The organism is Candidatus Omnitrophota bacterium (genome assembly GCA_023227985.1).
Lineage (GTDB): Bacteria > Omnitrophota > Gorgyraeia > Gygaellales > Profunditerraquicolaceae > JALOCB01.
The window spans coordinates 1-57,339 of sequence record JALOCB010000009.1 but is presented as its reverse complement, the minus strand read 5'-3'; the positions used below and the strand labels follow the sequence as shown (position 1 = coordinate 57,339).

Here is a 57,339-nt window from a genome sequence, read left to right as displayed (position 1 = left end):
AGATGTGGTAAATTAGATGAACATTTGGGTCAATGGGGCTGTAGCTCAGTTGGGAGAGCATTTCGTTCGCAACGAAGGGGTCGGGGGTTCGACTCCCCCCAGCTCCACATAATTTAATATCATTGCCCCGGCCCCAAAGGGGTGTGGGGAAAAATCGCGCCACAATAACCATTCCGCAGCAGAGGCGATTGTAAATAAATTCAAACCAGGCGAATAATTCAATCAACTGATAGCGCAACGCGAAAGCAAATGGATAATTCCGGAAAAAATATATTGGGCAACCAGACGCTCTCCTCCATTAAAAACCGGCGCAGCGTCAGGATGTTTACCGATAAACCGGTAAGCGAAAACGAACTCAAAACCATACTGCACGCGGCGAACCAGGCCCCTTCGGCGCATAATCAGCAATCTTGGCGTTTTGTTGTCTTAAGAGGCGGAAAAAAGGATGAACTGGCGGCGTTGGTGAATTCCCGGGCTAATGATTTTCCCCGCCCTTCCTCGGCATTATTGCGTATGGCGTCGCGCAGCATTGTCAGCGCTCCGGTTGTCATCGCGGTGGCAAATTCCGGAGAACTTATAACCAGGGGCACGGAGTTGTTCAAGGTGGATAGGAGCGTTGCCCATGATTTTTTCCGGATAATGGAGATCCAGAGCTCCGCAGCCGCCGTCCAGAACCTGCTTCTGTCCGCCACATCGATCGGCCTGGCTACGGTATGGCTGGGGGTGCTGGTGCTTATAAAACAGGATGTTCTGCATTTAATAGGGGAGCCGGACGGTGAATTCATGGCGGTTATCCCGGTCGGGTATCCCGCCAAATCCAGCCCCGGCCCAATGAAGCAGTCTTTGGATATGGTAGTTAAATATCTTTGATCTTATGGGACGGATCAACAGGTTTTCTCTAACCGCAGTTCTCGTTTTATTATCTTTCACTAATCTATGCCTTCCTGACGCCTGCGCGCAACCATCCCCAGAAGCGCTATACTATGAAAAACTGGATAATAAGGGCGTGCGTTGCCTGCTTTGCCCCAGGGAATGCGTTATCCTTTCCGGCAAACGCGGGTTTTGCCGGGTCCGGCAGAATTCCAACGGAATTTTGCATACGTTGTCATACGGCAGGCCGGTGGCCATGCATATCGACCCTATCGAGAAAAAGCCTTTGTTCCATTTCCTCCCCGGGAGTTCCGCTTTTTCTATGGCCTGCGCCGGATGCAACCTTACCTGCCAATTCTGCCAGAATTGGGAGATATCGCAGGCTGGCCCGGAAAAAATAAGCGTTTCTTATATCGACCCCGGGGAATTGCTTAATAAAGTTAAAGAGTCCGGGATACCCACGGTCGCCTATACTTATACCGAACCCACGGTATTCTATGAATATATCCTGGAACTCTCAAAATCGGCCAGAGCCCGGGGCGTACGCGTTGTTATGCATTCCAACGGTTATATCAATGAAAAACCGCTGCGGGAACTGGCGAAGCACCTGGACGCGGCTAATATCGATCTGAAGGGGTTCAGCGATGATTATTATTCCAGGATTGCCCAGGCAGGCCTTGCCCCGGTCTTACGGACTTTGCGGGTTTTAAAAGAGGAGGGCGTGCACCTGGAGATAACCAACCTGGTGCTTCCCGGTTATAATGACGACCTCGATACGATCAAAAAGATGTGCGAATGGATCAAGGATAATTTGGGGCCGGATACGCCTTTGCATTTTTCCAGGTTTTACCCGATGTATAAGCTTGTGGCGTTAGCGCCGACGCCGGTTGAAACGCTGGAAAAGGCAAGGGCTGTCGCCTTGGCTTGCGGGTTAAAATATGTTTATATCGGCAACGTCCCCGGGCATGGCGGGGAAAATACTTATTGCCCGAAATGCGGCAAGGTGCTGATAAAGAGAATGGGTTATGTTGTTTCCGGTAATGAGCTTAAAGACGGGGCCTGCGGTTTTTGCGGGGAGAAGATAGAGGGGATATGGCAATGAAAAGGTTTATTGTTTTTTGGGCTGTCATCTTTCAGCTATCATCTGTCAGTCTTCAACTGTCAGCTTTCAGCGCTTCGGCTGAGGATATAAAATATCCAAATGTGGCGGGGCAATTCTATCCGGCTGACCCCGGGGAATTATCTTTGATGATCGACGGTTTTTTAGTCTGGGCTGATCCTAAACCTGTTCCGGGCGATATATTAGCCATTATCGCGCCCCATGCCGGATATCAGTTCTCCGGGCAGTCAGCGGCTTTCGCTTACCGGGCGATAAAGGATAAGCCATATAAGACCGTAGTGATAATCGGGCCAAGCCATCATTTCGGTTTTAAAGGCGTGTCGGTTTATCCTGAAGGCGTATTCCGGACTCCCCTGGGCGATTTGGAAGTGGATAAAGAATTCAGCGCTCAGCTTATTGCAAGTGGCGCGGATTTTTCTTTCGAGCCCGGGGCATTCGCGCGGGAACATTCGGTGGAGGTGCAGCTGCCTTTTTTACAGCGCGCGTTGACGGGTTTTAAGATAGTTCCCGTTGTCACCGGCGAATGCGGCTGGGATGACTGTTACAGGTTGGCTATGCTTTTAAAGAATGCCATAGGCGGCCGTAAGGACGTGCTGGTGGTCGCTTCTACGGATATGTATCACGGCTATGACCGCGAGCAGGCCCAGAAGGTTGACGAGCTTACGATCTCTTATTTAAAGAGGATGGATGCCCGGGGTTTATATGACGGCCTGGCGCAGGGAAGGTTGCAGCTTTGTGGGGGATACGCGGTGGTCTCGACTATGATCCTGGCGCAGGAGATGGGCCGAGATAAATTGAATGTTTTAAATTACACTAATTCAGCCCGGGTGACCCGCGAAATGATCCGGGGGAATTGGACTGTGGGATACGCAAGCTGCGCCATCGAACAGCAAAAAGGGGGACAGATGTTAAATAACGGACAAAGGAGAAAACTGCTCGGTATTGCCCGCAGTTCCATTGAAAATTATCTTAAGACCGGCAAGAAACTCCAGTTGGATGAAACCGATCAGGCGTTGTTGAAAGAAATGGGCGCGTTTGTTACCCTGCGCGAAAAAGGGCAATTGCGCGGCTGTATAGGCAATATGGTCGGTACCCGGCCTTTGTATATGACGATCCGGGATATGGCGGTGGAAGCGGCAACCGGCGATCCGCGTTTTACCCAGGTGGAACTTGAGGAGCTGGAAAATATCGGGATAGAGATATCCGTGCTTTCCCCGATGAAAAAAGTGGATTCGGCGGATAATATCCGTTTGGGCGAGCACGGCGTCCTGGTCAGGAAAGGGTTCTCCAGCGGGGTATTCCTGCCCCAGGTAGCTGACGAAACCGGCTGGTCAAAAGAAGAATTCCTTTCGCACCTGTGCAGCGATAAGGCAGGGTTATCCCCCATGGCCTGGAAGGACAAGAATACCGAGCTGTATGTTTTTACCGCCGAGATATTCTCCGAGGAAGAAATAAGCTCCGATGAATGATGTTGCCGCGGGGATATTTTTGTCCGGATTATTCCTGGGAAGCGGGCCGTGCCTGGCCAACTGCGGGCCGTTGCTGGCCGCGTATATAACCGGGACGAATAAGAATGTCCGGCAGTCTATATCAGCCTACCTGGTATTTTCATTAAGCCGGATCGCGGTTTACGGCATTCTGGGTTTGTTGTTTTTTTACTTCGGCCAGCTGGCCGCAGAAGAATTCTTTAGCGCCTACCGCGGGTATATCTTCATAGCGGCGGGAATATTTATTTCGGTTACCGGGTTTCTGGTCATCCTGGGCAAAGGGCCGCATAACCGCTTATGCGACAGACTTTCCGGATCCTTGATACACAAGGGCAATAAGGCTATTGTCCTGATCGGCCTGGTTACCGGTGTCTCGCCGTGCCTGCCGCTTTTATCCGTGCTTTCTTATATCGGGCTGGTTTCGAAATCCTGGCAGTCAAGCCTGTTTTACGGGTTCTTATTCGGTTTAGGGACCACGTTTTCCGTCTTATTTATTCTATCCGTTTCCTGCGGCTTGATCCCCGGTTTTTTAAAGGGCAGGCCCGGGATATTGTCCGTAATTAACCGTGTTTGCGGCTTGATCTTAGTTCTTTTAGGCCTGCAGATTATTTTGAGAGGTATAAGATGAACAGGTTCTATTGCGTATCCGTAAAAATAACCGGGGACAAGGCGAGCCTCACGGAGGAAAGCGTAGTCCATCATATCCGGGATGTATTGCGGCTAAAGCCCGGGGAAGAGATGGTCGTGTTCGACCAGGCAGGCTGCCAATTCAAGGGCGTTATTAAGGCTATCCTGCCCCGGGAGATCATTGTCCGGGTCAAAGAAATCATACCCGCGGCCAAGGCGGATCACCGGGTAAAGATCTGTGTCGCCTGCGCTATTCCCAAAAGATCCAAGTTCGATGATATTATCGATAAGCTTACCCAACTGGGAGTGGACAGGATCATTCCGATGATCACCGAAAGGGTAGTGGTAAAGATGGAGAAGGAAAAGCAGGAAGCCCGCAAGGTCCGCTGGGCCAAGATCGCTTTAGCCGCTTCCCAACAGAGCCAGCGCAGCAGCATTCCGCTGGTGGAGAAGGTGATGGATTTTGGCCAGGTTATGGTTTTGTCATCGGGTTTTGATATGAGATTGATCCCAACTCTTCCCGGCAAGCGCAAGGCATTTAAAGATATACTTGAAGCCGCCAAGCCGGAAAACATCATGGTTTTGATCGGCCCTGAAGGCGACTTCTCAGAAGATGAAACCGCGGCAGCGCTGCGGTCGGGATTTATCCCGGTATCCCTGGGTGATCTGGTCATGCGCGTGGAGACAGCGGCTGTTTATGTTGCCGCAATACTTAATTATGAGCTATCCTGCCGCAACTAAAACAATTAAATTTATAACCCTGGGCTGCAAGGTGAACCAGTATGACACGCAGTTGATGCGCGAGTCTTTGTTAGCCGCTGGTTTTAAAGAAACTCAAGCTAAAGACGCGTCAGCGGATGTGTATGTGGTCAATACCTGCACTGTGACCCATAAGGCTGATCGGGATTCCCTTTATTCCATTCATCGCAGCCTGCGCCGGAATCCCAAAGCCAGACTGGTGGTGACCGGATGCCTGGCTGAATTGGATAAACAGCTTTTGAAACAGCAGCCAGGATCAGCATTGATCGTGAGTAACCGGGACAAAGCCAAGGTAGTCAGCTTGATGCGCAAGAGATTTCCCGGGTTATTCCGCAGGGGTCCTGCCCGATCAGGGGGACTGAACAAAGGCATAACTTTCTTTCAGGGGCATACCCGGGCTTTTTTAAAGGTCCAGGACGGATGCAATAATCGCTGCAGTTATTGCAAGGTGCCGTTGGTCAGAGGGGTATCCCGCAGCCAGCCTGTATCTCTAGTCAGGAAGCAGGCAGAGGCGTTAGCCCGGAATGGTTTTAAAGAAGTGGTTTTGACCGGTATATGCCTCGGGTCATACGGCAAAGACCTCGCCCGTAAGGCAGACCTGGTAGACCTGATCAATGCTATTGAAGATATCCCCGGGCTGGCCAGGATACGCTTGAGTTCGATCGAGGCCGGGGACGTATCCGCGAGGCTGATCAGAAAGATAGCTTCTTCCGGCAAATTATGCAACCACCTGCATATACCCATACAAAGCGGGGATGCCCGGATACTTAAAAAGATGAACCGCAGGTATTCGCCTGAAGATTATCTCAAGCTTATCCGCAGGATAAAGGCGAGTATTCCGGATATCGCCATTACTACCGATGTCCTGGTTGGTTTTCCCGGTGAAAAAGAAGAAAACTTCCAGAATACCCTGGATCTGATCAAAGATATCCTTCCTTTGCGTTTGCATGTGTTCGCCTACAGCCCCAGGGAACATACCCGGGCCTGCGATATGCCCCAGGCAGCCGCGGCTGAAGTTGTAAAGGAAAGATGCCTCAGGCTCAAAGCTGCCGGCCAAAAGTGCGGACAAGCGTATCAAAGGCATTTTCTTTCCAGGAGAATGGATGTTTTAGTGGAAGATCGGCCAGCAGAGGGCAATTCGTTATGGGAAGGGCACACATCGAATTATATAAAGGTATTGTTCAAATCTCCCCTTGACCTTAAGAACCGGCTTATTCCGGTGAAATTGACCGGGAATAGCGCTGATACAATGTCCGCTGTTTTGGCCCGCCAAACCGCTTAATTTTAAGGTTGACACCGGTTTGAATCAATGGTATATTATTTCCTTAATTAAATCATAAAAATACGAAAGGAGATGATTAAATTGCCTAAAGTTGAGATCAAGGAAGGAGATTCCTTTGAATCCGCGATCCGCCGTTTCAAACGCCAGATCGAGCAGGAAGGGATATTAAGGGAAGTAAGGGACCGCAAGCATTACCAGAAGCCCAGCGAGAAGAAAAGAAGGAAGATGCGGGAAAGAAGGTAAAGATGGGGCTGGTATTTTCTACTTCCTGGAACGCCTTTCGCCACACGCACGCGGAAAAACTGATATTTGAGATAAAGGAACTGGGTTTCAATGAAATAGAGCTGAGCTTCAACCTTACCGCTGATATGGTAGGGGAGATCGAAGGCCTGGTCAAAAAGGCCGGCATCTCGGTAAGAAGCGTGCATAATTTTTGTCCTATCCCCGCCGGCGTTGAACGTAAACTCGCCTTGCCTGATTATTATTCCATGTCCTCCCCGGACGACGAGGAAAGGGCAAAAGCCGTAAAACAGACCAAAGGGACAATTGATACCGCTGCCAGGCTGAACGCCTCGGCAGCAGTTTTACATTGCGGCAGGGTTGAAATACCTGACCGGACCCGAAAGCTGATCGCGTTGTACGCCGAAGGCAAGTCCGGCGCCCCGGAATTTCTGGAACTCCGGGATCAGATGGCCGCAGAACGCAAAACCCGCCAAAAACCATATTTTGAGAATACGCTTAAAAGCCTGGACGAACTTAACCGCTATGCCGACAAAAAAGGCGTAGCCTTGGGCGTGGAAAACCGTTTTTATTACCGGGAAATACCGGATTTTTCCGAGATCGGACTTATTTTAAACGCATTCAAGGGATCGCGTATATTCTACTGGCATGATGTGGGGCACGCCCAGGTTATGGATAATCTCGGGTTGTCCAGGCACAGGGATTATCTGGATTTGTATAAAGACCGGTTGTTCGGCGTGCATTTGCATGATCTTAAAGGATGCGTTGACCACCATGCTCCTTTTACAGGGGGGTTTGATTTTAAAAAACTTCTCCCATACCTGAAAAAAGACACCTTGAAGGTAATTGAGGCGCATTATCCGGCGACCCCGGAGGATATCGTCGGGGGCCGGAAGATACTGGAGGCGGACTTTAATGGGAAGCTTTAAGGTGCGCATGCCTGCGGTCGCGGGACAGTTCTATCCTTCAACCCCTAAAAAATTATCCGCGTTGATCTCAGGGTTTATTGATAAAGACGCCAAGCGTTTGGATGCTATCGCCTGCGTTATGCCTCATGCCGGATATGTTTATTCCGGGGCAGTGGCCGCAGCGGTCGTATCCCGGCTTAAAGTAAAGGACCGGATCATCATCCTGGGGCCGAACCATACCGGCGCGGGCGCAGCTTTCAGCATAATGCCTAAAGGTATATGGCAGACGCCTCTGGGCGAAGTTCCCGTTGATGAGGAATTGGCAGCCGGGATAATGCGTAACTGCGGATTTTTGGCTGATAACGATCTGGCGCATTTAGATGAGCATTCCCTAGAAGTGGAGATCCCGTTCTTTCAGTATTTTAATAAAGATTTTCAGATCGTCCCGATAGTGATCGGCTCGCATGATCCGGAATACCTGAAACAACTGGGTTTGGGTATTGCCGCGGCGGTTAAGGAAGCGGATTTAAAAGATTCTGTCCTGATCGTCGCCAGTTCGGATATGACCCATTACGAGCCGCAGGAAAAAGCCGAGGCCAAGGATAAACAGGCTATTCAGGCTATTCTGGAACTTGATGAGGATAAGCTCACGCGCGCGGTGGTTGAGCTGGACATCTCTATGTGCGGTTATGCCCCGGTTGCGGCGATGATCCGCTGCGCAAAGGAACTCGGAGCAGGCAAGGCGGAGTTGGTTAAATACGAAACCAGCGGTAAAGTTTCCGGCGATACCACAAGCGTGGTAGGTTATGCCGGGATAATCATTTATTAACAGGGCACTTTTGTTTTAAGTTGAGGGCCGTCCCTAACAAAAGGATATATTATGGATGAACAGATCAAAAAAAGCGACGAAAGCTGGAAAGAAGCTGTAGAAAAGGAAAAACAGGCGCAGGCTAAAGAACCGGTTGCTGACGGTGCATCTTTGCCGGTCCAGGCGGATTTTACTTTTTTTGTGACCACGCTTTCCATACAAGCGGCGATCGCTTTGGGCTCTATGCCTAATCCGGCTACCCAGCAGGTCGAGAGCAACCTTAACCAGGCCAAGCTTATTATCGATACCCTGGCGATGATCAAGGAAAAGACCCATGGCAACCTGAACGCTGAAGAAGATAGTTTGATCGACAATATGCTTTATGATCTGCGTATGCAATATGTGGAGAAGACAAAACCACCAATTCAATAAGGGATTTGCACCCGGCGTAATCGGAATGTACGCCGGTGTTGTGTTTGTACACAAGGAGGTTCTAAATGATCGATAAGGAACTTTTGGATATACTGGCCTGCCCGTTTTGTAAAGGCGATGTCGAACTTAAGGAAAACAAGATCGTCTGTGTCAAATGCAACAGGAAATACCCGGTAAAGGACGGCATCCCGGTGATGCTGATCGACGAAGCGGAGAAATAAATGAAGAAAATACTCGTAATACACGGCCCGAACCTTGACTTGTTGGGAACCCGCGAGCCGGCTGTTTACGGCAAGGTTACCCTGAAGCAGATAAACGAAAGCCTTAAAAAGGCGGGCCTGCGCAAGAAAGCTAAGCTTACCATAGTCCAGTCAAATCATGAAGGCAAGATCGTTGATCTGATCGGCAAGGCGAAGTCCGGATCCTTCGGCGGTATACTGATCAATCCGGCCGCTTATACCCATACCAGCATCGCTATCCGCGACGCCTTGGCTGCCTGCGGCGTCACGGCTGTGGAAGTGCACCTTTCCAATATATATTGCCGCGAGGAATTCCGGCAAAAATCCCTGGTCAGCCCCGTCGTTAAAGGGACGATTATGGGTTTTGGCGCGAAAAGCTATTTGTTGGGGCTGGAAGCGCTTCTGGACTTGATCTCATAGGCCTTGAATGAACCCTAAGATAACCAATATTTACCGCAGCCTGGCTAAGGACAATATTGACGGTTTGCTTTTGTCTTCTGACGCTAATTGTTCATACCTCTGCGGATACCCCAGCAGGGATTCTTACCTTTTGGTATCTTCGCGAAAAAACGTTTATTTTACGGATTCGCGTTATACTGCCGAAGCCAGGAAGCACCTTACGGGCTGCGCGGTTGAACCGGTAAGCGGGTCTGTTTTCAGGAAGATAGCTGAAGCTTGCCGGGGTCTCAAGGTTAAATGCCTGGGTTTTGAGGAAAGGCATCTTCCGTACGCCGAATACCGGCAGATCCGCAAAGAATTGCCTGATCCCATAGGCCTGGCGCCTACCTGGGGTTTGGTCGAGGAATTAAGGCAGATAAAGACAGCGGAAGAGATCGCCAGGATCAGAAAAGCCTGCGCCATAACTATGGAGGCCTTTGAATTCATCCGGGAATACATACGGCCCGGGGTCAAAGAAATCGAGGTGGCTGCCGAGCTGGAGCGGTTTATCCGTTATCGGGGCGCCGGGAGCGCGGCTTTTGACATAATCGTGGCCAGCGGCCCGAATTCCAGCTTTCCGCACCATATCACTTCGCAGCGCAGGATCAAGGATAATGAACCGGTATTCCTGGATATGGGGGTTGATTACCAGGGGTATAAATCAGACTTGACAAGGGTAATCTTGTTGGGTAAAATGAATACTCTTGTGGGCAATATATATAGAATAGTCCTGGAAGCCCAGAAACGGGCGATCTCCGGGATAAGGCCGGGCGCGCCCATAAGCAGGATCGACAGCCTGGCCAGGGATCATATAGAGAAAAAAGGATACGGCGGGTATTTCGGGCACGGGCTGGGCCATGGTCTGGGCCTGGAGATCCATGAAGCCCCGCATATCGGCGGAAAACAGATAAAAAAGCTTCAGGCTGGTATGGTATTTACCGTGGAACCGGCGATCTACATCCCGGGGAAGTTCGGTATCAGGATTGAAGACATGGTTTTAGTGACCAGGAAAGGAAGCGAGGTTATCAGTGGCTCTCTCAATAAATGAAATAAAGAACGGCGTAACTATTCTCGTCGATAACAATGTCTATATGGTCATAGATTTCCAACACGTCAAGCCCGGCAAGGGCGCGGCGTTCGTGCGCACCAAGATGCGTAATCTGCGCAATAACAACGTCCTGGAACAGACATTCCGCGGCGATGAAAAGATCGAAGAGGCGTATATCGAAGAAAGAAAACTGCAGTTCCAGTATTCTTCCGGGGATATGTATCATTTTATGGACCAGGAGAATTACGAGGAAGTAGGCATTGAGGAGGATAAGCTGGGGGATCAGGTCAAGTTCCTAAAGGATAACCTGGAGGTAAAAGCTTATTATTACAAGGAATCCGTCTTATACGTAAATCTTCCGAATTTCATAGAGTTCAAGATCACCCATACAGAGCCGGGTATTAAGGGCGATACCGCTAAAAGCGGGACAAAGCCCGCTGCTATAGATACCGGGGCGAATGTCCAGGTGCCGCTTTTTATCGATGCCGGGGATGTGATCAAAGTGGATACGCGCACCGGTTCATATGTGGAACGGGTAAACCAGTAACTTTTTAAGCCTGCCACAAGACAAAGGGGTTTAAATGAACGTAAAAGAGATCAAGGAAATGCTGAATCTTATGAGCGAGAACAGCCTGGTGGAGCTGGAGATCGAAAAGGACGGCATGCGCATCCGGTTGAAGAAAGCCGCTGCCGCCAACGATAACTACAGCGGCCCGATAGTCATCGAGCGCCAGAATATCAGCCAGGCGGAGCCGGCTAATGCCGCCCCTGCGCCGAACGACAAGGCTTCCACAAAGGCCTTGGAGATCAAGGCGCCTATGGTCGGGACGTTCTATCGTGCGCCTTCGCCGGAGGCGCCGCCTTACTGCGAGGTGGGCCAGGTGATCGAGCCGGGCCAGGTGGTCTGCATCATCGAAGCGATGAAGCTGATGAACGAAATAAAATCCGAGGTTAGGGGTAAACTTGTGGAAGTCCTGGTTGACAACGCCGAGCCTGTGGAATACGGCCAGTCAATGTTCATAATCGAGCCTGTCTAAAATGTTCTCTAAAATACTAATAGCGAACCGCGGTGAGATAGCCTTAAGGATAATCCGCGCCTGCCGGGAGTTGGGGATACGGTCGGTGGCGGTTTATTCCGAGCCGGATAAGAATTCCATGCATGTGCGTTTTGCCGATGAGGCCATTTGTATCGGCCAGGCGGCCAGCAGCAAAAGTTACCTTAATATCCCGGCGATCATCAGCGCTGCTGAGATAACCGATGTTGAGGCGATCCATCCCGGCTATGGTTTTCTGGCGGAAAACAGCCACTTCGCGGAGATCTGCGAGTCCTGCCATATAAAATTCATCGGTCCTACCGCGGAAAATATCAAGATGATGGGCGATAAGATGTGCGCGCGCACCACCGTGCAAAAGGTCGGGCTTCCGGTAGTCCCGGGGAGCCTGGGCGCCGTTAAGACAAAAGAAGAGGCTTTAAAGACCGCGCAGAAGATCGGTTACCCGGTTATTATCAAGGCAGTGGCGGGCGGCGGCGGAAAAGGCATGCGCATCTGCCATAATGATATAACTTTGGCCAGCAGTTTTATGACCGCCCGTTCCGAGGCCGAGGCTAATTTCGGCAATCCCAATGTCTATATCGAAAAATATATCGAGAAACCGCGCCACGTGGAGATACAACTGCTGGCGGATCAGTATGGCCACGTGCTTTACCTGGGTGAAAGGGACTGCAGTATCCAGCGCCGGCATCAGAAGCTGCTGGAGGAAGCCCCTTCGACCATGGTGGACAGCAAGACCCGCAAGAAATTGGGCGAGTTGGCGGTAAAAGCGGCCAAGGCGGTGAATTACGTTAACGCCGGGACCATGGAATTCCTGATGGATATTCACAAGAATTTTTATTTTATGGAGATGAACACTCGGATCCAGGTGGAACATCCGGTAACCGAGGCGGTAACCGGCATAGACCTGATCAAGGAGCAGATAAGGATCGCTGCCGGGGAGAGATTGAACCTCAAACAGGAGGATATCAGGGTTAACGGCGCGGCGATCGAATGCCGTATAAACGCAGAGGATTACGAGAACAATTTTATGCCCTGCCCCGGCAAGGTCGAGATGTTGAACCTGCCCGGCGGACCGGGCGTCCGGGTGGACACGCATATATACCAGGGGTATGATATTGCCCCGCATTACGATTCGCTGGTAGCCAAGTTGATCGTTCACGGCAAGGACCGCAAAGAGGCGATCAGCATAATGCGCAGGGCGCTGAATGAGTTCAATATCGGCCCGATAAAGACCACAATACCGTTCCATATCCGCGTGTTGGACAACCCGCTTTTCATAAAAGGCGATATCTCCACTCATTTTGTTCAGGAGATGCTGGCCGAAGGCCAGGAATCCGACGCGGAATGAAACATACGGCAAAGATAAGAGGTGTACGCTATGCTGCATAATGACGAGTCGCGCAATGATTACGGTTTGGTAAAGATACACCGCAATGTTATCTCTTCGATCTCGGCGATCGCGTCTTCCGAGGTCGATGGCGTTAAGTGCGTTGGCAAAAACCTTAAATCAAGGTTTTTTGAGTTGCTGGGCAGGCGCTCGCCCAGCACGATCAGGGTGGAATTCGATAAGAATGACGAGGTCTGGGTGCTGATCCCGATAGTAATCAAATACGGGTATAATATCCCGGAGGTAGCCGGCAAGGTCCAGGAGAATGTGCGCAACTCCCTGGAGAAGATGACCAATCTTTCCATAAAAGATATCAATATTAACGTAAAGAGCATAGAAAAAGTCTGATTAAAAAGGGGGCGTTATGAGAATCTTCAATGTTCTGGGTATTTTGTTTTATGCCAGCATACTTATCCTTATCGGGCTGGCAATGGTGTTTTTTTCTTTTAATATAATCCCCCCCTCGGATATCGGCAGCCTCTTTGTTTACGTGCAGGGCAATATTAATTCCAGGATAATAATCGGCCTTTCGGGGCTGCTCTTGATCCTGGTAAGTTTTTCTTTCGCCCAGCTTATCCTGGGCAGGTTCCAGAGCGAAAAGACGATCGCCTTTACTACCGCGTCAGGCGAAGTGACCATAGCGCTTTCCGCCATCGAGGACCTGATCAAGCATTTTGTGTTGATCATCCCGGAAATAAGGGAATTGCGGCCTGACGTGATCGCCACTAAAAAAGGCATTGTAGTGGACCTGAAGGTCGCGCTTAAATCTGAAGCGAACCTTCCGGAGCTTACCGCCCGCCTGCAGGAAATAACCAAATCCAAGATACAGGAGGTGCTGGGGTTGGAAGAGCAGATCATTATCCGCGTGCATATTTCGAAGATAGTTTCCCGTGAAGACAAGGAACGCAAGAAAAGGGAAGCTGAAAGTCCGGAGCCTGCGATACCTTTTGGGGGTTACGGAAGGGTGTGATTTAAAAACAGTACACTATCGCACCCCGCGCTAATCGGAATTGCGCGGGTGTCCGCCGGGTGGCGGAGAATACGCGTCGGTATTCAGTCGGTATTGACACCCGGTGCAATCGGTATATGCACCGGTATTGTATCTCTATACAAGGAGGAAACAGGTAATGGCAACGATCGGCATACTCACAGGCGGCGGGGATTGCCCGGGTTTGAACCCGGTGATCAGGGCAGTGGTCAGGAAGGCCTTCAATGAAGGATTTGAGGTTATAGGTTTTAAGAACGGATGGAAAGGCCTGATCGAGAATGACACGATGAATCTTGATCTGGGGTCGGTTTCCGGTATCCTGCCTAAAGGCGGGACCATACTGGGCACCAGCAGGACCAACCCTTATAAAAAAGAAGGCGGGGTGGATAAGGTAAAGGATAATTTCAAAAAGAACAAGCTTGACGCGTTGGTCGCGGTCGGCGGCGAAGATACCTTGGGCGTGGCTAATAAGCTGACTAAAGACGGGATCCCCAATATAGTGGGCGTTCCCAAGACCATTGATAACGACCTTTCGGCCACTGATTATACTTTTGGTTTTGATACCGCGATCAATATCGCCACCGAGTGCATAGACAGGCTGCATACCACCGCAGAGAGTCATCACCGTATTATGGTAGCCGAGGTTATGGGCAGGCACGCTGGATGGATCGCCCTGGAATCCGGCATCGCCGGAGGCGCGGACGTGATTTTGATCCCGGAGATCCCCATTGATATGGACGAGGTTTGCGCGATCATCAAGAAACGGCACGGCCGCGGCAAGACCTTCAGCATTGTAGTGGTCGCGGAAGGCGCGCAATTCAAATCCCAGGATGTCACTCAGGAAGAAAAGTTGGATGAGTTCGGGCATGTCCGCCTGGGAGGTATCGGCGAGATGCTGGCCAAGGAGATAGAGAAAAGGACCGGCTATGAGACCCGGGTCAGCGTATTCGGGCATATACAAAGAGGCGGCTCTCCGACTGCCTTTGACCGTATATTGGGGACCAGGTTCGGGGTGAAAGCGGTTGAGCTTATAACCAAGAAGGATTTCGGCAAAATGGTCGCTTTACGCGGCAATTCCATCGTCGCCGTTCCTTTGGAAGAAGCGGTCAAAGAATTGAAGACCGTGGATATGGAGCTCTACGACATCGCCAAGGTGTTCTTCGGATAACCTTTAAAATAAGGGGATGACAAAATGAGAGACAGGATCAAGGATCTGCTCCTGGAAAGCATACAGGTAAAAGAAGACCTCCTGCGCACCCGGATCGACAATATTATCAATATAGCCAATCTGATCATCGAATCCTTGAAGAAGAACGGCAAAGTCATCCTTTTTGGCAACGGCGGTTCAGCCAGCGACAGCCAGCATATCGCCGCCGAGCTCGTCGGAAGGTTCAAGAAAGACCGTACCGCGCTGGCCGCTATAGCCTTGACCACCAATACCTCGATCTTGACCTCTTTGGCCAATGATTACGGTTATGAAATAATTTTTTCCCGGCAGATCGAAGCGCTGGGGCAAAAGAACGACATTGCTATCGGCATATCCACCAGCGGCAAGGCCAAAAACGTCGCTGCCGGCATAAAACAGGCAAAGAAAATGGGGATAAAAACCGTGGCGCTTACCGGCGGGGACGGCGGCGAGTTGATCAAGCTGGCGGATGTCTCTTTGATGGTCCCGTCATCGGTTACTGCCAGGGTTCAGGAGGCGCATATCACCATAGGCCATATAGTATGCGAAATGGCGGAACAGGCGTTATGTTAGAGGCAAAGGTAAAAAGCCTGCGTCGGTTGGCCAAAGAAGTTTCGCGCCTGAGGCGCCAGGGCAAGAAGGTTGTGTTCACCAACGGTTGTTTCGATCTTTTACATTACGGCCACTTGAAATACCTGGAAAGCGCCAGGTCGGCCGGGGATATCCTGGTCGTGGGAGTGAACAGCGACGCTTCGGTAAAAAGGCTGAAAGGCCCTAAGAGGCCGATAGTCGGCCAGAAATACCGGGTCAGGCTTATCGCCGGATTGGAGTGCGTGGATTACGCGGTCGTTTTCGGGCAGGATACGCCGCTTGAGGTAATAAAAACCGTAAAACCGGATATCCTGGTCAAGGGCGCTGACTGGAAAAGATCGCAGATCGTCGGCGGCGATTTTGTCGCTAAAAACGGCGGCAAGGTATTGACCATAAAATTCGAAAAAGGCTTATCCACCACCAGCCTGATCAATAAAATTGTCCAGAGTTTGCAGGGATAAAAAAATTTTCCGTGTAATTGACGCCAACCTTAACCGGGTTAAAGAGGGGTTGCGCGTATGCGAAGAGGTCATCCGTTTCATCCTGGACGACCGCTCTTTGACCGTCGGATTTAAAGCGGTCCGGCACCGGGTTGATCTGGCTGCGGTTGGCTGCCCCAAGCGTGATGCATTGTTGGGATCGCGCTCGAGCAAGCGGGATGTGGGCAGAACGGTATCTTCCGTCCGCGGTGAATTCAAGAGGAGCGGTTACCGCGACATATTCCTGGCAAATATCCAGCGGGTCAAAGAATCAATCAGGGTGCTTGAGGAATTTTCCAAGCTTAACCGGATCGACGCGGCCTTGAAATTCAAGGCGTTGCGATATGATGTCTATGAACTGGAAAAGAAGGTTATTAAGAAGTTCGGCTCTTTATGTGATAATAGATAAAGCGGTCCTGGGGAAGAGGCCGTTGGCGCAAACCGCCAGAAAAGCGGTTTCCTGCGGGGGAATGATCCTGCAACTGCGGGATAAGGCCGGTTCAAGGCGGGAGATCCTCGCGGATGCCCAGGTTTTAAGCAGGATAGCCGCGGAGAATAAAAGCGTTTTCATCGTTAACGATCATCCGGATATCGCCCTGTTCAGCAAGGCTGACGGCGTGCATCTGGGGCAGGATGATCTGCCGGTAAGGCTGGTGCGGAAATTATTAGGCAGGAAAATGATCATCGGTGTTTCCTGCTCCAATATAGATCAGGCAATAAAGGCGCAGCGCGAAGGCGCCGACTATATTGGGATAGGTCCGATATTCCCCACCTCTACCAAGCCGGATACAAAAGCTATAGGCCTGGGCTTGGTCCGCCAGTGCTGTAAATCGATAAGAATACCATTTTTTCCGATAGGCGGTATCGGTCTCGGCAATATCAAAAAAATAAGATCGCAGGGCTCGCGCCAGGCGGCGGTCTGCCGGGAGGTGATCGCGGCGGCTGACGTTAAAAAATCAGTGAGCAGTCTTTCTGAACTTTTAATTTAAAATGACCCAACTGGAAGCGGCAAAAAAAAATTCTTTGACCCCGTTAATGAAAAAGGTCGCGGCCTTTGAGAAGGTTCCTCCGCGGTTTATAATGACAGGGATGAAAAAAGGGAATATTGTCGTCCCGCTTAATAAAAAGCGCAGGATCAGCCGTCCTTGCGCTATCGGCGCCGGGCTTATTACCAAGGTAAATGCCAATATCGGGACATCCACGGACAAGCCGGACCTGCCTGAGGAATTACGAAAGCTGGAAGTTGCCGAGAAATACGGCGCTGACGCGGTAATGGACCTGAGCATCGGCGGCGACCTGAGGGCGATCCGCCGAAAGATCCTGGCTGCGTCAAATATCCCGTTAGGCACTGTGCCTATATACGAGATAGCGGTCAACGCCCAGAAGAATGAAGGGGATTTCCTGGGATTCTCGGCCAAAGATATCCTGGAGACGCTGCGTTACCAGGCGGAGGAAGGGGTCGATTTTTTTACCATACACTGCGGAGTGACCAGAAAAAGCCTTCGGCAGTTAAGGAAGAATAAGCGTCTGCTGGGGATCGTTTCCCGCGGCGGGGCGATGCTGGCCAGCTGGATAAGCCGGAACAAGAAAGAAAATCCTTTTTACGAATATTTCGATAAGATATTGGATATTGCTTATGAATACGATGTCACCCTAAGCCTGGGGGACGGGTTAAGGCCGGGTTCCATCCTGGATGCCACTGACCAGGCGCAGATCACGGAGCTGAAGATCCTGGGCGAATTGGCCAGGGCCTGCCGCAAGAGGAACGTCCAGGTGATGATCGAAGGCCCGGGGCATGTCCCGTTAGATCAGATAAAGAAGAATATCGAGCTGGAGAAAAAGATATGCGGCCGGGCGCCGTTTTATGTCTTAGGGCCTTTGGTGACAGATATCGCCGCCGGTTATGATCATATAAGCGGGGCGATCGGCGGCGCTCTGGCAGCCGGATACGGGGCTGATTTCCTGTGTTATGTCACGCCGGCCGAACATCTGCGCCATCCTTCGACAGATGATGTTCGGCAAGGGGTGATCGCTTCACGGATCGCCGGGCACGCGGCGGATATAGTGAAAGGCGTCGGCGGGGCATTGGAGCGGGACCGCAGGATGTCCGTCGCCCGAAGCCGCAGGGATTGGAAGCAACAGATCGCCTTATGCATTGACCCGGAAAAGGCCAGGGAATACCGCCTTTCTTCAAAACCGGATATGAAGGATGTTTGCACAATGTGCGGCAAGTATTGTTCGATAAGGCTTATGGAGTGCCACTTTAAATAGACAGCAATGCGGGTGTAATTCAATGGTAGAATGGCAGCTTCCCAAGCTGCTCATGTCGGTTCGATTCCGATCACCCGCTTATTTGATCGCAACGCGCGGGACAATAGCGGGATAAAATGCCTATACATCTGCGAATATCCGTTCTTTGCCTTTTGTTCATATCCGGCTGCGTGACCGGGCCTGTTCCTGTTGGTTTTAAGCCGGCGCCGTTGCCTGCCGGCGGCGTATACCACAAGGTTTCCAAGGGGCAGACCCTCTGGAGGATCTCCAAGACCTACGGGGTGAGCATAGAGGAATTGGTCGCTATCAATAAGATCCAGGATTCCAGCCGCATCGAGGTCGGGCAAATGCTGGTTGTGCCGCGGACGCTTAACGCAAAAACAGGGGCCGCAGCATTTCCGGCGGATGATGATTTTATCTGGCCGTTAAAAGGCAAGGTGATCGCCGATTACGGACAGAGCGTTAATAATACGGTGAATAAAGGTTTGAATATTCAGCCTTTGTATAACGGCGATATCGTCGCTTCCGCCGCAGGGAAAGTGGTTTTCCTTGATCAGGATTTCCCCGGCTTGGGAAAAACCTTAATTATTGAGCATGCCGGCGGATTCCGGACGGTATATGGAAGAAATAACGAGGTTTTTGTCAAACCCGGTGATATAATAAACAAAGGCGCGGTTATCGCCAGGATAATTCCGGGCGGCCGTGAAAAGAGCGGGTTTTTGCATTTTGAGATACGCAAAGGCGCGATGTCTCAAAATCCGTATTTTTATCTCCCTTAATTTACTTTCATGCAAGTACAAAATTACGCGAATCGTAAATCTTACCAGGATATACTGGTAAAACGGGTTGTCCCCCTGAAAGACGGTTACCGCCAGAATATCGCCCTGATCGGCGAAGAGCAGCTGGGCAAGACCACGATCGTCTTTAAATTCCTGAATAATTTTTGCGACAGCCGTTTTATAATGGTTTATATGGATTGCCGTCCGGAACCGCTGGTTACGTTCGCCCGCAGGTTCATCGGCGTCCTGCTTTATAATTTCCTCACCCCCAGCAATGCCCCGCTTAAAGAAGACCTGGATTTCCTGATTACAAAGGCAAGCAGCCATATCCCCGAAACCGTGGCCAGGATCCGCGCCATACTGGCCGACCTGAAAAAAAGGAAGAAAGAAAATACCCTGAACAGCTTATTCTCGCTTACCGACCTTATCCATAAGGAGACCAATAAATTCTGCGTAGTGGTGCTGGATGAATTCCACAACCTTGAACATTTGGGCGTGAAGAACGTTTACAAGGAATGGTCCAAGCTGCTTATCCTGCAAAAGACCACTATGTATGTGATCATCAGCTCGCAGATCTTTAAGACCAAGAATATCCTTTCCAAGGACCTTTGCCTGCTTTTCGGCAATTTCGAGGTGATCACCGTCGAGCCGTTTGATATCAAGACCACCGAGGAATACCTGGGTTCCCGGCTTAAAGGCATAGGGCTGGACCTGGGTGTGCGTAATTTTATCGTGCATTTTACCGGCGGGCATCCGTTTTATCTTGACCTGATCTGCGGGGAACTGCTCAAGGCGGAGAAGTCCAGCCTTGCCGATATACTGGAAAACCTTTTTTTTCTGTCGTCAGGGGCGTTGAACCAGAGGTTCACGAATTACCTGAAACGGTTTGAGGACACACAGTTCAGCCGTGATTACACCTCCATACTTTATTTGATTTCCAGCGGGCAGAACAAGATCAAGGATATCGCGCATATCCTGCGTAAACCTAAAAAGGAGATCGACCTGCGGGTGAATTATCTCTTGGAAACCGACGTTATCTCGCGTTCTGTCGATTTCCTTAAAATAAACGACCGGATCCTGGGTTTCTGGCTGAAATTCGTATACCAGGAAAAACTGCACTCATTGACTTTTGACTCTGTTAACCAGAAGGCACTTTTTCGCAAGAACATTGACGATATGATCGGCGAATTCCTGAAACAGGCCAATATCCCGGTATCCCAGAGGGTGACCGAATTGGTGCGGCTTTTTTCTGACGACCGCATTCAGATCGAACGCAGGAGATTGACGCTCAACCATTTCCGCGAGATAAAACCGCTGGAATTCCGGAACAAGGGCTTACGGGAAGGGTTGATTTGCCGTTCGACGGACAGCCAGTGGATATTCGGGTTCAAATACGACCCGCTGACGGAAGAGGATATCTCGGAATTTTCGCGGGAGTGCAAGAAATACCGGCACAAACAGCAACGTAAGATAATAGTCGCTTTGCGCGACATAGAGCAGAACAGCCGTTTGAAGGCTCTGGAAGAAAAGATCTGGGCCTGGGATTTGAACAGCATCAACCAGCTCTTTGATGTTTTCTCCAAGCCCAGGATCATAGTATGATATTATGAAAATAGGGGTCCTTTCGGATACGCATATATCGGGGAACTGCAGCGAAATACCGGCTGCGGTGGTCGATGTATTCAAGGGCGTGGATATGATCGTCCACGCCGGAGACCTGGTCGATTTGAGCGTGTTGAGAAAGCTCCAAGGGCTTTGCCCGGATGTGAAGGCGGTAGCCGGGAATATGGACCACGAAGAGGTCAGGGGCCTGCTGTCGGAAAAAATGGTTTTTGAGGCTTCCGGGTTTTTCATAGGGTTGATCCACGGCTACGGCCCCCCGGACCAGCTCCTGAAACGGCTCGCCGAAGTTTTTAAAAAAGATAAAGTAGATGTTATAATTTTCGGGCATTCCCATCAGCCGATGAACGAAAAGATCGGAGATACGCTGTATTTCAACCCGGGTAGCCCTACGGATACTGTCTTTGCTCCGTATCGTTCATTCGGGATAATAGAGATCAACGGTAAAATAAAAGCCAGTATCGTTAAAATCAAGGGGACGGTTCCTCGTTAAATTACTCTTTGCGCTGTAATAAGTTACAACGACGTCATTGACAAGTTCAAACCTTGAGGAAAGAAATTTCCTGTTTTCAAATTTGACAAATGCCTGCTTGTAAGTGTCGTGGCTGTAGATAGTTAGGGACAGAGGAACCGTCCCCTATGAGGTGATATGGATAAATTGTGGGCGCCGTGGAGGATAAACTACGTTCAGGGCAAAAAAAAGAGCGGTTGTGTTTTTTGCCTCGCTAAGAGGCCGGGTGTAAAAAAGGATTTCGTGATTTTCAAGACCAGGAAATCCATAGCCCTGTTGAATATCTTTCCGTACAATAACGGCCATTTGATGGTTGCGCCGTTACGCCATGTGCGGGACATATCCCTGCTTGATAACGCGGAGGTCCTGGACCTATTCGCCAGCCTTAACCGGGCCAAGGCCTTGCTGGAAAAAGTCCTGGCGCCGGACGGGTATAATATCGGGATCAATGTTTCCCGCATAGCCGGGGCGGGCATCCCTGGGCATTTGCATATCCATATTGTTCCCCGGTGGAACGGGGACACTAATTTTATGCCTGTTTTGAACAATACCAAGATAATCTCGCAGTCTTTAGAGGAATTGCACAAGAGGCTTAAGGCATGCATATCCAGCAAAGGATAAAAGAATACGAGGACAAATTCCTGGCGCCTTACGCCATGCACAGCGTTGACAGCCGCGGCCGTCGCTACAAGGAGGATGAGCATCCTTACCGTTCGGTCTATCAAAGGGACCGGGACAGGATTATTCATTCCCAGGCATTCCGTCTGCTGGAGTACAAGACCCAGGTTTTTGTCAACCACGAAGGCGATTATTACCGGACCCGGTTGACGCATACTTTGGAGGTTTCCCAGATCGCCAGGACCATGGCCATGGCCCTGGGTTTGAATGTGGACTTGACCGAGGCTATCGCGCTGGCCCATGACTTGGGGCACACCCCTTTCGGCCATTCCGGAGAAGAAGCGCTCAATGAATTAATGGCCGGGCACGGCGGATTCAATCATAACACGCATGGCTTGAGGGTAGTGGAAAAGCTGGAGGAACGTTACCCCGAATTCCCCGGGCTTAACCTTTCCTGGGAGGTCCGGGAAGGGATCGTCAAGCATTCGACGAAATTCGATAAAAGCGCCCCGATCAAAGACCTTGCCCCGAAAGAGATGCCTACGATGGAGACGCAGATCGTGGATATCGCCGACGAGATAGCTTACGACAACCATGACATAGACGACGGGCTGGCCTCCGGGTTGTTGAAAGAAAACGACCTGGAAGAGCTCGCTTTATGGGAAAATATAAGTAAGGAAATTTCCGCAAAATATGCTAAAATACTCCCGGAACGCAGGAAATACCTGATCATTCGGCAGTTGATCAATATGCAGGTTACCGACCTGATCCGGGAAACCGAGGCAAAGGTCAAAAAACTGAAATTGCGTTCCAGCGGCGACGTTAAGAAACTTGATAAAAAGATAATTTCTTTCAGCGCACCGATGAAATCGCTGCGCCAGCCTTTGCGCGATTTCCTTATGGAAAAGCTTTATAAGCATTACCGCGTTATCAGGATGGCGGATAAGGCCAAGCGTTTTATCAAGGAATTGTTCGAGATATATATGGTCAGGCCTCAGGCGCTGCCTCCCCATGTGCAGGAAAGAATAGCTAAGGAAGGGGTCAGGCGTGGCGTGTGCGATTACCTCGCGGCGATGACAGACAGGAACGCGTTAGATGAATATAAAAAGCTGTTTTACCCCTACGAGAAGGTATAAAGTCCTGATATCGGCGGTGCACAGCATATACCGCCTGGTAAACTCGACTTTCGAGCTAAAGGACTTGATCCCCAGGCTGGCCAGGCTGATCTGCCAGATCTTTAATTCCCGCTACTGCCTGATAATCATCCTTGATCCTTCCCGGAAATATTCAACCATCAAGTGCATGGTTTCCGGGAGGAAGAGAATAGTAATCGATAAGAATAAAAAGATCACCAACCGCATCGAGAAAAAGATCATCCGGACATTCACCGCGATAAAGAAAGATTACCTGCTGGGGATACCTCTGGTCTCCGAGGATATTATGGGCCTGATCCTTTTAAAGCGGGCCAAGACCGAGGCGCCTTTTGATAAAGCCGACCAGGAGATAATGATGACCATGGCCGAGCAGGCGATGATCGGGATAAAGAACCTCCAGCTTTACGAGGAACAGCAGAAGATCTTTCTGGGAAGCATCAAGTCGCTGGTAACCCTTTTGGACGCGCGCATACCGCAGGAATACACGCATTCCCCGCATTTCAGCCGGCTGGTGGTGGCGCTGGCGCATCAGATGCGCCTGGACGAAAAACAGGTGGAGAGCCTTAAATACGCCAGCCTTTTGCACGACGCCGGAAAGATAGATGTGCCGTTAGAAATACTGACCAAGACCACAAAGCTTACCGCCAACGAGTATAAAATAATAAGGCGCCATCCGGTAATGGGCGCGCAGATGTTAAGGCCTTTTCAGATGCTGAAGCCGGCGATCCCGATAATAATGCATCATCATGAAAAGTACAACGGCACCGGGTATCCGTCGCGTCTAAAGAAAGGCCAGATCCCGCTGGGCGCCAGGGTTATGGCTGTAGCCGACGCCTTTGAGGCTATGGTTTACGGCAGGCCTTACCGCGAGCGGGTCAATGTCGACATCGCCATAAGAGAGATCAAGAAGAAGAGCGGGACCCAGTTTGATCCCAAGGTGGTTGAGGCTTTCCTGCGGATAGCCAAGAGCCATTATAAAAAATACTTGCAACAGGTATAACAAAGATATTATAATGTAGATATGGAAAAGGAGACTTTTTCACAGTTGGAGCTTTTCTCGCAAGGCGAGGATCGATCTGTGTCCAGATCGGAATTGCCGGGGGCCTTGCGCGGTTATTTGCGCCATTTTGAGAAAGCGATATTGTCGGTTATTGTTTTTTTGATCACGGCTATCGTGGCGTTCTGCCTGGGAGTGGAAAAAGGCAAGAAGGCGACAGATTTTAGCGGCGGCCTGCAATTTGATACCGCGTCCAACCGCAGAGGTTCAATATCTGTCCCGGCCATACAGCCGATACCGTCGCAGCGCAGGAGCGTTGTCCCTGTTTCTGCCGCGGCTATGGCCGCCGGAAACGCCGCGCGGGATAAGAAGAAAAGCCCTGTGGCAACTACGGTAAAGGGCGCGGCCCCGGCGGACAAAGGCGGCGCGGGTTTTACCATTCAGGTGGCCACTTATGTCACCAGAAGCAGCGCGCAAAATGAGTCGGCGAAACTGGAAAAAAGAGGGTTTGCCCCGGTAATTGTATCCAAGGGCGGCTACAATATAATCTGCGTGGGCAGTTTTACCAAAAAGGAAATGGCAAAATCATTGCTGTCTAAATTAAGGCAGAATTATCGAGATTGCTATATCAGGAGGCTATAATAGTATGTCAATGCATCCGTCTTTAAAGGCAACTGAGAAGGGCAAGAAGCAAAGGTCGGTATTAAAGCGCATCGAGCGTTTAAAGGTAATGTTGGATAAAGAGCAGTGGAAAGAAGGCAGCGCTGTTTACGGCCTGCCTAAGATCAAGACGCTTAAGATAAAGATCAAGAAGGAGAAAACAGAGAAGGCGGCTGAAGGAACGGCCGCCGCCGGCGCAGCTCCTGCCGCGGGCAAGGATGGCGCAGCCGCTCCCGCGAAGAAATAATCCGCATATTTAATACGTTTTGAATAAGGCTAAGATTAAGGTTTTGCGACCTAAACCTTAGCCTTATTTTTTAAAGAAAGGTCATTAGAGAATGGTTGGCGTGGATATCCTCGGTTTGCTGATATCTTTAGGTTTGCTCTTGGTGGCGATGACCGTGCATGAGTTCGCCCACGGGGCCACAGCCTATCTCTTGGGCGATCATACCGCCAAGGATTCCGGCAGGCTGACCCTGAACCCTCTGGCGCATATAGACCCGGTCGGGACCATAATCCTGCCGCTGTTATTGTTTTTCAGCACCAACGGCAGGTTTGTTTTCGGTTCGGCAAAACCCGTGCCCATTGATTATCGGTTGTTGCGGAATCCCCGCAGGGATATCATCTGGATCGGCATAAGCGGCCCGGCGGCGAATTTTATCTTAGCCCTGATCTGCAGTTTAGTCCTGCGTTTTTTCCCTGTATCCGGCCTGGGCCTTTATATGCTGGAAAAGCTCGTAGTGATAAACGTGGTCCTGGGCGTTTTTAATCTTATTCCCATACCGCCTTTGGACGGTTCCCGCGTGGTTATGGGTCTTTTGCCCCGCGAACTTTCCTATCGGTACGCCTTGATCGAACCGTACGGTTTTTTTGTCGTTATGGGGCTGGTTCTTTTGGGAGCGTTGGACATATTGGTCTGGCCGGCGGTCGGTTATATCCTGGCGGCTTTGGGTTTTAACGTTAGAATATGAAAACTATAAACGTAAATCTAAAACGGCATCCGTATAAAATAATCGTGGGCAGGGATATCCTTAAGCTCTTGCCCGGGTATATCAGATCCTGCGGATTGGGCCCTGACGCGTATATTATCACCAATAACTTTATTAAAAAGGCTTACGGCAAGGAGTTGGAAAAAACGCTTATCCGCGCGGGGATGACGGTAAGATTCAAGAGCGTCGCGGACAGCGAAAAAAGCAAGTCGCTTAAGACCGCAGGAATAGTATTGAACGACCTGGTCGGATACGACAAAAATAAGAAAATTTTTATTATCGGCTTCGGCGGTGGGGTTATCGGTGATCTTGCCGGGTTCGTGGCTTCGATCTACCGTAGGGGCATACCCCTGGTCCAGATACCTACGACTTTGTTGGCGCAGGTGGATTCCAGCATAGGAGGCAAGACCGCGGTTGACCTGGAAGCGGGAAAGAACCTGGCGGGTTCTTTTTACCAACCGGCGTTCGTCCTGGCGGATATAAAGTTTCTGAAGACTCTTGACCGCAGACAATTAAAGGCCGGCTTGGCCGAGGTGATAAAATACGCGTTGATCAAGGATAAAAAATTACTGGGATACCTTGAAGGCAACCGGGCCCGGATCATTGACGCCGCTGCTCCCTGCCTGGAATCCATAGTCGGCGTTTGCGTCAGGATAAAAGCCAAGATAGTCGCCGCGGATGAAAAAGAAGAGAAGGGTTTGAGGACGGTCCTTAATTTCGGCCATACCGTCGGACACGCTATAGAAGCGGCAGGGGGGTTCAGGCGTTATAACCACGGCGAGGCGGTAAGCCTGGGTATGCTTGTCGCCAACGATATCAGCGTGAGGCTAAAGATGCTTGCGCCTGAGGTTAAAATGCGCCTGGAACGTCTTATCCGCAGTTTCGGCCTGCCGTATAAGATCAAAGGCTTGGTTTTGGATAGGATCATCCGGGCTTATTATCACGATAAGAAATTCAAGGGGTCGGTGAGCAGATTGGTCCTGTTGGGCGGGATAGCCAAGACTATGATAGTCGAGAATATCGCGCTTAGCGCGGTAAAGGGCTCAATAAAGGATAGGTTTTAGGGGTATCTGCTTCTGGTGGTGAGTTTGATCGCCTGGCCGTCGGTAAGTTTTAGGATAACTTCATCCAGGTTGATCTTGAAGACCTTCGCACCCGCAACCTCGTCGCCTTCCTCCACGATCTGGTTGTTGACCAGGGCAAAAGCTTTATTCCCGGAAAGATAAACGCCGGTCAGTATATATGAAATGCTGTCCGGTTTTTTTGCTTTCGCCAATGCCGCAGATGATACGGGCCCTTCGCCGGCCGGATCAGGCGCGGGCTGTGCAGCGGGAACAGCAGGGGCGGGCATTGGCGATGCTTCTATTCGGCCCTTATGCCCGAGTTTGGGGGAAAACTTCACGGTCATATAATCAAAACCCAATTTCCCCGCGCCTATGCCTATCCCTGCGGCAAACAAATAAATAATGAATGACCTGATCTTGGAAGTATCCATGGAAAGCATTATAACAAAAATAGATGTTTTGTAAAGGATTAAGCGAATTTTTCTATTGACAAAGAGGGGATATTGGTATAAACTCTTGTTCTAAGTAGTCGGGTTAAACGGCTCAAATGCTATAAGTTGTTTAATTGTAATAATTTATGTAAAAGGAGTTAATAATGGCTGAATGGATAGGAATGGAAAGGCGGGCTCGCCGGTGTTATGGTTTCGATGAAATCGCCCTTGTCCCGGGTACTCAAACTATAAATCCTCCTGAGGTTGACACTACTTTCTCCATATGCGGCAAAAAATTCAAGGTCCCGATAGTAGCTGCGGCTATGGACGGCGTAGTCGATGTTAAATTTGCTGTGGCAATGTCCAAGCTGGGCGGTATAGCTGTCCTGAACCTGGATGGCGTTCAGACACGTTATGAAAACCCTGATGAGGTCCTTGACCGGATCGCCAAGGCGACTCCTGCGGAGGCGACCGCTCTTATCCAGATGGTTTATACCACGCCTATCAAAGAGAAACTTATAGGTCGCAGGGTAGCCGAGATAAAGAAGCAAAAAGGCACTGCTGTGGTAAGCTGTATACCGGCTCATGCCGAGAAATTCGCCAAGATCGCCGTTTCCGCCGGAGCGGATATATTCGTTATCCAATCCACGGTAACCACGCCCAAACATATCGCCAAAGAATATAAAAGCCTGGATCTGTTTAAATTTTGCGATTCAATGAAGATACCGGTTGTTTTGGGCAACTGCGTCACTTACGGAACAACCCTCGAACTTATGGAGACCAAGGCGGCGGCGCTTTTGATCGGGGTAGGACCCGGAGCCGCCTGCACTACCCGCGGCGTATTGGGTATCGGAGTGCCGCAGGTCACCGCTACCATTGACGCGGCTGCAGCCAGGAATTTCTATTTCAAACGCACCGGAAGGTATGTCCCGATAATTACCGACGGCGGGATGAACCGCGGAGGAGATATCTGCAAGGCATTCGCCTGCGGCGCCGACGCGGTGATGATCGGTTCCAGCTTCGCCCGGGCCAAAGAGGCTCCCGGCCGCGGATACCACTGGGGAATGGCTACGTCCAACGTGAATTTACCTCGCGGGACCCGCATTTATGTCGGCACTACCGGAACGGTCAAGGATATACTTTTCGGGCCGGCTAAAGTGGATGACGGTTCCCAGAACCTTATGGGCGCGTTAAAGACTTCTATGGGCTCGCTGGGCGCGGGCAATATAAAAGAAATGCAGGACGTGGAGATAATCATCGCGCCTTCCATTCAGACCGAAGGCAAGATCTTCCAGGTCGGCCAGAGAGTGGGGATGGGAAAATGAGCCGTGAAATGGTTTTAGTCCTTGATTTTGGTTCGCAGTATACCCAGCTGATCGCCAGGAGGGTTAGGGAGCATAAGGTTTTTTCCAGGGTAATGCCTTTTAACACGCCGGCCAAAGATATTGCTGTTTTGGCGCCTAAAGGCATAATCTTTTCAGGCGGCCCGGCGTCGTGCATCGACAAGAAGGCGCCTCATCCGGACAAGGATATATTCAAACTCGGCATACCCATATTGGGCATATGTTACGGGATGCAGCTGATCTCCCATATGCTGGGCGGGAAGGTCAGGCATACCAGGGAGCGCGAATACGGCAAGGCCGAGCTTTTTATAGACGATAACCGCGACCTGTTCAGCAGCCTGCCGGGTAATTTTACCTGCTGGGCCAGCCATGGCGATTATGTGACCAAGCTGCCTCCGGGGTTTATTGTCAGCGCGCATACGCTGAACAGCCCAATGGCCGCCATATCCAATAAAAAACGCAAGATCTACGCGGTACAGTTCCATCCGGAAGTTACCCATACTGAAAAAGGCAGCCAGATACTAAGCAATTTCCTTTTCCGCATATGCAGTTGTTCCGGCAGATGGAATATGCAGTCTTTTATTAAGGAAACCATCCTGAATATCCGCAAGAGCGTGGGCGCAAGCAAGGTGGTCCTGGGTTTGAGCGGCGGAGTGGATTCCTCGGTCGCCGCGCTTCTGGTGCACAAGGCCATCGGCCGCAACCTGAAATGCATATTTATCGATAACGGCGTAATGCGTAAGGATGAGCCGGAGCAGATCAAAAAGGTTTTCCGCAATCTTTATCATTTAAACCTGGATTACGTGGACAGTTCGCGCAGGTTCCTGATGAAGCTCAAAGGTATCGCAGATCCCGAGGAAAAGCGGAAGATCATCGGCAGGGAATTCGTCAAGGTGTTTGAAGAGGAGGCGGATAAGTTCAAGGGCGTGAAATTCCTGGCCCAGGGCACGTTATACCCGGATGTGATCGAATCCGTATCTGCCACCGGCGCGCCTTCCGCCAAGATCAAAAGCCATCATAACGTCGGCGGTTTGCCGGAACATATGAGATTAAAACTTCTTGAGCCGCTGCGCGACCTTTTCAAGGATGAAGTCAGGCAGATCGCCAAGGAACTGCAGATGCCGGAGAATATAATCTACCGTCAGCCGTTCCCCGGGCCGGGCCTGGCTATCCGCATCCTGGGAGACGTCACTGCAGACCGCTTAAAGATACTGCGCGAAGTTGACAGCCGAGTGCTTGATGAAGTGCGCAAGGCCGGTTTATATAACCAGGTATGGCAGTCTTTTGCCGTGCTTCTGCCCGTAAAGACCGTAGGGGTAATGGGAGACGAGCGCACCTATGATAATGTCGTGGCCCTGCGCTGCGTCACCAGCCAGGACGGAATGACCGCGGACTGGGTAAAGCTCCCTTACGAAGTGCTGGAGAATATTTCCAACCGCGTTATAAACGAAGTCAAAGGGGTAAACCGTGTGGTTTACGATATCACCTCCAAGCCGCCTTCGACGATCGAGTGGGAATAAGCCTGATCGACCAGGTCGATAGTTCAGCCAATTGTCTATAGGGCTTTTTCTATCGACTATAGATTATAGACTATAGACCGATAGTATCTTCTGGTACTTTCCATGCCTCATTCAGATTTTATCCACCTGCACCTGCATACCCAGTACAGCCTTTTGGACGGCGCCTGCCGTATCCCGGAGCTTCTAAATCTCGCTAAACACTACAATATGGATTCCCTGGCGATCACCGACCATGGGAATATGTTCGGCGCAGTTGAATTCTACATAGCCGCCCAAAAAGCCGGGATAAAACCGATCATCGGCTGCGAGGTTTATGTCGCCCCGAAATCCCGGCTGGAGAAAACATCCAGCGGTATGGATGAGGCGTCTTACCATTTGATACTCCTGGCCAAAGACGAGGCCGGGTATCAGAACCTGATGAAGCTCGTTTCCATCGGTTATCTTGAAGGGTTCTATTACCGTCCGCGAATAGACAAGGAGGTCCTGGCCAAATACAGCCAAGGGCTGATCGGGATGAGCGCATGCCTTAAAGGCGAGATACCGGTTATGTTGCGCCAGCTTCGGTTTAACGACGCCGTGAAAACCGCGGATGATTACCGCAATATCCTGGGGACTGATAATTTTTTTCTGGAGATCCAGGAGAACAGGATCGCGGAACAGGCGACAGTCAACGAAGGCCTGGTAAGGCTTTCGCGCCAGCTTAAGATCCCGCTGGTAGCGACTAATGACGTCCATTACCTGGCCCGGGATAAGGCCAGGGCCCACGAGGCGCTCTTGTGCATACAGACCCAGAGCGTGCTTACCGATCAGAACCGGATGCGCCTCTCCACCGACGAGTTTTATTTCAAATCCGGCCAGGAGATGAAGGAATTATTCAAGGATTATCCCGAGGCGATCGCCAATACCGTGGAGATCAGCCGGCGCTGCAACCTGGAACTGGATTTTTCCAAACACCACCTGCCCAGGTATGAACTCCCCGAAGGAAAGAGCAAAGAGGCTTTTTTAAGCGACCTTTGCGATACTGGGATCAAAGAACGCTATCCCGAGCTTACCCCGCAGATAAAACAAAGGCTTGAGCATGAGCTGAAAACCATCCAGAGCATGGGTTTTACCAGTTATTTCCTTATTGTCTGGGATTTCATCCATTATGCCAAGAAAAACCTTATTCCCGTAGGCCCCGGCCGCGGCTCGGCAGCCGGAAGCCTGGTGAGTTACCTCCTGGGTATCACCGATATCGATCCGCTTAAATATAACCTTTTGTTCGAACGCTTTCTTAATCCGGAAAGGGTCAGTATGCCGGATATAGACATAGACTTCTGTTACGAGCGCAGGCCCGAGGTCATCGATTATGTGACTAATAAATACGGCCAGGAGAACGTTGCCCAGATCATCACATTCGGGACTATGCAGGCCAGGGGAGTGGTCAGGGATGTCGGCCGGGTTATGGGTTTAAGTTACGCCGACGTGGACCGGATCGCCAAATTAATACCTCCGACCGACCCGACCAATCCCAATTACAGCCTGAAAGACGCGCTGGAAAGCGAGCCGGAACTGAACAGCCTGTATAAGAACGATCCCCAGATAAAGGAATTGCTGGATATCGCTCTGACCCTGGAAGGGCTTAACCGGCATGCCTCGACCCACGCGGCAGGTGTGGTCATCGCGGATAAGCCTCTGGATAATTATATGCCTATTTTTAAGACACAGGAGGACCAGATCACCAGCGGGTACGGGATGAGCGTGCTGGAAAAGATCGGCCTGCTGAAAGTCGATTTCCTGGGGCTGCGGACTCTTACGGTGATCGATCAGACCATTAAATTGATCAAGGGGCACCAGAATATCGACCTGGATATCCGCAAGATCCCTCTGGATGACAAGCCTACGTACCGCCTGTTATGCGCGGCGCAGACAATGGGGGTGTTTCAGCTGGAAAGCTCGGGTATGCGCGACCTGCTGAAAAAACTCGAGCCCGACCATTTTGAGGACCTGATCGCGCTTCTGGCGTTATACCGTCCGGGACCGATGGGCTCGGGGATGCTTACCGATTTCATCCAGCGCAAGAAAAAGCTGGTACCGGTGAAATACGATCATAAGCGGCTCGAACCGATACTCAAGGATACTTACGGGATAATGCTTTATCAGGAACAGATAATGTACATAGCTTCCGAACTGGCCGGTTTTACCCTGGCCCAGGCCGACCTTTTGCGCCGGGCGATGAGCAAGAAGATCACCGAGGTGATGGAGCAGCAGCGCAAGCATTTTGTCTCGGGATGCGCCAAAAACGAGATAAAGGAAGCTACCGCCAATAAAATATTCGACCAGATCGTTTATTTTTCCGGCTACGGGTTCAATCGCAGCCACAGCGCAGCTTACGCGGTGATCTCTTACCGCACCGCATATCTCAAGGCGAATTATCCGCTGGAATTTATGACCGCGCTGCTTACCTCAGAACGCGATAATACCGATAAAGTGGTCGAATACGTCAATGAATCCGAACATATGGGGATCGAGGTGCTGCCTCCGGATATCAACGAAAGCGACGCGTTCTTTATTGTCGGCGGCGGCAAGAATATCCGGTTTGGGCTTTTGGCTATAAAAAATGTGGGCAAGGGGGCGGTGGAGTCCCTGGTTAATTCCCGCAGGCAGCATGGCAGGTTCAATTCTTTGAAAGAGCTCTGCGGCCGTATCGACCTTAGGCTGGTTAACCGCAAGGTCCTGGAAAGCCTGATCAAATGCGGGGTGTTCGACGGCTTTAAACAACACCGTTCGCAGATGTTCGCCTCGTTGGACCAGATATTGGAATGCGCCGGCCGCTTGCAAAAAGAGAAGGCCAGCGGCCAGTTGTCTTTTTTTGACGCCGGCCAGGCGCAGAACGGCTTTAAAGAGCCGATCGGGGATAATTCCCAGATAAAAGAATGGCCTGAGCCGCAACTTTTAGCTTTTGAAAAAGAACTGCTGGGGTTTTATATCAGCGGGCATCCTCTGGCGCGTTATGCCCGGCAGTTGAAGCGTTTTTCATCATCCCCGATCAACGACCTTTCTCAATATAAAGACCAGGACTTGATAAAGATAGTCGCTTTGATCACCAAGATAAAGAATACCCTGACCAGGAAGAACCAGGAGAAGATGGCCATACTCAAGGTCGAGGATCTTGACGGGATTATCGAAGTCCTGGTATTCCCGCAAACCTACCAGAAGATCTCAAAATACATACAGACCAGCAACGTGGTCCTGCTCAGGGGAAGGCTGGACCTCAAGGAAAATACCCCGAAGATCATTGCCAGCGATATGTTCCCTATGGATGAGGTTTACCGGATAATTTCTTCGATCAACATAAACCTGACCGGATTAAAGGATAATCTCTTCGAAAGCCTTAAAGTCCTGCTGGCGTCTTCCAGCGGCAGCACCCCGGTATACCTCCATCTGGATGGGGCGTCCAAGGCCAAGACCCAGATTGTGGTTGGCAGCGAATTATTTATCCAGCCTTCGGATAAGATCATTCAGGATATAGAAGACCTCCTGGGCGAAGGCAGGGTTACCATAACCATATAAAAACGGTTTTTAGGCTTTAATAAATAATTTTTTATAATTTCGCGCCCTAAATCCGTGTTTTTTAGCCTTGGATACTGCTGTCGCTCGAGCATTAATTCCCGGGAAGCCTTGGCAGTTATGCCGGGGGACAAAAAAATATTGACCTTTTGGGATTTATGTGCTATATTTAACACATAAATTTAGATGTAACTTTTTGCTGATATTATAGTTGCAGACACATTATCCGTGTCTAATCCGGAGGGAAGAATGACCAAAAAAGATATTATCCTGAAAGTTTCTGATGAAACCAACCTTAAACAGACTGATGTTAAGAAGATAGTCCAGAAAACCTTTGATTATATGGTAGAAGCCTTGGTCAGGGGTGAAAAGATAGAACTGCGTAATTTTGGCGTTTTTAAGATCAAGGAAAGAAAAAGCCGCACCGGAAGAAATCCCCGCACTGGTCAAGTCGTCCCAGTTCCTCCCAGGAAAGTCGTGATCTTTAAACCCGGCTTGGAAATGAAGCAAAAAGTAAAATAAACTTACGACATGTTCAAAAAAGTCCCGGGGACAAAAGACATCCTGCCTGATCAGACAGGTTTATGGCAAAAGATCGAAGGAACCAGCCGTAAAATCTTCGCTATTTACAACTATTCCGAAATCCGCACTCCTTTTATAGAAGAAACCGCGTTATTCAACCGTTCGCTTGGCGAATCCACTGAAATAGTCCAGAAGCAGATGTTCATCATTAAACGCGATGAGGATTCCTACGCCTTGCGCCCGGAAGGCACTGCCTCGATCGTCCGCGCCTATGTCGAGAACAGCCTGGATAAGACCAAAGGTTTTCTGAAATTATATTATATGGGCCCGATGTTCCGCGCGGAAAGGCCGCAAAAAGGAAGGCTGCGCCAGTTTAATCAGATCGGCTGCGAGGCGATAGGCAGTTACGGCCCGGATATAGATGTGGAAGTCATCGCTTTGGCCGACGCGCTGCTAAAGCGATACGGCGTAAAAGATTACACTATAGCTTTGAATACCCTTGGCTGCGCTCAGGATAAAAAGACGCTTAACGATCTTTTAAAAAACAAGCTGGAAGACAAGCTCGGCGGCCTTTGCGACGACTGTAAAGACAGGTATAGCCGGAATATTTTAAGGATATTGGACTGCAAGAACGAGGCCTGCCGCGATATTGTCAACCATTTGCAAATAGGCCGGGAGCATCTTTGCCCGGATTGTAAGGCTCATTTTGAATATGTAAAGCAGGGTCTGGACGTAATGAAAGTGGATTACAAGGTTATGCCTACTCTTGTCCGCGGACTGGATTATTATAACCGCACTGTTTTTGAGATCAAGCACAGCGGTTTGGGCCCGCAGCAGGACGCCTTGGGCGCGGGCGGCAGGTATGACGGCCTGGTAAAAGAATTAGGCGGGCCGGAGGCCGGGGCGATCGGATTTTCATTCGGTTTTGAGAGGCTGCTTTTGGCCCTGGAAAGTGCGGCTGCGCCTGACCAGGCGAAAGATATTCCGAAACTCGTATATGTAATACCTTTGGGTGAAGCCGCCAAGAAACAAAGCCTGGTAATCTTGTCCGGGTTGCGCGACAGCGCGGCTATAGTTTCAGACACCAGCGCCAATTACAGCGGGAATTCTTTGAAATCCGCTATGCGCAAGGCCGGCGACCTGGGTGCTGCTTTTGTGATAATTATCGGGGACGATGAGATCAGGGGAAATTGCGTGACCTTGAAGGATATGGCCAATAAAACACAGGAAAAGGTCCCTATGGCCGGACTGAAGGAAAAATTAGGAATAATCCAACAGAAAGAGAGCTGATGTTACGGACACATACTTGCGGGCAATTGAACGCCGCTGATGCGGGAAAAGAGGTAACGCTTTGCGGATGGGTCGCCACCCGCAGGGACCATGGAAAGCTTATTTTTATTGATATCCGCGACCGCGACGGGATAACCCAGGTGGTCTTCATACCTAAAGAATCCGGAGAGGCGCATAAAAAGGCCCAGGACCTGCGCGCGGAATTCGTGATCCGTATCACCGGCAAAGTGAATAAGCGGCCCGCTGGAATGATCAACGCTAAATTGCCCACCGGAGAGGTGGAACTTTTGGTCACGGGCCTGGAGATACTTAATCCCAGCCTGACCCCGCCTTTTGAGATAACCGACGAGCAGGAATTGACCGAGGAGATGCGGCTGAAATACCGTTACCTGGACCTGAGGCGACGGAAGGTGTTCAATAATTTTGTTATGCGCCATACGCTTTATAAGGCCGTCCGCGGTTTCCTTAATGAGCGCGGGTTCATTGAGTGCGAAACCCCTATACTGACTAAATCCACCCCGGAAGGCGCCAGGGATTATCTGGTCCCGTCTAGGCTTAATCCCGGCGAATTCTATGCGCTTCCCCAATCCCCGCAGCTTTTTAAGCAGATATTAATGGTTTCCGGGATAGAGAAATATTACCAGATCGCCAAGTGCTTCCGCGACGAAGACCTGCGCGCGGACCGTCAGCCGGAGTTCACCCAGCTGGATTTGGAAATGTCCTTCATCGATGAAGAGGACATTTATTCTGTTTTTGAATCGTTAATGGCCTTGATATTCAAAGAGATTAAAGGCGTTGAATTGAAGGTCCCGTTCCCCAGGATAAGCCATGCCGAGGCCCTGGCAAAATACCAATCGGATAAGCCGGACCTGCGCAAGGCATCCGGACAGGAATTCGCGTTCCTCTGGGTTACGGAATTCCCGCTTTTTAAATATAACGAGGAGGAAAAACGCTGGGAGTGCGAGCATCATCCGTTCACCAATGTGCATGCCGAGGATGTCCCCAAGCTGGAAGGCAATGATCTGAGCAATATACGTTCGCGCGCCTATGACCTGGTCCTCAACGGTATTGAGATCGGCTCCGGTTCTATCAGGATCCATGACCAGAAGCTGCAGCAGAAGATATTCTCGATTATCGGCATCAGCGAGGAAGAACAGGCAAAGCGTTTCGGTTTTCTTTTGGAGGCCTTTCAGTACGGCGCTCCTCCGCATGGCGGGTTTGCCTTCGGCATAGACCGGCTTTTATCGACTTTGGCCGGCGAAGCCAGCATCAGAGAGGTGATCGGCTTTCCCAAGACGCAAAAGGCGTTTTGCCCCCTGACCAGCGCCCCTTCGGGAGTGGATAAAAGGCAACTGGATGAGCTGGGCATCGCGATAAGGAAAACAAAGACTTGAGGTCAGGCTTTGGTCTGCATAAGGCTAAAATGTTAAAAGCTGGACGGATCCCGTTCTTTGTAATACTGTTGGCTTTATCCGGATGCGCGGTCAGGACTTATTCCGTTGTTAAAGAAAGGCCTGACCAGGATTTGAACAGCGGTAACCGCGGCTTGGTTGCGGCTAAAAATCCACCTGCGCCGGCTCCTGCGGGCCGCAAACCGACGCGGACCACTAAAGTGATCGAGGTGGAGCTTTATCCCATATTAAGGACTAATAAGAAACCGGCGGTTAAAATCGAACCCGGCCAGCCTGTTGACGCGGTTGAGCCCGTTCCGGCGGTTATCCCGGCCGATGAGCCTGCTATTACAGAACCGCAAAAATATACCGTTCAGCCGGGGGATACGCTGCAGAAGATCGCTTCTAAATTCTACGGGCGTTCCGCGAAATGGCCCCGGATCTACGAAGCGAACAGGAAAACGGTCAAAAGCCCGGATAATATAAAACCGGGCCAGGTCATAACTATACCTGTGGAATAAAGACAATGCCGGAAAAAAAGATCAGGATTGATACGCTGGCCGCGGCTCAGGGGCTTCTCGGCCCGTATGATGAGAATATAAAAATACTGGAAAAAGAGTTTCAGGTGAAACTGACCCTGCGCGGCGAAGACCTTAAGATAACCGGCGGGAGCAAGAATATAAACAGGGCGGTTGTTTTTATCGAGCGATTGCTGGCTAATGATGAACTTGGCGATAACCGGTTATCCGGATCAAGGATATATGAATTGATGAAAGAACCCAAGACCCCGAAATACGATTCCTTTGAGCCGGCCAGGGATAAATTCCGCCACTGCCCTCCGGGGAAGAAGGCGATCGGCCCCAGGACAAAAGGGCAGAAGGAGTATTTCGAGGCGATAAAAAAGAATGATATAGTCTTCGGTATCGGGCCAGCCGGGACAGGAAAGACCTACCTGGCCATGGCCTGCGCGGTTGAGTCGCTGCGCAACCAGGAGGTGCGCAGGATAATACTGACCCGGCCGGCGATCGAGGCGGGGGAATCCCTGGGTTTTCTGCCAGGGGATATGTATGAGAAGATATCGCCGTATCTTCGCCCGTTATACGACGCGATCTACGATATGATGGAGGCGGAGAAGATAGAAAAATACCTGGAGACCGGTATAATTGAAGTGGCGCCTCTGGCGTATATGCGGGGAAGGACCTTGAACGACGCCTTTATCATCCTGGACGAGGCCCAGAACGCCACTCCGGAACAACTGAAGATGTTTTTGACCCGGCTGGGATTCGATTCCAAGGCGGTGATCACCGGGGATATTACCCAGAGCGACCTGCCCGGAGGAAAGCCGACAGGGCTTCTTCAGGCGATGGAAACGCTGAAAGCGATCCAGGGGATCAAATTCATAAATTTCAGCGGAGAGGATGTGGTCAGGCATGAATTGGTGCAGAAGATAATCGAGGCTTATGAAAAGGCAAATCGCGATAGATAAGTTAAAATTTAATTCGCGCGTACCGCGGATCTCCGAGAAATTGCGCGGCTGGATCGTTTTTCTGGCCGGGTCCGCCGCGGCCCTGGTTTATTCTTTCTTCGCCGGCGTAAACCTGCTTGTGGCGATATTTTTGATCTGCCTGGTTGTTTATCTTAAGTTCATCTACCGCGACCTTAATTCCCGCCCATTTAATCTTTTTAATCTGTCACTGCTTTTCCTGATGATAACCTCATTGGGGTTCTTGATGATCAACCACGGATGGCCGTTGTTCTTTATCCCGTTCGCCGCGGCTCCGATGCTGGCCGCGATATTGTTCAACGAGCCGGTAATATCATTATTGCTGACTATCGCCCCGGTAATCGTTATCAACGCGGCTTCCGGCCAGGCGAACAGCCTGGGGGTGATCTTTTTCATAAGCGGTATAATTTCCAGCCTTCTGGTCCATGGCGTCCGTCGCCGGAACACCATTGTTATCGCCGGGTTCGTCGCCGGCTGTGTCCAGGCGGTTTTATTTCTTATGAGCAGGGATTTTAAATGGGCGTATTCCGAAGAAGCGCTGTTTTTCTTGCTCAACGGACTTGTCTGCGGGGTTATCGCGCAGGGTATACTCCCTGTCTTCGAATATCTTTTCGGGACGATCACCAATATAAAGCTCCTGGAACTGGCGGATTTCAACAGTCCTTTGCTTAACCGGTTGATGCTTGAGGCGCCCGGGACATATCATCACAGTCTGATAGTGGGCAATCTATCCGAGGCCGCCTGCAAGTCTGTGGGCGCGAATGCGCTTTTGGCCCGGATCGGCGCTTATTATCATGATATCGGCAAGCTGCAAAAGCCGGAATACTTTACCGAGAACCAGGGGCTGAAGATGAGCGCGCATGAGGCCCTGGCCCCGAACATGAGCAAGCTTTTGATAATGAACCATGTCAAGGAGGGGCTGGACCTGGCCCGGAAGTACCATCTTGCCCCGCAGCTTGAGAAATTCATCCAGCAGCATCACGGGACGAGCCTGGTGTATTTTTTCTACCGCAGGGCGCTGGAGAATTCCGATATGCCGGAGGAGGTCCACGAAGAAGGGTTTCGTTATCCCGGGCCGAAACCCAATACTAAAGAAACCGCGATAGTGCTGCTGGCAGATTCCGTGGAAGCGGCGACCCGGGCGGTGAAAGATCCGACCCCTTCCAAGATCGATGAGTTGGTGCATAAGATCATAAATAACAAGTTCATCGACGGCCAGCTCGATGAATGCGACCTTACCCTTAAAGACCTGGAGATCATCGCGACAGTGTTCATCCATATCTTGAGCGGAATATACCACACCCGTATAAATTATCCTGAGGCCGACGGTGCGGATATACATAAAAAACCTTCAAAAGAAAATACCAATCAATCCGAAAAAGATAAAAGGCATCGCCCGTAAGGTCGTATCCTCGGAAGGCAGATCCGTTCCGGCAGGGTCGGCCATTACCCTTTGCTTCGTGGATGACCGGATGATCCGCCGGCTTAACCGTAAATACCACTTTCGTGACGCGGCCACCGATGTCCTGGCGTTCGATCTAAGTGACGGCCGAAGGATGATCACGGACATAGTCATATCCACCGACACGGCGGTCCGCAACGCAAAGACCTTTAAAACCACTCCTTTGTATGAAAATCACCTGTATCTCGTTCACGGCCTGCTGCATATATTCGGTTATGACGACCATGACGCGAAAGGCAGGGGGATGATGCGCAGGAAAGAGGCGCATTATCTTAAGGAATCAGGGATAGGTTGACAATGGCGATATTAAAGACCGCGGCGATAGTCCTGAAGAAATACGACCTGCGCGAGACTTCGCTTTTGGTGAATTTTTTTACCCGGGACTACGGCAAGATATCCGGCGAGTTGAAGGGTATACGCAAGGACCCGCGGAAGTTCGCCAGTTCTCTGGAGTCTTTCTCGCATAATGAGATCATCTTCTACCATAAGCGCAATTCCTCCGTGCATCTGGTTAGCCAGGCCGACCTGGTGGATAATTTCCCCGGGATCCGCCGGGGGCTTCCCAAGATCGCCGCGGCCAGCCTTATCGTGGAACTGATAGACGGGATAATGGCGCAGGAGGATAAGAACGAGGAGATATTTGATCTGGCGATGACCGCGCTGGCGGAGTTGTCCGGATACACCGACCCGGAAAAGGTGATGACCATATTTAAGATCAAGGTGCTGTCTTCATCGGGATTCCGGCCGCATCTGGATTCCTGCGTCAGCTGTTTGGGGCGCGCGCCGGGCGCGGTTAAATTCAGCCTGGGGATGGGCGGGTTGCTTTGCCAGAAATGCAGCCCTAAGGACCTGAGGGCGCGGACGATCTTCCGCGGGACGATCGCCACTATAATGCATATCGAGAAGAATGATTTCAAGATCAACCTTAAACTGGGAATGAACCCCCAGATAAAAAAAGAGCTTAACCTGGTATTGAACGGGTTTTTGAATTTTCACCTCGGCAGGGAATTAAAGTCGCAGAAGGTGATCAATAAATTGGAGGCATAAATGAAGATAGCCGTAGTCGGCCCCGGGGCGATGGGGTGTTTATTGGCCGCGTTTTTAGCCAGGGCTAAATGCGAAGTCTGGATGCTGGATAAGGACAGCGCCCGCGCCGGAAGGATCAGCCAGTCGGGTGTCAGCGTCGAAGGCGTGTCCGGCAATTGGAGGGCGCAGGTCAGGGCCACCGCCGAGCCCAAGGATATCGGAAATGCCGATTTAATATTGATCTGCGTAAAATCTTATGATACGAAGTCCGCGATAACCGCGGCTAAGACATTGGCGGGCGAAGATACGGCTGTTTTGACTTTGCAGAACGGTATCGGCAACATCGAGTTGATCAGCGAAGTGGTCGGGCCGGAAAAGGTGATCGGCGGAATAACCAATATGGGCGCGACCCTGTTGGATACCGGCAGGATCCGGCACGCCGGTAAAGGCGAGACGGTATTGGGCAGGATAGACGGCAAGATACCGGTGGAGATCCGCTCGATCCGAGAGGTGTTCAACCGGGCGGGGCTGGAAACCCGGATATCCCGGGATATCAAAGGTTCTATTTGGTCGAAATTGCTGATCAACGCCGGGATAAACCCGCTTACCGCGATAACCCGCCTGAATAACGGCCGGCTCCTTGATTTTGAAGGGACCAGAAAGATTATTTCCCTGGCGGTAAGCGAGGGGACGAAGGTGGCCAAAAGGAAGCGGATCAAGCTGATATACGACGATCCCCTGGCCAAGGTGGAGGCGGTTTGCCAGGCCACCGCCGGGAATATCTCATCGATGCTTCAGGACGTATTGAATAAAAAGCCCACGGAGATAGATTTCATCAACGGGGTGATCGTCCGGCAGGCCCAGGAGCTGGGAATCCCTGCCCCGGTAAACGCGTTGTTGTTCGACCTGGTAAAGACAATTGAATCAAGCTATCATCTTGGCGCCGGGGGACGCGGGCGTAAGAAATAGTCGGCAAGGGAGGGAGCATGGCTAAGACCGTTTTGATCATCGACGATAATAAATTCGGCCGTGATATAGTGAAGATGACCCTGGAAGGAGCCGGATTCACCGTTCTGGCAGCCGGTGAGGGGAATGAGGGTCTGGAGATGCTTCAAAAAAATCAGGTTGATCTGGTGCTCTTGGACTTGATCCTTCCCGGCCTTGACGGTTTCGGCGTCCTGGGACTGATCAAATCCGACCCTAAGACCCAAGATATCCCGGTGTTTGTTTTGACCGGGCGTGATTCGCAGGATGAATATGACGAGGCCATACGCCTGGGCGCCAAGGAATGTTTCATAAAATACAGGATGCCGCATGTGGAACTGGTAAAGGTGGTCAAACAGTTCCTAAAATAACAACCGGGAAGTTTTATGGCTATGTTTAAGAATTATTTTATCGCAGGCGTTATCCTGGCGGTTTTTTTGATGACCGGCTGCGGCCGGCCTATGCACCGCGATAAGCAGGTGCTGATGGGATCGTTTGTCGAGGTCGTCTCTGCGGATCCCCGGGCAGCGGGGATAGTCTTTGCCGAGATACGCAGGATCGAGGATATTTTCACTAAATTCGACGAAGACAGCGAACTTAGCCGTTTGAATAGGAACGGCGAGGCCCAGGTCAGCCCGGAGCTGTTTTATTTATTGAAAAGGGCGAAGGATTTTTGGCTGGCCTCTAACGGCGCTTTCGACGTCACCGTGGCGCCTTTGGCGGACCTTTGGGGCTTTACCAAACGCGATTACCGTATCCCCGCTGACGATCGGATCAAGCAAACGCTGGAGGCGGTCGGTTCGAATAAAATTGTTTTCCTTGAAACGAATAATGTGGTAAAATTTACCGTTTCCGGAATGAAAATAGACCTGGGCGCCATTGTCCCCGGTTATGCGGTCGATTGCGCGGTGAGTAAATTGAAAGAAGCCGGGATCTCCAGTTGTCTGATCAATTGCGGCGGAGAGGTTTACGGTCTGGGGGACAGGGCGGGCAGGAAATGGAGCGTGGGCATAAGGTCTGCGTTCGGAAAAAACATAGGCAAAAAGCTGGAATTGAAAGACAGGGCAGTGGCCACCAGCGGCGATTACGAGCAATATTTCAATAAGGGAAAGCGCCATTACAGCCACCTTATTGATCCGAGGACTGGATATCCGGCGGATTCAAGGATATCATCGGTGACCGTGGCCGCTCCTGATTGCCTGACCGCTGACGCGCTCTCTACCTCGGTTTTTATAATGGGTAAAGAAAAAGGCGAGGAAATGGCTGGAAGGTTCCCCGGTGTTGAGATCGTGGTGATCCAGAAGACGAACGGACAAGAATAATGCAGATGTTCATATATTTCTCCCAGTTGATAGGCAAGGAAGTCGTCGATATGAACGGCGGTTTAGTCGGTAATTTGTACGATATTACCGTTAATTACGCGGGTATATATCCTCAATCTTCCGGGCTTATCGTCCGCAAAGGGTTTCCCAACCGCAAATACGCCTTGATCAAATGGAGCGACGTTGAATTATTCGATGAAAGCGGCATCCGGGTCAAAGTGGACGCGCCTTCGGTGAATTTCGCCGATGCCCGCGATAATAAGCAGGAATTGGCCCTGCGCAGGGATATTTTGGATCAGCAGGTTGTGGATACGTATAATCACAAGGTCATCAGGGTCAACGATATACATTTGTTGTCGGTTGAGCATTCCGTGGTGATCGCGCATGTGGATATAGGCCTGCGCGGCATAATGCGCAGGTTAGGGGCAGAGAAATTCGTTGATTTCCTGGTCCGGACATTTAATAAGGATTCGGCTTATTTGAAAGACGAGCATCTGATCCCCTGTAAATACATCCAGCCGTTGAATATCAACCCGGCAAGCATGACCATAAAGATAGATGTGCCGCAGAGACAGATCAGCAGCATACCCGCGGCGGATATGGGAGAGATATTCCTGGAGCTTACCCTGAAACAGCAGGTCGCGCTTTTTAAATCCCTGGACCTTAATTCCCGGGTCAAGACTTTTGTCAACATAGATTTCAAGAACCAGGAATCGCTTATTGAGGAGTTAACCAGGGGGGAAGTGGCCGAGATATTAAGCAATATCCCGTCTGATGATGCCACGGATTTTCTGGAGAAACTGCCCAAAAAACAGGCCGAGGATATCCTTAGCGGCATGGAAAGCGTCCGTTCAAAAAAGTTATCCCAGCTTCTGGGGTATTCCAGTGATTCCGCGGGCGGTTTAATGACCGCTGATTATATGGCTTTTACCAAAGGGACCCGGGTGGACGCGGTAATAAAACAGATCAAAGAACGTTTTTTTAAGGTTGAGCCGATACAGTATGTCTGTATCCTGGACGAGGGTAATCGTTTTATCGGGGCGACCAGCTTTCGCCGCCTGATCCTGGCCGACCTCAGCGACCCGATAGAGAAAACGGCTTTCCCGAAAACTTATTTTGTCCACCTGGATTCCAGTCTCAAGGAAGTCGCGTATCTTATGGAGAAATACAAGTATAACGCTATCGCGGTAGTGGATGATAATAACGTGATCCAGGGGATCATTACCGTCGATGATATATTGAGTCAGCTGATCGCTATCGCCTGGCGCAGGCTCAAGCACATAAAAACAAGGCCGGTGCAATGATTGAGAGGATCAAAAATACCTGGAGGGGGGTTTTCCTTTTCCTCGCGGTAATGGGGCCGGGGATGATCACCGCCAGCGTGGATAATGACGCCGGCGGTATAACCACTTATTCGGTGGCCGGGGCGCATTTCGGTTATTCCATGCTCTGGTCTTTTATCCCCATTATAATCGCGTTGATCGTAGTGCAGGAGATGTGCGCGCGCATGGCTATAGCCACGGGAAAAGGGCTGTCCGACCTTATCCGGGAACAATTTGGGGTAAAATGCACGGTCTATTCCATGTTGGTGCTTATTTACGCCAACCTTTTTACCACGATCTCCGAATTTGCCGGCATAGCCGCCAGCGCCGATTTGTTAGGGATCAGTAAATTCATCCTTGTGCCGGTAAGCGCCCTGGCGGTCTGGTTGTTGATCGTAAGGTGGGATTATAAGATCGTGGAAAAAGTATTCCTGTTCTTTTGTCTTTTTTATGTCGCTTATATCTTCGCCGCGTTTCAGACCAAGCCGGACTGGAGCCATATTTTTAAAGAGGCGATCGCGCCGAAGATAGCCTGGAGCAAGGAGTATATCCTGCTTTTGGTGGGCGTGGTCGGGACTACGATAACCCCCTGGATGCAGTTCTACCAGCAGGCTTCGGTCGTGGAAAAAGGCGTTAAGCCTACCGAGTATAAATATGCCCGGATCGACGTTATTACCGGGGCGTTCGTGGTGAACATTGTGGCGGTATTCATTATTATAGTTTGCGCGAATACCCTGTTCCAGAACGGGGTGCGCATTGACACAGCTAAGGACGCAGCGCTGGCGTTGAGGCCTCTGGCGGGGAATTACAGTTTTTATCTTTTCGCGCTGGGATTGTTAAACGCTTCTTTGTTCGCCGCTTCGATCGTGCCTCTGTCCACGGCTTATTCGGTATGCGAGGGGTTGGGTTGGGAGGTGGGCGTGAATAAAAAATTTTCCGAGGCTCCGCAATTTTACACGCTTTATACCGCCACTATCGTTATTGCGGCCGGACTGGTTCTTTTGCCCAGGGTTAAACTTGTTCCGGTTATGCTCGGCGCTCAGGTGAATAACGGCATCCTGCTGCCGTTCGTGTTGATCCTTATGATGAGGATGGCCAATAACAAAAGGCTTATGGGTAAATATGTTAATTCAAAGGCGCAAAATTTTATCGCTGTATCTACGATAGTGCTGTTGATCGGTTTATCTGTCTTCTTGCTGATATCGTATTTTTTTGGCAACAAGTGATCCAAGACCCGGTCTTGGATCATATTGCGGAATAACAAGTTGCAAGACCGGGTCTTGAATCGAAAGGTGAAGAGAAATGAAAATTACGGTAAAAGATATCCTTGCGGCAAAAGGTAAGCGCAAACTGACTATGCTTACCGCTTATGATTACCCTATGGCTTATCTGGTGGACAAGGCCGGGATAGATATGGTACTGGTAGGCGATTCCCTGGCCAACGTGGTCTTGGGCTTGAAATCCACCACCGAGGTGGGAATGGACGTTATGATCCATCACGCCAAGGCGGTTAGCCGCGGGGTGACGAATTCCCTGATCATCGGAGATATGCCGTATGAATCGTATCAAACCAATCCCGATGACTGCGTGAAGAACGCCGCCAGGTTTATTGAGGAAGCCGGATGCGCTGCGGTAAAGCTGGAATGGTTCGATAAATGCCTTGAGGTTACCGAGAAGATAATCAAGGCCGGCATCCCGGTTATGGGCCATATCGGGCTTACCCCGCAGACCGCGGATAAGATCGGCGGTTTTAAAGTCCAGGCCAAGGACGCCGAGCACGCCAAGCTCCTGATAGAACAGGCGCTGGCCTTGGAGAAATTAGGCTGTTTTTCTCTGCTTCTGGAATGTATCCCTGATAGGATCGCCCAGGTGATCACCGAGAGATTAAAGGTCCCGACTATCAGTTGCGGGGCCGGGGTTTATTGCGACGGCCAGGTCCTGGTGATCAACGATATGCTCGGGCTTTTTGACCGGTATACCCCGAAATTTGTGAAGAAATACATAAATCTGTCTCCGCTTATCCTGCGGGCGATAGAGGAATATAAAAAAGAAGTGACAAGCGGAGATTTTCCGGATAAAGAACACAGCTTTACCATAAAGGAAGAAGAGCTTAAGAAACTGAAAGACGGTATTTAAGGGTTTTGCGGATTTGAAAAAAATATAGGATTTTTCGGGATTTGTGCTAAAATAACAATCTCTAATCTTCCCTGAACAAAAAAACAATATGGCAGACTTAATGGATAAAATAGTGTCTTTATGCAAACGCCGGGGATTTATTTTTCCGGGCTCCGATATTTACGGCGGCCTGGCGAATTCCTGGGACTACGGCCCGTACGGCGTGGAGCTGAAGAATAACATCAAAAAGGCCTGGTGGAAAGCCAATGTCTATATGCGCAACGATATATATGGCATGGACGCGGCGATCATAATGCATCCCAAGACCTGGGTGGCCTCGGGACATGTGGAGAACTTTTTCGACCTTAAGGCGGATTGCAAAGGCTGCAAGAAGCGCTTTAAAGTGGCGGATCTTAAAGATCCTAAAAAGTGCCCGGAATGCGGCGGGGAATTGACCGAGGCCAGGCAATTCAACCTAATGTTCAAGACACATACCGGACCGATCGAAGACGCCTCCAGCGTCGCTTATTTGCGGCCGGAGACGGCGCAGGGGATGTTCGTAAATTTCGCAAATATCCAGGATTCGCGCCACCCCAAGCTTCCTTTCGGCCTGGCGCAGATCGGCAAATCATTCCGCAACGAGATAACCCCCGGCAATTTCACTTTCCGCACCCGCGAGTTCGAGCAGATGGAGATCGAATATTTCTGCCGGCCGGAAGATTCGGATAAGGTTTATGAGGAGTGGGTGGAATCGCGCAAGAAATGGTATCTGGACCTGGGGATGAAACCGGAGAATATCCATTTCCGCAAACATGAAAAAGACGAGCTCGCCCATTACGCCAAGGCCTGCACTGACGTGGAATATAACTTTCCCTGGGGCTGGTCTGAGCTGGAAGGTATAGCTAACCGCACGGATTTCGACCTGAAGCAGCATGCCGGGTACAGCGGCAAGGACCTGCGTTATTTTGACGAAGTTAAAAAGGAGAGGTTCTTTCCTTATATAATCGAGCCTTCAGGCGGGGTTGACCGCTGTTTACTGGCTTTCCTGGTGGACGCTTATTCGGAGGAAACGGTCAAGGATGATATCCGGGTATGCCTGAAATTAAATAAGGACCTGGCCCCGAACAAGGTGGCGGTGCTGCCGCTTTTAAAGAACCGCCCGGAGATCGTGGGGATGGCCAAACAACTGGCCGCTGACTTGAAGAAACAGGTGGTTACGGTTTATGATGACACGGCGAATATCGGCAAGTTATACCGCCGGCAGGATGAGGTGGGAACACTTTATTGCGTAACAGTCGACGTGCAGAGCCTGGAAGACAAACAGGTCACTGTGCGCGAGCGGGACACAATGCAACAGGAGCGTATCGGCATCGACAGGGTAAAAGAATATCTGATCAACAAAATAATATAAACGAAGCCCGTCGGGCTATAAACCGTCGGGCCTAACAATTGGAAGGAGCGGTACGAGAAATGGCGGCAAAAGCAAAGAAATACGTGTACAGTTTCGGCGGCGGCAAAGCGGACGGCAATGAATCAATGAAGAATCTCCTGGGCGGCAAAGGCGCCAACCTGGCGGAAATGGCCGGTCACAAAGATCTTAAACTCCCGGTCCCGCCGGGATTTACCCTTACAACCGATGTCTGCACTTATTTCTACGAGAACAAAAAGAAATATCCTAAGACCCTGGAAAAGGATGTGGAGACAGCCTTGGCAAAGGTAGAGAAGCTGATGGGCCGCAAATTCGGCGACGCCGCGAGCCCGCTTCTGGTGTCCGTGCGCTCGGGCGCGCGTAAATCCATGCCCGGGATGATGGAAACGGTCTTGAACGTAGGCACGACCGAAAAGACTATTCCCGGCCTGATCAAGCAGGCAGGCGGCAATGCCAGGTTCGTTTATGACGCGTACCGCCGTTTGATCATGATGTATTCGGACGTGGTCATGGAAAAGGCCGCCGGCATTGAGCCGGCTGAGGATATGGGCATCCGTAAGCAGCTGGAACGGTTAATGGGCAAAATGAAGGAAGAAAAAGGTTATTCCAGCGATACCGACCTGAATACCGATGATCTCAAGGTGCTTTGCGGCCAATTCAAAGCCAAGATCAAGGAAGTCCTGGGCAAGGAATTCCCGGATGAGCCGAGAAAACAGCTTTGGGGCGGGATCGGCGCGGTATTCTCTTCATGGAACGGCAAGCGGGCTATTTCTTACCGCAGGATTGAAGGCATCCCGGATGAGTGGGGGACAGCGGTCAATGTCCAGACCATGGTTTTCGGCAACCTGGGCAATGATTCAGCTACCGGCGTGGCGTTTTCGCGCAACCCGGGAAACGGCGAGAACGGTTTTTACGGCGAATACCTGATCAACGCCCAGGGCGAAGATGTGGTAGCCGGTATCCGCACGCCTTCCCCGATCAATCAGTATTCGCAGTCAGAGCATAACAAAGGCTTAACTACCCTGGAACAGGGTATGCCGGTTATATATAAGGAACTGGTGGGTTTCCGCAATCGCCTGGAAAAACATTACCACGATATGCAGGATATCGAGTTTACCATTGAAAAAGGCCGCCTGTTCATGCTGCAGTGCCGCGTGGGAAAACGCAACGGCCCTGCCGCTGTAAGAATGGCCGTGGATATGGCTAAGGAAAAACTCTGCACTAAGGCGGAAGCGGTAATGAGGGTTACTCCCGGTCAGTTGGACGAGCTTTTGCACCCGGTCATTGATCCCAAGGCCGAGATGATCAGCAAGGTCCTGACCAAAGGTCTTCCCGCGGGTCCGGGCGGGGCCAACGGCCAGATAGTTTTCACCGCTAATGACGCGGTGGAATGGAAGAAGCAGAACAAGAAAGTCATCTTGGTCCGCGAAGAGACGAATCCCGAGGACGTTGAAGGTATGCGCGCCGCCGAGGCGATTTTGACCGCCCGCGGCGGGATGACCTCGCACGCGGCGTTAGTCGCCCGCGGCTGGGGAAAATGCTGTATCGTAGGATGCGGCAACCTGCATGTTAACCTGGACAAGAAAGAAATAACCGTTGACGGAAAGATCCTCAAGGAAGGCGATTGGATCACCTTAAACGGCACTAAAGGAAATGTTTACGCCGGGCAACTGCAGATGATGGACGCATCCTCGGAAAATAAACTGCTTAACGATTTCTTAAGCATGTGCAACAGTTTCCGCAAGCTGGGTATCCGTACCAATGCCGATACCCCGGCTGACGCCCAGAACGCCAGGCAGTTCGGCGCCGAAGGCATAGGCCTGTTCCGCACCGAGCATATGTTCTACGGAAAAGGCTCGGATGCGCCGTTATTCATCCTGCGCAAGATGATAGTCTCCAAGACAGTGGAAGAGAGGCGCAAGGCGCTCGATGAATTGTTCCCCTATGTGAAGAAAGACATCAAAGCCACTATAGCGGCGATGGATGGTTTCCCTGTGGTTATCCGTTTGCTGGATCCTCCGCTGCACGAGTTCGTTCCCCGGGAGCAGTCCAAGCTGGAACAATTGGCTAAGGACTTGAATATCTCTATGGAAGAGCTTTCCAAAAGAGCCGAGGGCCTGCATGAATCCAACCCGATGATGGGGCACCGCGGCGTGCGCCTGGGGGTCACTTATCCCGAGGTCAGCGCTATGCAGATCAGGGCTATTTTAGAATCTGCCGCGGAATTGGTAAAGGAAGGGAAGAAACCTTATCCTGAAATAATGATCCCGGTGGTTTGCGATAAAAAAGAACTGGAAGACCAACTGGCGATAGCCAAAAAGATCTATGCGGATGTCCTGGCCAAGTATGGCCTGAAGCAGATCAAGCATCTTTTCGGGACAATGATCGAGATACCGCGCGCGGCCCTGGTCGCCGATAAGCTGGCTGAGGTTGCGGCGTTCTTCTCGTTCGGAACCAACGACCTGACCCAGATGAGCTTCGGGTTCTCCCGCGACGATATCGGAGGGTTTGTTCCGGAGTATATCAATAAAGGCATATTGCAGGATGATCCGTTCCAGACAGTGGACCAGACCGGTGTCGGCGAACTGATAAAGATCGCTATCGAAAGAGGCAGGAAGACCAATAAAAAACTTGAGGTCGGTATCTGCGGCGAGCACGGCGGAGACCCGCGTTCCGTTGAGTTCTGTCATAAGGTCGGGATGAATTACGTGAGCTGTTCACCGTTCAGGGTCCCGATAGCTAATCTTGCCGCGGCACAGGCAGCGTTGAAGGATAAGAAGAAGAAATAATAGAAGCCGTCGATAATCGATAGTCTATAGTCAATAGTTTTTAGTAATAGAGTTGACTATAGGCTATCAGTTACCGATTATAGACCAATAAGACCGAGGCCCAATGGAAGCTCTCAAAACTTACTTGAAGGAAGTTCGCATTATCCCTTTGCTTAACGCTGAACAGGAAATTGAGTTAAGCAAGCGAATATTGAGCAAGAAAGGCGATGAGCAGGCGCGCAAGCTGATGATCCGTTCGAACCTGCGCCTGGTTATAAATATCGCCAAGAGGTACATCCATCTGGGGATCCCGCTTTTGGACCTCATTGAAGAAGGCAACCTGGGATTGATGAAAGCGGTGGACAAGTTCAATTACAAAAGAGGATACCGTTTTTCCACGTACGGGGCATGGTGGATACGGCAGGGGATAATCCGGGCGATCGCCCAGCAGGGCAAAATGGTCAGGCTTCCGGTATATGTCAATGAGATGCTGACTAAATGGAAGAAGACAAGGGATATTTTGACCCAGAAATTAAAGCGTCCCGCTACCGATGAAGAGATCGCCAAAAAGCTCCGGATATCGCGGGACAAGATCGAGGATATAAATCTTTGGCTTACCACCAAGACCTCTTCTTTGGAAGCGCCGATCGGCGATGACGATGAGAATCAGGTTTCCGACCTGGTGGAGAACCAGACTGTGGAGGCGCCCGACGCGGCGATCGAGAAGGTTTTCGACAAAGAGCGCATGGATAACCTGCTGGAAAAGATGTCCGAGCGGGAAAGGGAAATACTGGACCTGCGTTTTGGCATGGCTGACGGCAGGTGCCGCACGCTCGCCGAGGTGGCCGATAAGATGGGGGTTTCCCGGGAACGGATCCGTCAGATAGAAGAAGAGGCCCTGAAGAAATTAAAAAAATTCGTCAAAGAACAGGAAACGAATTAGCAGCGCCAGTATTTCGCTGCCGGGGGAATAAACCGGTATCTTCAACTTAAAGGAATGTCTTATGCCTGCGACTAAAAAAGATCTGAAATTGCTTGAGCGATCCATCAGGAGCATCCCGGGGTTTCCCAAGCCCGGGATCATCTTCCGCGACGTAACCACTTTATTCAAGAACGCGCAGGCTTTGAAAAAAGCTGCCGACATCATCGCAAGGGAATGTAAGAATAAAAAGGTCGATAAGGTCGTGGCTGTGGAGGCCAGGGGATTTGTTCTGGGCGCGATAATAGCTTACAAGATCGGCGCGGGCCTTGTGCTGGTGCGCAAGAAAGGCAAACTGCCCTGTAAAACCATCTCCGCCAGTTACGAGTTGGAATACGGGACAGATACCCTGTATATGCATTCTGATGCGCTTTTGCCGGGCGAGAAAGTTATGATCGTAGACGATCTTTTGGCTACCGGAGGCACGGTTAGCGCGGTGGTCAAGCTGGTAAATAAACTTAAATCCAGGATAATGGGCATATCTTTCCTGATCGAGCTGGTAGACCTGAAAGGGCGGGCCAAGCTCGCCGGCTACCCGGTCAGCTCTTTGGTTAAATTTGAAGGCGAATGAATCTATAATCTATAGTCGATAGTCTATAGACAGACATAATGGCGTTTAAGTTCGAAGATCTGAAAATTTGGCAGGAATCTGTTAAATTCGCCGGTGAGGTATATAAGCTAACAAAGAAATACCCAAAAGCCGAACAATTTGGATTAGTAGGTCAATTGAATCGCGCCGCAGTATCTTTAAGCTTGAATATAGCAGAAGGCGTGGGCAGAAATTCCGATGTTGAATTGGCAAGGTATCTGCAGATCGCAATAGGTTCATTAAACGAAGCAGTAACAATCTTGCACATTAGTCTGGAACAGAAGTATATAGATAAGTCTGAATTCGATTCTTTCTATATCCGTTGCGAAGAACTTTCTAAAATGTTGCATGGTTTTAAGAAATATTTGAAATCTTGAATTTGCGTGGGATTATAGACTATAGATTATTGATTATCGATTAATTGCGCCTGTAGCTCATATGGATAGAGCAGCAGTTTCCTAAACTGCTTGTGGCAAGTTCGATCCTTGCCAGGCGCACTTGATTATATTGCGTGCGAGGGGTCTATGGCCTATAATCGATAGTCAATAGACCTTGGGTAAAAGAAGTTCGATCATAGACTATTGATTATCGACTATTAACTAATTTGCTTGCGAAGGGTCTATAACCTATAATCTATAGCTAATAGACCTTGGGGAAAAGAAGTTTGATTATAGACTATTGATTATTGACTATCGATTAATTATGTATAACCTACATAGTCACTCTTTACTAAGCGACGGGGAATTGCTCCCTTCCGAGGTAGCGGTGCGCTACCGGGACAAAGGGTACAAGGTTATCGCCATAACCGACCACGTTGATTACAGCAATATCGAATCCGTGGTTTTTTCCATTTTGGAATTTGCGGCCAAATGGCCGAAAGACACGGGGATCAAGGTCCTTTCCGGGGTTGAGCTGACGCATCTGCCTTTAACCCAGTTTGCGCCTTTATCCCGGTACGCCAGGAAGCAGGGGATTGATATAATCGTCGGCCATGGCCAGACCCCGGCTGAACCGGTAATACTCGGGACCAACCGCGCAGCCCTGGAGGCGGATATAGACGTCCTGGCACACCCCGGGTATATTTCCGACGATGACGCGAAGCTCGCGGCAAAAAGAAAAATATTCCTGGAAGTCACCAGCCGTAAAAGCCACGGAGTTTCCAACAGTCATGTGGTCAAACAGGCGTTGAAATGGAAGGCCCGATTGATCCTGGATCATGACAGCCATAGCCCGGAAGACATTATCACGCCGCCGCAATTGCGCCGGGTGGGGGCCAAAGCCGGGTTAAAACCAGGGCAGATCATTAAGATATATAAGGATGTGGAGAAATTTTTACGGACTAAATAAAAAAGGGGTTGGCATGAATAAAGTGATAGCGGTGATCGTGCTTATTCTCGCTGGCGTGTTATCCGGGTGCCAGACATTTTCTTCAGGCAATTCCGCTAATGAAAGTTTCATTGAGCCGGCTGCCCGTTTTAAATTTTCCGATATCCCGGTGCCCTCAGGTTTTAAGAGCCTTCCGCAGGAATCGTATTCGTTTGATAACGGAGGCGTGCGCGTGGCGGTGTTGAAATACCAGGGCAAGGCTGACCCCGATCAGATGGTTGCCTTCTATAAAGAGCAGATGAAGATGAACCAATGGGAGATGATCAATGTCACGGAATTCGGCCAGCGCATGTTGAATTTTAATAATGAGAGCGAGGCCTGTATTATTTCTTTATTGCCCAAAGGCCGGTTGATCACCCTGGTTATTTCAGTGGGGCCGAGGGCTGAGCGCCCGGGCGTTAAAAAATCCAAAGAAGCACTCAAGTAATCCGCAGTAACTCTTTTATCCGCAATTACTTAAGCGCGGCAATCCAAAAAATACTTGACAAATTAACACTTGTATGTTCTAATAAAAAAAAGGTTATACCACTGGAGATGATTTCAATCTGAGCGGGAAAGGGGGGAAGATTAAAATAAGCCTGAAATCAGCCAAAATCCGGTGATATACTATATAGCAATAATCTAGGAAAACAAGTTTACCCTAGTTGAATATATCCAATTTTTCTTAAAAGGAGGCAGTTCAAATGAGTAAAAAAATATTAGTTTTGGCCCTCGCGTTTGTGGTCGGCATCACTGTCGCCGCATTCGCAGAAGTCCAGAATGTCAAGATCGGCGGAGATATCACCACCGTCTGGGTTGATCGCCAGAACCTGGATTTTCAAAAAGCCAGCAATTCTATCAGCGATTTCGCCACGATTACCCGGGTGAAGATCGAAGCTAATCTTACTGACAACGTTGACGCTACGGTCAGGCTCTTGAATGAGAGACTCTGGTCAAGCACTAACGAAAATACGTCAGGTGGCTCTGTTAACTCTGATAGCGACATAACTATTGACGAAGCGTACGTAACCTTGAAGGATTTCTTGAAGGATACTACGAACGTTCCTCTGACATTAAAAGTCGGCCGTCAGAATGTCAGGATAGGCTCCGGTTTGTTGATCGGCGATCCTGATACCAATCAGAATGTTTCCACTACCAGCGGTTTGAATGTTGCCGGTTTAAGGGACCTGAGCGCCCGCAAGTCGTTTGACGCGATCGTGGGTGTTTTGGATTACGATCCTTTGACGGTTACTGCCGGTTATATCAAGGGCAGCATCGGCACTGATGTTAATGCTATGAAAGATGACGTTAACGCGTATGTGATCAACGCCGCTTATGACACAGGCGTAAAGGATACCATCGCGGAAGCGACCTATCTGTTATATCGTCAGAGAGAGACCAAGGCCAATGTCGCGAATTACGGCATAAGGCTCACTTCTACGCCGATCGAGAACCTGAGCCTGGAAGGCGAATTTGTATTCCAGGATTCGGAAACCGCTAAAGCGGATAAAAAACGCCAGCAGGGAAGCGATAGCGCCATCAGTTTATGCGCCAGCTATTTGTTCGAGGATGTGGTTTGGAAGCCGAAGCTGGGTATGGATTATGGCCGCTTATCCGGACAGTGGAACCCGTTGTTTGAGGATCTGACGCCTGCGGAATTGGCGAACTTGATCTTCCCCAACACGAATGTCAGCGTTATTGGTGGAAGCCTTTTAGCCAAACCCAAGGATGATGTTACCCTGAAACTGCGGTATGCTAATTTCCAGGTAGTTGAAAAGTATTATGACACTGAAACCTGGGCCAGCCCTGGTACCGGCGCCACATATACCATGACTGATAAGAAAGACTTAGGCGACGAAATCGACCTGGGCGTAGTTTATGACTATACTGAAGATGTTCAGTTGGGTCTGACCTATGCGATGTTTATGCCGGGCGATGCATTCAGCTCGGTCAATGAAGAGACTGCCACCAGCGTCATCGGTTCGATGAGGGTTGCATTCTAAGTCATTGCCGCAAACAGTGAAATAAACAGCCCCTGGGAGAGCGATCTCCCAGGGGTTTTTAATTAACCCGTTTTCATAAATACCGCCATATGCTTTATCTTGCCTTTATTTACCACATGCACCAGCCGTATTACAAGAACCTGCTGACCGATCAGGCTGACCTGCCCTGGGTCCGTTTGCACGGGACCAAGGATTACCTGGATATGGTCAGCATGCTTAAGGATTTTCCGCTTATACGCCAGACCATAAATGTCGTCCCGTCTTTATTCGAGCAGGTTGAGGATTATACCAACGGCCTGGTAAAAGACAAGTTTCTGGAGCTTTCCTATAAGCCGGCGCAGGAGCTTAACGGCCAGGACAAAGGTTTTATCCTGAACAATTTTTTTATGATCAACCGCGATAAGGTGATCGCCACGCATCCGCGTTATTACGAGCTATACCTTAATAAGAAGGCTAATCGGTTGTTCAATACTCAGGATTATTTGGACCTGCAGGTCTGGTTCAACCTTGCCTGGATCGATCCGTGTTTCCGCCAGGATATCCCGGAGTTGCGGCAGGTTGCCGAAAAGGCCAGGTTTTTTACCGAGGAAGACAAGCGGATCGTCCTGGAAAAGCAGATCGATATCCTGGAAGCGATCCTGCCCGCGTATAAGGATTCTATGGCGCAGGGGCAGATCGAGGTGGTTTTAAGCCCGTATTACCATCCGATACTTCCGCTATTGTGCAATACCCGGATCGCCAAAGAGGCTAACCCCAAAAGCACTGTGCCGGGGGTTAATTTTTCTTTTCCAGAGGACGCCAGGCTGCAGATCGACAGCGCGGTAAAATTCTATAAGGATAAATTCGGCCGGGCTCCCATAGGGATGTGGCCTTCGGAGATGGCGGTTTCCGAGCATATACTCCCGTTCATTATCCAGTCCGGCATTAAGTGGATACTGGCGGATGAGGCCATATTGTTCAAATCGTTGAAGAAAAAGAAGAGGGATACCCGCGCGCTATACCAGCCGTATTCCTTAGACCGCAAGGACGGCAGCCTGAACATTGTTTTTCGCGACCGCAACCTTTCCGACTTGATCGGTTTCACCTACGCCAACTGGAAGGCGGCTGACGCGGTCGAGGATTTTATGAAACACCTTGAGAACACCGCCGAGGCTTTTAAGGGAAAAGACGTGCTGGTGACCGTGGCAATGGACGGGGAGAACGCCTGGGAGTATTTCGCTAATGACGGGCACGATTTCTTAGAGCTGTTATATCGGCGTTTGAGCGAAGCAAAATTCCTGAAGACCACTACGGTCAATGAATACCTGAACAGCCACTCAACCGTCAAAAAGATCGAGCGCCTGGCCGCCGGCTCGTGGATCTACGGCGAGTTCTCCAAATGGATAAATAATCCTTATAAGAACAAGGCCTGGGAATGCCTGGCCCTGGCCAGGCAAGAGATGGAGCGCTGCAAATCCGAAGGCAAGGCTTTGACCGATATGGCAATAAAACAGATGCAGATCCTGGAAGGCAGCGATTGGTTCTGGTGGGCAGGGGAGGATTATCCGGGTTATTTTGACCGCTTATTCCGTATGCATCTGGCTAATTTATACAGCCTTTTGGACAAAGAAATCCCGGAATATCTCAGCAGGCCGATTGTCCCGTAAGGCGTTAAAATACCGCATTTTCTGTGATTATCGCACAGCTACAACCGCTTGACAGGCAAGATGTTTTATGCTATATTTAGATAATTATGGAAAAAAAAGATATTTACGAGCATCTTGCTAAAATATACCTGGACAACTCGGCGGTAAAGAAAAAAAAGCAGAAGTCTGATAC

General features: G+C 50.4%; 61 protein-coding genes and 3 tRNA genes. 63 read left to right on the top strand and 1 reads right to left on the bottom strand.

Annotated elements, in window-relative coordinates:
• The first annotated feature begins 34 nt into the window (after positions 1-34).
• From M0R35_03405 to aroB, 36 genes are all read left to right on the top strand, one after another.
• Positions 35-107 (top strand) — tRNA-Ala (locus tag M0R35_03405).
• Between the two features lie 142 nt (positions 108-249).
• Positions 250-870, top strand: coding sequence for a nitroreductase family protein (locus M0R35_03400; protein MCK9594705.1), 621 nt, complete (start codon positions 250-252; stop codon positions 868-870).
• A gap of 4 nt (positions 871-874) precedes the next feature.
• Complete coding sequence (gene amrS, locus M0R35_03395) at positions 875-1,972, top strand: AmmeMemoRadiSam system radical SAM enzyme (protein ID MCK9594704.1); 1,098 nt, start codon at positions 875-877, stop codon at positions 1,970-1,972.
• On the top strand, positions 1,969-3,459 hold the full coding sequence (gene amrB, locus M0R35_03390; GenBank protein MCK9594703.1) for an AmmeMemoRadiSam system protein B: 1,491 nt from the start codon (positions 1,969-1,971) through the stop codon (positions 3,457-3,459). The genes amrS and amrB (M0R35_03390) overlap by 4 nt, the downstream gene beginning before the upstream one ends.
• Positions 3,452-4,105: a sulfite exporter TauE/SafE family protein gene (locus tag M0R35_03385; protein MCK9594702.1), complete on the top strand. Its 654-nt coding sequence runs from the start codon at positions 3,452-3,454 to the stop codon at positions 4,103-4,105. The genes amrB (M0R35_03390) and M0R35_03385 overlap by 8 nt, the downstream gene beginning before the upstream one ends.
• Positions 4,102-4,845 (top strand): 16S rRNA (uracil(1498)-N(3))-methyltransferase, encoded by a 744-nt coding sequence (locus M0R35_03380; protein MCK9594701.1) that lies wholly within the window; start codon positions 4,102-4,104, stop codon positions 4,843-4,845. Before M0R35_03385 ends, M0R35_03380 begins: the two co-directional genes overlap by 4 nt.
• The gene (gene mtaB, locus M0R35_03375; GenBank protein MCK9594700.1) at positions 4,823-6,145 is read left to right on the top strand and encodes a tRNA (N(6)-L-threonylcarbamoyladenosine(37)-C(2))-methylthiotransferase MtaB; all 1,323 of its coding nucleotides are present in this window, start codon (positions 4,823-4,825) and stop codon (positions 6,143-6,145) included. Before M0R35_03380 ends, mtaB begins: the two co-directional genes overlap by 23 nt.
• A gap of 81 nt (positions 6,146-6,226) precedes the next feature.
• Positions 6,227-6,388, top strand: coding sequence for a 30S ribosomal protein S21 (gene rpsU, locus M0R35_03370; GenBank protein MCK9594699.1), 162 nt, complete (start codon positions 6,227-6,229; stop codon positions 6,386-6,388).
• A 2-nt stretch (positions 6,389-6,390) separates the two neighbouring features.
• Complete coding sequence (locus M0R35_03365) at positions 6,391-7,314, top strand: sugar phosphate isomerase/epimerase (protein MCK9594698.1); 924 nt, start codon at positions 6,391-6,393, stop codon at positions 7,312-7,314.
• Positions 7,301-8,122 (top strand): AmmeMemoRadiSam system protein B, encoded by an 822-nt coding sequence (gene amrB / locus M0R35_03360; protein ID MCK9594697.1) that lies wholly within the window; start codon positions 7,301-7,303, stop codon positions 8,120-8,122. The genes M0R35_03365 and amrB (M0R35_03360) overlap by 14 nt, the downstream gene beginning before the upstream one ends.
• A 51-nt stretch (positions 8,123-8,173) precedes the next feature.
• Positions 8,174-8,533: a DUF1844 domain-containing protein gene (locus M0R35_03355; GenBank protein MCK9594696.1), complete on the top strand. Its 360-nt coding sequence runs from the start codon at positions 8,174-8,176 to the stop codon at positions 8,531-8,533.
• A 65-nt stretch (positions 8,534-8,598) separates the two neighbouring features.
• Positions 8,599-8,754, top strand: coding sequence for a Trm112 family protein (locus M0R35_03350; protein MCK9594695.1), 156 nt, complete (start codon positions 8,599-8,601; stop codon positions 8,752-8,754).
• Positions 8,755-9,192, top strand: coding sequence for a type II 3-dehydroquinate dehydratase (aroQ, locus tag M0R35_03345; protein ID MCK9594694.1), 438 nt, complete (start codon positions 8,755-8,757; stop codon positions 9,190-9,192).
• 7 nt (positions 9,193-9,199) lie between these two features.
• Positions 9,200-10,258 carry a Xaa-Pro peptidase family protein gene (locus M0R35_03340; GenBank protein MCK9594693.1) on the top strand — a complete coding sequence of 353 codons (1,059 nt, stop codon included), beginning with the start codon at positions 9,200-9,202 and terminating at the stop codon, positions 10,256-10,258.
• Between the two features lie 43 nt (positions 10,259-10,301).
• Complete coding sequence (efp, locus tag M0R35_03335; GenBank protein MCK9594692.1) at positions 10,302-10,805, top strand: elongation factor P; 504 nt, start codon at positions 10,302-10,304, stop codon at positions 10,803-10,805.
• Positions 10,806-10,839: 34 nt separating this feature from the next.
• Entirely contained in the window at positions 10,840-11,295 is a 456-nt protein-coding gene (gene accB / locus M0R35_03330; GenBank protein ID MCK9594691.1) for an acetyl-CoA carboxylase biotin carboxyl carrier protein, read from the top strand.
• Between the two features lies 1 nt (position 11,296).
• Entirely contained in the window at positions 11,297-12,661 is a 1,365-nt protein-coding gene (gene accC, locus M0R35_03325; GenBank protein MCK9594690.1) for an acetyl-CoA carboxylase biotin carboxylase subunit, read from the top strand.
• A gap of 30 nt (positions 12,662-12,691) precedes the next feature.
• Positions 12,692-13,048 (top strand): Asp23/Gls24 family envelope stress response protein, encoded by a 357-nt coding sequence (locus tag M0R35_03320; GenBank protein ID MCK9594689.1) that lies wholly within the window; start codon positions 12,692-12,694, stop codon positions 13,046-13,048.
• Between the two features lie 16 nt (positions 13,049-13,064).
• Complete coding sequence (gene amaP, locus M0R35_03315) at positions 13,065-13,670, top strand: alkaline shock response membrane anchor protein AmaP (GenBank protein ID MCK9594688.1); 606 nt, start codon at positions 13,065-13,067, stop codon at positions 13,668-13,670.
• A gap of 157 nt (positions 13,671-13,827) precedes the next feature.
• Positions 13,828-14,856 (top strand): 6-phosphofructokinase, encoded by a 1,029-nt coding sequence (locus tag M0R35_03310; GenBank protein MCK9594687.1) that lies wholly within the window; start codon positions 13,828-13,830, stop codon positions 14,854-14,856.
• Between the two features lie 24 nt (positions 14,857-14,880).
• Complete coding sequence (locus M0R35_03305) at positions 14,881-15,447, top strand: D-sedoheptulose 7-phosphate isomerase (GenBank protein MCK9594686.1); 567 nt, start codon at positions 14,881-14,883, stop codon at positions 15,445-15,447.
• Positions 15,441-15,926 (top strand): D-glycero-beta-D-manno-heptose 1-phosphate adenylyltransferase, encoded by a 486-nt coding sequence (gene rfaE2, locus M0R35_03300; protein ID MCK9594685.1) that lies wholly within the window; start codon positions 15,441-15,443, stop codon positions 15,924-15,926. Before M0R35_03305 ends, rfaE2 begins: the two co-directional genes overlap by 7 nt.
• Positions 15,904-16,353 carry a thiamine-phosphate pyrophosphorylase gene (locus M0R35_03295; protein MCK9594684.1) on the top strand — a complete coding sequence of 150 codons (450 nt, stop codon included), beginning with the start codon at positions 15,904-15,906 and terminating at the stop codon, positions 16,351-16,353. Before rfaE2 ends, M0R35_03295 begins: the two co-directional genes overlap by 23 nt.
• Entirely contained in the window at positions 16,340-16,933 is a 594-nt protein-coding gene (gene thiE / locus M0R35_03290) for a thiamine phosphate synthase (protein MCK9594683.1), read from the top strand. The genes M0R35_03295 and thiE overlap by 14 nt, the downstream gene beginning before the upstream one ends.
• A gap of 1 nt (position 16,934) precedes the next feature.
• Positions 16,935-18,215, top strand: a complete 1,281-nt coding sequence (gene thiC / locus M0R35_03285) for a phosphomethylpyrimidine synthase ThiC (protein MCK9594682.1) — start codon at positions 16,935-16,937, stop codon at positions 18,213-18,215.
• Between the two features lie 8 nt (positions 18,216-18,223).
• Positions 18,224-18,294 (top strand) — tRNA-Gly (locus M0R35_03280).
• A 37-nt stretch (positions 18,295-18,331) separates the two neighbouring features.
• A complete protein-coding gene (locus M0R35_03275; GenBank protein MCK9594681.1) occupies positions 18,332-18,994 on the top strand; it encodes a peptidoglycan DD-metalloendopeptidase family protein in 663 nt (220 codons plus the stop codon).
• A 9-nt stretch (positions 18,995-19,003) separates the two neighbouring features.
• A complete protein-coding gene (locus M0R35_03270; protein MCK9594680.1) occupies positions 19,004-20,596 on the top strand; it encodes a hypothetical protein in 1,593 nt (530 codons plus the stop codon).
• Between the two features lie 4 nt (positions 20,597-20,600).
• A complete protein-coding gene (locus M0R35_03265; protein ID MCK9594679.1) occupies positions 20,601-21,107 on the top strand; it encodes a metallophosphatase family protein in 507 nt (168 codons plus the stop codon).
• A 156-nt stretch (positions 21,108-21,263) separates the two neighbouring features.
• On the top strand, positions 21,264-21,746 hold the full coding sequence (locus M0R35_03260) for an HIT domain-containing protein (GenBank protein ID MCK9594678.1): 483 nt from the start codon (positions 21,264-21,266) through the stop codon (positions 21,744-21,746).
• On the top strand, positions 21,725-22,879 hold the full coding sequence (locus M0R35_03255) for a deoxyguanosinetriphosphate triphosphohydrolase (GenBank protein ID MCK9594677.1): 1,155 nt from the start codon (positions 21,725-21,727) through the stop codon (positions 22,877-22,879). Before M0R35_03260 ends, M0R35_03255 begins: the two co-directional genes overlap by 22 nt.
• A complete protein-coding gene (locus M0R35_03250; GenBank protein ID MCK9594676.1) occupies positions 22,839-23,897 on the top strand; it encodes an HD domain-containing protein in 1,059 nt (352 codons plus the stop codon). Before M0R35_03255 ends, M0R35_03250 begins: the two co-directional genes overlap by 41 nt.
• A 21-nt stretch (positions 23,898-23,918) precedes the next feature.
• Positions 23,919-24,536 (top strand): SPOR domain-containing protein, encoded by a 618-nt coding sequence (locus M0R35_03245; GenBank protein MCK9594675.1) that lies wholly within the window; start codon positions 23,919-23,921, stop codon positions 24,534-24,536.
• Positions 24,537-24,540: 4 nt separating this feature from the next.
• Positions 24,541-24,801, top strand: a complete 261-nt coding sequence (locus M0R35_03240) for a small basic protein (protein ID MCK9594674.1) — start codon at positions 24,541-24,543, stop codon at positions 24,799-24,801.
• Between the two features lie 91 nt (positions 24,802-24,892).
• Complete coding sequence (locus M0R35_03235; GenBank protein MCK9594673.1) at positions 24,893-25,525, top strand: site-2 protease family protein; 633 nt, start codon at positions 24,893-24,895, stop codon at positions 25,523-25,525.
• A complete protein-coding gene (gene aroB, locus M0R35_03230; protein ID MCK9594672.1) occupies positions 25,522-26,607 on the top strand; it encodes a 3-dehydroquinate synthase in 1,086 nt (361 codons plus the stop codon). The genes M0R35_03235 and aroB overlap by 4 nt, the downstream gene beginning before the upstream one ends.
• Here aroB and M0R35_03225 read toward each other — a convergent pair.
• Positions 26,604-27,047 carry a general secretion pathway protein GspB gene (locus M0R35_03225; protein MCK9594671.1) on the bottom strand — a complete coding sequence of 148 codons (444 nt, stop codon included), beginning with the start codon at positions 27,045-27,047 and terminating at the stop codon, positions 26,604-26,606. The genes aroB and M0R35_03225 overlap by 4 nt on opposite strands.
• Positions 27,048-27,202: 155 nt before the next feature.
• Here M0R35_03225 and M0R35_03220 point away from each other — a divergent pair, with 155 nt between their 5' ends.
• The 27 genes from M0R35_03220 to M0R35_03090 all read left to right on the top strand — a co-directional run bounded on the left by M0R35_03220 (position 27,203) and on the right by M0R35_03090 (position 57,167).
• Positions 27,203-28,363: a GuaB3 family IMP dehydrogenase-related protein gene (locus M0R35_03220; GenBank protein MCK9594670.1), complete on the top strand. Its 1,161-nt coding sequence runs from the start codon at positions 27,203-27,205 to the stop codon at positions 28,361-28,363.
• Complete coding sequence (gene guaA, locus M0R35_03215; GenBank protein ID MCK9594669.1) at positions 28,360-29,901, top strand: glutamine-hydrolyzing GMP synthase; 1,542 nt, start codon at positions 28,360-28,362, stop codon at positions 29,899-29,901. Before M0R35_03220 ends, guaA begins: the two co-directional genes overlap by 4 nt.
• A gap of 102 nt (positions 29,902-30,003) precedes the next feature.
• Entirely contained in the window at positions 30,004-33,453 is a 3,450-nt protein-coding gene (locus M0R35_03210) for a DNA polymerase III subunit alpha (protein MCK9594668.1), read from the top strand.
• 246 nt (positions 33,454-33,699) lie between these two features.
• Complete coding sequence (locus M0R35_03205; GenBank protein ID MCK9594667.1) at positions 33,700-33,972, top strand: integration host factor subunit beta; 273 nt, start codon at positions 33,700-33,702, stop codon at positions 33,970-33,972.
• A gap of 9 nt (positions 33,973-33,981) precedes the next feature.
• The gene (gene hisS / locus M0R35_03200) at positions 33,982-35,262 is read left to right on the top strand and encodes a histidine--tRNA ligase (protein MCK9594666.1); all 1,281 of its coding nucleotides are present in this window, start codon (positions 33,982-33,984) and stop codon (positions 35,260-35,262) included.
• Positions 35,262-36,656, top strand: a complete 1,395-nt coding sequence (aspS, locus tag M0R35_03195) for an aspartate--tRNA ligase (protein MCK9594665.1) — start codon at positions 35,262-35,264, stop codon at positions 36,654-36,656. The genes hisS and aspS overlap by 1 nt, the downstream gene beginning before the upstream one ends.
• Positions 36,657-36,685: 29 nt before the next feature.
• Complete coding sequence (locus M0R35_03190) at positions 36,686-37,174, top strand: LysM peptidoglycan-binding domain-containing protein (protein MCK9594664.1); 489 nt, start codon at positions 36,686-36,688, stop codon at positions 37,172-37,174.
• A 5-nt stretch (positions 37,175-37,179) separates the two neighbouring features.
• Positions 37,180-38,139, top strand: a complete 960-nt coding sequence (locus M0R35_03185; GenBank protein MCK9594663.1) for a PhoH family protein — start codon at positions 37,180-37,182, stop codon at positions 38,137-38,139.
• A complete protein-coding gene (locus M0R35_03180; protein MCK9594662.1) occupies positions 38,114-39,559 on the top strand; it encodes an HDIG domain-containing protein in 1,446 nt (481 codons plus the stop codon). The genes M0R35_03185 and M0R35_03180 overlap by 26 nt, the downstream gene beginning before the upstream one ends.
• Positions 39,486-39,914 (top strand): rRNA maturation RNase YbeY, encoded by a 429-nt coding sequence (ybeY, locus tag M0R35_03175; protein MCK9594661.1) that lies wholly within the window; start codon positions 39,486-39,488, stop codon positions 39,912-39,914. Before M0R35_03180 ends, ybeY begins: the two co-directional genes overlap by 74 nt.
• 2 nt (positions 39,915-39,916) lie before the next feature.
• Positions 39,917-40,666, top strand: a complete 750-nt coding sequence (gene recO, locus M0R35_03170; GenBank protein ID MCK9594660.1) for a DNA repair protein RecO — start codon at positions 39,917-39,919, stop codon at positions 40,664-40,666.
• A complete protein-coding gene (locus M0R35_03165; GenBank protein MCK9594659.1) occupies positions 40,667-41,614 on the top strand; it encodes a 2-dehydropantoate 2-reductase in 948 nt (315 codons plus the stop codon).
• A gap of 17 nt (positions 41,615-41,631) precedes the next feature.
• The gene (locus M0R35_03160) at positions 41,632-42,000 is read left to right on the top strand and encodes a response regulator (protein MCK9594658.1); all 369 of its coding nucleotides are present in this window, start codon (positions 41,632-41,634) and stop codon (positions 41,998-42,000) included.
• Between the two features lie 15 nt (positions 42,001-42,015).
• A complete protein-coding gene (locus M0R35_03155) occupies positions 42,016-42,951 on the top strand; it encodes an FAD:protein FMN transferase (protein MCK9594657.1) in 936 nt (311 codons plus the stop codon).
• Entirely contained in the window at positions 42,951-44,255 is a 1,305-nt protein-coding gene (locus tag M0R35_03150) for a CBS domain-containing protein (GenBank protein MCK9594656.1), read from the top strand. The genes M0R35_03155 and M0R35_03150 overlap by 1 nt, the downstream gene beginning before the upstream one ends.
• On the top strand, positions 44,252-45,499 hold the full coding sequence (locus M0R35_03145) for an Nramp family divalent metal transporter (GenBank protein ID MCK9594655.1): 1,248 nt from the start codon (positions 44,252-44,254) through the stop codon (positions 45,497-45,499). Before M0R35_03150 ends, M0R35_03145 begins: the two co-directional genes overlap by 4 nt.
• A 76-nt stretch (positions 45,500-45,575) precedes the next feature.
• The gene (gene panB, locus M0R35_03140; GenBank protein MCK9594654.1) at positions 45,576-46,409 is read left to right on the top strand and encodes a 3-methyl-2-oxobutanoate hydroxymethyltransferase; all 834 of its coding nucleotides are present in this window, start codon (positions 45,576-45,578) and stop codon (positions 46,407-46,409) included.
• Positions 46,410-46,509: 100 nt separating this feature from the next.
• Entirely contained in the window at positions 46,510-47,799 is a 1,290-nt protein-coding gene (locus M0R35_03135) for a glycine--tRNA ligase (GenBank protein ID MCK9594653.1), read from the top strand.
• A 59-nt stretch (positions 47,800-47,858) separates the two neighbouring features.
• Positions 47,859-50,606: a pyruvate, phosphate dikinase gene (ppdK, locus tag M0R35_03130; GenBank protein MCK9594652.1), complete on the top strand. Its 2,748-nt coding sequence runs from the start codon at positions 47,859-47,861 to the stop codon at positions 50,604-50,606.
• A 103-nt stretch (positions 50,607-50,709) separates the two neighbouring features.
• Positions 50,710-51,528, top strand: a complete 819-nt coding sequence (locus tag M0R35_03125; protein MCK9594651.1) for an RNA polymerase sigma factor RpoD/SigA — start codon at positions 50,710-50,712, stop codon at positions 51,526-51,528.
• 61 nt (positions 51,529-51,589) lie between these two features.
• Positions 51,590-52,135, top strand: a complete 546-nt coding sequence (locus M0R35_03120; protein ID MCK9594650.1) for an adenine phosphoribosyltransferase — start codon at positions 51,590-51,592, stop codon at positions 52,133-52,135.
• 38 nt (positions 52,136-52,173) lie between these two features.
• Positions 52,174-52,530: a four helix bundle protein gene (locus M0R35_03115; protein MCK9594649.1), complete on the top strand. Its 357-nt coding sequence runs from the start codon at positions 52,174-52,176 to the stop codon at positions 52,528-52,530.
• Positions 52,531-52,576: 46 nt separating this feature from the next.
• Positions 52,577-52,650: transfer RNA gene (locus M0R35_03110), tRNA-Arg, on the top strand.
• 205 nt (positions 52,651-52,855) lie between these two features.
• Complete coding sequence (locus M0R35_03105; protein ID MCK9594648.1) at positions 52,856-53,500, top strand: histidinol phosphate phosphatase domain-containing protein; 645 nt, start codon at positions 52,856-52,858, stop codon at positions 53,498-53,500.
• A 13-nt stretch (positions 53,501-53,513) separates the two neighbouring features.
• A complete protein-coding gene (locus M0R35_03100; GenBank protein MCK9594647.1) occupies positions 53,514-53,966 on the top strand; it encodes a hypothetical protein in 453 nt (150 codons plus the stop codon).
• A 256-nt stretch (positions 53,967-54,222) separates the two neighbouring features.
• Positions 54,223-55,521 (top strand): alginate export family protein, encoded by a 1,299-nt coding sequence (locus tag M0R35_03095; GenBank protein MCK9594646.1) that lies wholly within the window; start codon positions 54,223-54,225, stop codon positions 55,519-55,521.
• Positions 55,522-55,610: 89 nt separating this feature from the next.
• Positions 55,611-57,167, top strand: a complete 1,557-nt coding sequence (locus M0R35_03090) for a glycoside hydrolase family 57 protein (GenBank protein MCK9594645.1) — start codon at positions 55,611-55,613, stop codon at positions 57,165-57,167.
• Positions 57,168-57,339: the final 172 nt, after the last annotated feature.

Bases quoted from the DNA above. Each gene is read 5' to 3' on its own strand.
- M0R35_03385 (MCK9594702.1), top strand. From the start codon at position 3,452: ATGAATGATGTTGCCGCGGGGATATTTTTGTCCGGATTATTCCTGGGA.
- aroQ (MCK9594694.1), top strand. From the start codon at position 8,755: ATGAAGAAAATACTCGTAATACACGGCCCGAACCTTGACTTGTTGGGA.
- M0R35_03225 (MCK9594671.1), bottom strand. From the start codon at position 27,047: ATGCTTTCCATGGATACTTCCAAGATCAGGTCATTCATTATTTATTTG.
- accC (MCK9594690.1), top strand. From the start codon at position 11,297: ATGTTCTCTAAAATACTAATAGCGAACCGCGGTGAGATAGCCTTAAGG.
- M0R35_03365 (MCK9594698.1), top strand. From the start codon at position 6,391: ATGGGGCTGGTATTTTCTACTTCCTGGAACGCCTTTCGCCACACGCAC.
- M0R35_03245 (MCK9594675.1), top strand. From the start codon at position 23,919: ATGGAAAAGGAGACTTTTTCACAGTTGGAGCTTTTCTCGCAAGGCGAG.
- M0R35_03205 (MCK9594667.1), top strand. From the start codon at position 33,700: ATGACCAAAAAAGATATTATCCTGAAAGTTTCTGATGAAACCAACCTT.
- recO (MCK9594660.1), top strand. From the start codon at position 39,917: ATGGCGATATTAAAGACCGCGGCGATAGTCCTGAAGAAATACGACCTG.
- M0R35_03310 (MCK9594687.1), top strand. From the start codon at position 13,828: ATGGCAACGATCGGCATACTCACAGGCGGCGGGGATTGCCCGGGTTTG.
- aspS (MCK9594665.1), top strand. From the start codon at position 35,262: ATGTTACGGACACATACTTGCGGGCAATTGAACGCCGCTGATGCGGGA.
- M0R35_03120 (MCK9594650.1), top strand. From the start codon at position 51,590: ATGCCTGCGACTAAAAAAGATCTGAAATTGCTTGAGCGATCCATCAGG.
- M0R35_03255 (MCK9594677.1), top strand. From the start codon at position 21,725: ATGCATATCCAGCAAAGGATAAAAGAATACGAGGACAAATTCCTGGCG.
- amrS (MCK9594704.1), top strand. From the start codon at position 875: ATGGGACGGATCAACAGGTTTTCTCTAACCGCAGTTCTCGTTTTATTA.
- hisS (MCK9594666.1), top strand. From the start codon at position 33,982: ATGTTCAAAAAAGTCCCGGGGACAAAAGACATCCTGCCTGATCAGACA.
- M0R35_03240 (MCK9594674.1), top strand. From the start codon at position 24,541: ATGTCAATGCATCCGTCTTTAAAGGCAACTGAGAAGGGCAAGAAGCAA.
- M0R35_03220 (MCK9594670.1), top strand. From the start codon at position 27,203: ATGGCTGAATGGATAGGAATGGAAAGGCGGGCTCGCCGGTGTTATGGT.
- M0R35_03090 (MCK9594645.1), top strand. From the start codon at position 55,611: ATGCTTTATCTTGCCTTTATTTACCACATGCACCAGCCGTATTACAAG.
- amrB (MCK9594703.1), top strand. From the start codon at position 1,969: ATGAAAAGGTTTATTGTTTTTTGGGCTGTCATCTTTCAGCTATCATCT.
- M0R35_03115 (MCK9594649.1), top strand. From the start codon at position 52,174: ATGGCGTTTAAGTTCGAAGATCTGAAAATTTGGCAGGAATCTGTTAAA.
- M0R35_03160 (MCK9594658.1), top strand. From the start codon at position 41,632: ATGGCTAAGACCGTTTTGATCATCGACGATAATAAATTCGGCCGTGAT.
- M0R35_03185 (MCK9594663.1), top strand. From the start codon at position 37,180: ATGCCGGAAAAAAAGATCAGGATTGATACGCTGGCCGCGGCTCAGGGG.
- accB (MCK9594691.1), top strand. From the start codon at position 10,840: ATGAACGTAAAAGAGATCAAGGAAATGCTGAATCTTATGAGCGAGAAC.
- efp (MCK9594692.1), top strand. From the start codon at position 10,302: ATGGTCATAGATTTCCAACACGTCAAGCCCGGCAAGGGCGCGGCGTTC.
- M0R35_03105 (MCK9594648.1), top strand. From the start codon at position 52,856: ATGTATAACCTACATAGTCACTCTTTACTAAGCGACGGGGAATTGCTC.
- M0R35_03180 (MCK9594662.1), top strand. From the start codon at position 38,114: ATGAAAAGGCAAATCGCGATAGATAAGTTAAAATTTAATTCGCGCGTA.
- amaP (MCK9594688.1), top strand. From the start codon at position 13,065: ATGAGAATCTTCAATGTTCTGGGTATTTTGTTTTATGCCAGCATACTT.
- guaA (MCK9594669.1), top strand. From the start codon at position 28,360: ATGAGCCGTGAAATGGTTTTAGTCCTTGATTTTGGTTCGCAGTATACC.
- M0R35_03380 (MCK9594701.1), top strand. From the start codon at position 4,102: ATGAACAGGTTCTATTGCGTATCCGTAAAAATAACCGGGGACAAGGCG.
- M0R35_03320 (MCK9594689.1), top strand. From the start codon at position 12,692: ATGCTGCATAATGACGAGTCGCGCAATGATTACGGTTTGGTAAAGATA.
- M0R35_03250 (MCK9594676.1), top strand. From the start codon at position 22,839: ATGAATATAAAAAGCTGTTTTACCCCTACGAGAAGGTATAAAGTCCTG.
- M0R35_03270 (MCK9594680.1), top strand. From the start codon at position 19,004: ATGCAAGTACAAAATTACGCGAATCGTAAATCTTACCAGGATATACTG.
- mtaB (MCK9594700.1), top strand. From the start codon at position 4,823: ATGAGCTATCCTGCCGCAACTAAAACAATTAAATTTATAACCCTGGGC.
- M0R35_03235 (MCK9594673.1), top strand. From the start codon at position 24,893: ATGGTTGGCGTGGATATCCTCGGTTTGCTGATATCTTTAGGTTTGCTC.
- M0R35_03210 (MCK9594668.1), top strand. From the start codon at position 30,004: ATGCCTCATTCAGATTTTATCCACCTGCACCTGCATACCCAGTACAGC.
- M0R35_03190 (MCK9594664.1), top strand. From the start codon at position 36,686: ATGTTAAAAGCTGGACGGATCCCGTTCTTTGTAATACTGTTGGCTTTA.
- M0R35_03150 (MCK9594656.1), top strand. From the start codon at position 42,951: ATGCAGATGTTCATATATTTCTCCCAGTTGATAGGCAAGGAAGTCGTC.
- amrB (MCK9594697.1), top strand. From the start codon at position 7,301: ATGGGAAGCTTTAAGGTGCGCATGCCTGCGGTCGCGGGACAGTTCTAT.
- M0R35_03350 (MCK9594695.1), top strand. From the start codon at position 8,599: ATGATCGATAAGGAACTTTTGGATATACTGGCCTGCCCGTTTTGTAAA.
- M0R35_03165 (MCK9594659.1), top strand. From the start codon at position 40,667: ATGAAGATAGCCGTAGTCGGCCCCGGGGCGATGGGGTGTTTATTGGCC.
- panB (MCK9594654.1), top strand. From the start codon at position 45,576: ATGAAAATTACGGTAAAAGATATCCTTGCGGCAAAAGGTAAGCGCAAA.
- M0R35_03155 (MCK9594657.1), top strand. From the start codon at position 42,016: ATGGCTATGTTTAAGAATTATTTTATCGCAGGCGTTATCCTGGCGGTT.
- M0R35_03400 (MCK9594705.1), top strand. From the start codon at position 250: ATGGATAATTCCGGAAAAAATATATTGGGCAACCAGACGCTCTCCTCC.
- M0R35_03305 (MCK9594686.1), top strand. From the start codon at position 14,881: ATGAGAGACAGGATCAAGGATCTGCTCCTGGAAAGCATACAGGTAAAA.
- M0R35_03135 (MCK9594653.1), top strand. From the start codon at position 46,510: ATGGATAAAATAGTGTCTTTATGCAAACGCCGGGGATTTATTTTTCCG.
- M0R35_03275 (MCK9594681.1), top strand. From the start codon at position 18,332: ATGCCTATACATCTGCGAATATCCGTTCTTTGCCTTTTGTTCATATCC.
- M0R35_03125 (MCK9594651.1), top strand. From the start codon at position 50,710: ATGGAAGCTCTCAAAACTTACTTGAAGGAAGTTCGCATTATCCCTTTG.
- M0R35_03260 (MCK9594678.1), top strand. From the start codon at position 21,264: ATGGATAAATTGTGGGCGCCGTGGAGGATAAACTACGTTCAGGGCAAA.
- M0R35_03340 (MCK9594693.1), top strand. From the start codon at position 9,200: ATGAACCCTAAGATAACCAATATTTACCGCAGCCTGGCTAAGGACAAT.
- M0R35_03095 (MCK9594646.1), top strand. From the start codon at position 54,223: ATGAGTAAAAAAATATTAGTTTTGGCCCTCGCGTTTGTGGTCGGCATC.
- rfaE2 (MCK9594685.1), top strand. From the start codon at position 15,441: ATGTTAGAGGCAAAGGTAAAAAGCCTGCGTCGGTTGGCCAAAGAAGTT.
- aroB (MCK9594672.1), top strand. From the start codon at position 25,522: ATGAAAACTATAAACGTAAATCTAAAACGGCATCCGTATAAAATAATC.
- M0R35_03100 (MCK9594647.1), top strand. From the start codon at position 53,514: ATGAATAAAGTGATAGCGGTGATCGTGCTTATTCTCGCTGGCGTGTTA.
- M0R35_03145 (MCK9594655.1), top strand. From the start codon at position 44,252: ATGATTGAGAGGATCAAAAATACCTGGAGGGGGGTTTTCCTTTTCCTC.
- thiC (MCK9594682.1), top strand. From the start codon at position 16,935: ATGACCCAACTGGAAGCGGCAAAAAAAAATTCTTTGACCCCGTTAATG.
- ppdK (MCK9594652.1), top strand. From the start codon at position 47,859: ATGGCGGCAAAAGCAAAGAAATACGTGTACAGTTTCGGCGGCGGCAAA.
- M0R35_03265 (MCK9594679.1), top strand. From the start codon at position 20,601: ATGAAAATAGGGGTCCTTTCGGATACGCATATATCGGGGAACTGCAGC.
- M0R35_03355 (MCK9594696.1), top strand. From the start codon at position 8,174: ATGGATGAACAGATCAAAAAAAGCGACGAAAGCTGGAAAGAAGCTGTA.